The organism is Methylomonas sp. 11b (assembly GCF_000515215.1).
GTDB lineage: Bacteria > Pseudomonadota > Gammaproteobacteria > Methylococcales > Methylomonadaceae > Methylomonas.
The window spans coordinates 5,228,825-5,286,495 of record NZ_KI911557.1 but is presented as its reverse complement, the minus strand read 5'-3'; the positions used below and the strand labels follow the sequence as shown (position 1 = coordinate 5,286,495).

At 50.5% G+C, this 57,671-nt stretch carries 54 protein-coding genes (2 of these 54 running past the window's edge); 22 read left to right on the top strand and 32 right to left on the bottom strand.

Annotated elements, in window-relative coordinates; all coding sequences use genetic code 11:
• A protein-coding gene (locus tag METH11B_RS0125295; protein WP_026604432.1) for an IS110 family transposase crosses the window boundary here: on the bottom strand, window positions 1–162 show its 5' portion. 792 nt of this gene lie to the left of the window's left edge; the window shows 162 of its 954 coding nt (coding positions 1–162); the start codon lies at window positions 160–162; its stop codon lies beyond the left edge, outside the window.
• A 355-nt stretch (window positions 163–517) separates the two neighbouring features.
• Here METH11B_RS0125295 and METH11B_RS0125290 point away from each other — a divergent pair, with 355 nt between their 5' ends.
• The gene (locus METH11B_RS0125290; protein WP_026604431.1) at window positions 518–847 is read left to right on the top strand and encodes a hypothetical protein; all 330 of its coding nucleotides are present in this window, start codon (window positions 518–520) and stop codon (window positions 845–847) included.
• Between the two features lie 105 nt (window positions 848–952).
• Here METH11B_RS0125290 and METH11B_RS0125285 read toward each other — a convergent pair whose 3' ends face one another.
• From METH11B_RS0125285 to METH11B_RS0125265, 5 genes are all read right to left on the bottom strand, one after another.
• Window positions 953–1,528, bottom strand: coding sequence for a hypothetical protein (locus METH11B_RS0125285; protein WP_026604430.1), 576 nt, complete (start codon window positions 1,526–1,528; stop codon window positions 953–955).
• Between the two features lie 40 nt (window positions 1,529–1,568).
• Window positions 1,569–5,804: a DEAD/DEAH box helicase gene (locus tag METH11B_RS0125280; RefSeq protein WP_026604429.1), complete on the bottom strand. Its 4,236-nt coding sequence runs from the start codon at window positions 5,802–5,804 to the stop codon at window positions 1,569–1,571.
• Between the two features lie 119 nt (window positions 5,805–5,923).
• Window positions 5,924–6,811 carry a succinate--CoA ligase subunit alpha gene (gene sucD / locus METH11B_RS0125275; protein ID WP_026604428.1) on the bottom strand — a complete coding sequence of 296 codons (888 nt, stop codon included), beginning with the start codon at window positions 6,809–6,811 and terminating at the stop codon, window positions 5,924–5,926.
• Between the two features lie 9 nt (window positions 6,812–6,820).
• A complete protein-coding gene (locus METH11B_RS0125270; RefSeq protein ID WP_026604427.1) occupies window positions 6,821–8,002 on the bottom strand; it encodes a malate--CoA ligase subunit beta in 1,182 nt (393 codons plus the stop codon).
• Window positions 8,003–8,126: 124 nt separating this feature from the next.
• Window positions 8,127–9,080 carry an HpcH/HpaI aldolase/citrate lyase family protein gene (locus METH11B_RS0125265; RefSeq protein ID WP_020482090.1) on the bottom strand — a complete coding sequence of 318 codons (954 nt, stop codon included), beginning with the start codon at window positions 9,078–9,080 and terminating at the stop codon, window positions 8,127–8,129.
• Between the two features lie 207 nt (window positions 9,081–9,287).
• Here METH11B_RS0125265 and METH11B_RS0125260 point away from each other — a divergent pair, with 207 nt between their 5' ends.
• The 4 genes from METH11B_RS0125260 (at window position 9,288) to METH11B_RS0125245 (ending at window position 13,347) form a co-directional block, all read left to right on the top strand.
• Window positions 9,288–10,454, top strand: coding sequence for an aminotransferase class V-fold PLP-dependent enzyme (locus METH11B_RS0125260; RefSeq protein WP_026604426.1), 1,167 nt, complete (start codon window positions 9,288–9,290; stop codon window positions 10,452–10,454).
• A 338-nt stretch (window positions 10,455–10,792) separates the two neighbouring features.
• Complete coding sequence (locus tag METH11B_RS0125255) at window positions 10,793–11,329, top strand: hypothetical protein (protein ID WP_026604425.1); 537 nt, start codon at window positions 10,793–10,795, stop codon at window positions 11,327–11,329.
• Window positions 11,330–11,467: 138 nt separating this feature from the next.
• Complete coding sequence (locus tag METH11B_RS0125250) at window positions 11,468–12,319, top strand: hypothetical protein (protein ID WP_026604424.1); 852 nt, start codon at window positions 11,468–11,470, stop codon at window positions 12,317–12,319.
• Between the two features lie 56 nt (window positions 12,320–12,375).
• Window positions 12,376–13,347: a 2-hydroxyacid dehydrogenase gene (locus METH11B_RS0125245; protein WP_026604423.1), complete on the top strand. Its 972-nt coding sequence runs from the start codon at window positions 12,376–12,378 to the stop codon at window positions 13,345–13,347.
• A 39-nt stretch (window positions 13,348–13,386) separates the two neighbouring features.
• Here METH11B_RS0125245 and METH11B_RS29640 read toward each other — a convergent pair whose 3' ends face one another.
• The 3 genes from METH11B_RS29640 to METH11B_RS29900 all read right to left on the bottom strand — a co-directional run bounded on the left by METH11B_RS29640 (window position 13,387) and on the right by METH11B_RS29900 (window position 17,705).
• Window positions 13,387–14,133, bottom strand: coding sequence for a VPLPA-CTERM sorting domain-containing protein (locus METH11B_RS29640; protein ID WP_026604422.1), 747 nt, complete (start codon window positions 14,131–14,133; stop codon window positions 13,387–13,389).
• Between the two features lie 72 nt (window positions 14,134–14,205).
• A complete protein-coding gene (locus METH11B_RS0125235; protein ID WP_036278347.1) occupies window positions 14,206–16,509 on the bottom strand; it encodes a cytochrome c peroxidase in 2,304 nt (767 codons plus the stop codon).
• Window positions 16,510–16,946: 437 nt separating this feature from the next.
• Window positions 16,947–17,705: a hypothetical protein gene (locus METH11B_RS29900; RefSeq protein WP_026604420.1), complete on the bottom strand. Its 759-nt coding sequence runs from the start codon at window positions 17,703–17,705 to the stop codon at window positions 16,947–16,949.
• A gap of 436 nt (window positions 17,706–18,141) precedes the next feature.
• Here METH11B_RS29900 and METH11B_RS0125225 point away from each other — a divergent pair, with 436 nt between their 5' ends.
• The 7 genes from METH11B_RS0125225 to METH11B_RS0125200 all read left to right on the top strand — a co-directional run bounded on the left by METH11B_RS0125225 (window position 18,142) and on the right by METH11B_RS0125200 (window position 28,993).
• Window positions 18,142–18,633: a TlpA family protein disulfide reductase gene (locus tag METH11B_RS0125225; RefSeq protein ID WP_026604419.1), complete on the top strand. Its 492-nt coding sequence runs from the start codon at window positions 18,142–18,144 to the stop codon at window positions 18,631–18,633.
• Between the two features lie 17 nt (window positions 18,634–18,650).
• On the top strand, window positions 18,651–18,875 hold the full coding sequence (locus tag METH11B_RS30060) for a DUF4266 domain-containing protein (protein ID WP_081607889.1): 225 nt from the start codon (window positions 18,651–18,653) through the stop codon (window positions 18,873–18,875).
• Complete coding sequence (locus METH11B_RS28150; protein ID WP_026604418.1) at window positions 18,844–22,101, top strand: DUF3570 domain-containing protein; 3,258 nt, start codon at window positions 18,844–18,846, stop codon at window positions 22,099–22,101. The genes METH11B_RS30060 and METH11B_RS28150 overlap by 32 nt, the downstream gene beginning before the upstream one ends.
• Window positions 22,102–22,514: 413 nt before the next feature.
• A complete protein-coding gene (locus METH11B_RS0125215; RefSeq protein WP_020482100.1) occupies window positions 22,515–23,513 on the top strand; it encodes a hypothetical protein in 999 nt (332 codons plus the stop codon).
• Window positions 23,514–23,747: 234 nt separating this feature from the next.
• Window positions 23,748–25,277: a tetratricopeptide repeat-containing sulfotransferase family protein gene (locus METH11B_RS0125210; RefSeq protein ID WP_231499673.1), complete on the top strand. Its 1,530-nt coding sequence runs from the start codon at window positions 23,748–23,750 to the stop codon at window positions 25,275–25,277.
• A 688-nt stretch (window positions 25,278–25,965) separates the two neighbouring features.
• Window positions 25,966–28,116 (top strand): hypothetical protein, encoded by a 2,151-nt coding sequence (locus METH11B_RS0125205; RefSeq protein WP_026604416.1) that lies wholly within the window; start codon window positions 25,966–25,968, stop codon window positions 28,114–28,116.
• A gap of 238 nt (window positions 28,117–28,354) precedes the next feature.
• Entirely contained in the window at window positions 28,355–28,993 is a 639-nt protein-coding gene (locus tag METH11B_RS0125200) for a hypothetical protein (protein WP_026604415.1), read from the top strand.
• A 177-nt stretch (window positions 28,994–29,170) separates the two neighbouring features.
• Here METH11B_RS0125200 and METH11B_RS0125195 read toward each other — a convergent pair whose 3' ends face one another.
• The 7 genes from METH11B_RS0125195 to tusD form a co-directional block, all read right to left on the bottom strand.
• Window positions 29,171–29,683 (bottom strand): hypothetical protein, encoded by a 513-nt coding sequence (locus METH11B_RS0125195; RefSeq protein WP_020482104.1) that lies wholly within the window; start codon window positions 29,681–29,683, stop codon window positions 29,171–29,173.
• A gap of 391 nt (window positions 29,684–30,074) precedes the next feature.
• Complete coding sequence (locus METH11B_RS0125190) at window positions 30,075–30,719, bottom strand: hypothetical protein (RefSeq protein ID WP_155931192.1); 645 nt, start codon at window positions 30,717–30,719, stop codon at window positions 30,075–30,077.
• A 107-nt stretch (window positions 30,720–30,826) separates the two neighbouring features.
• Window positions 30,827–31,567, bottom strand: coding sequence for a type III pantothenate kinase (locus METH11B_RS0125185; RefSeq protein ID WP_026604413.1), 741 nt, complete (start codon window positions 31,565–31,567; stop codon window positions 30,827–30,829).
• Window positions 31,564–32,553, bottom strand: a complete 990-nt coding sequence (birA, locus tag METH11B_RS0125180) for a bifunctional biotin--[acetyl-CoA-carboxylase] ligase/biotin operon repressor BirA (protein WP_231499672.1) — start codon at window positions 32,551–32,553, stop codon at window positions 31,564–31,566. The genes METH11B_RS0125185 and birA overlap by 4 nt, the downstream gene beginning before the upstream one ends.
• Before the next feature lie 41 nt (window positions 32,554–32,594).
• Window positions 32,595–33,179, bottom strand: coding sequence for a PilZ domain-containing protein (locus METH11B_RS0125175; protein ID WP_020482108.1), 585 nt, complete (start codon window positions 33,177–33,179; stop codon window positions 32,595–32,597).
• A 90-nt stretch (window positions 33,180–33,269) separates the two neighbouring features.
• Entirely contained in the window at window positions 33,270–33,626 is a 357-nt protein-coding gene (gene tusC / locus METH11B_RS0125170) for a sulfurtransferase complex subunit TusC (protein WP_026604411.1), read from the bottom strand.
• A 7-nt stretch (window positions 33,627–33,633) separates the two neighbouring features.
• Window positions 33,634–34,023, bottom strand: coding sequence for a sulfurtransferase complex subunit TusD (tusD, locus tag METH11B_RS0125165; protein ID WP_026604410.1), 390 nt, complete (start codon window positions 34,021–34,023; stop codon window positions 33,634–33,636).
• Between the two features lie 127 nt (window positions 34,024–34,150).
• Between tusD and METH11B_RS0125160 the strand changes: the two genes are divergently transcribed.
• The 6 genes from METH11B_RS0125160 to METH11B_RS27400 all read left to right on the top strand — a co-directional run bounded on the left by METH11B_RS0125160 (window position 34,151) and on the right by METH11B_RS27400 (window position 41,645).
• Window positions 34,151–35,602 (top strand): M48 family metalloprotease, encoded by a 1,452-nt coding sequence (locus METH11B_RS0125160; RefSeq protein WP_026604409.1) that lies wholly within the window; start codon window positions 34,151–34,153, stop codon window positions 35,600–35,602.
• Between the two features lie 475 nt (window positions 35,603–36,077).
• Window positions 36,078–36,317 (top strand): DNA-directed RNA polymerase subunit omega, encoded by a 240-nt coding sequence (rpoZ, locus tag METH11B_RS0125155; protein WP_020482113.1) that lies wholly within the window; start codon window positions 36,078–36,080, stop codon window positions 36,315–36,317.
• A 5-nt stretch (window positions 36,318–36,322) separates the two neighbouring features.
• Window positions 36,323–38,506 carry a RelA/SpoT family protein gene (locus METH11B_RS0125150; RefSeq protein ID WP_020482114.1) on the top strand — a complete coding sequence of 728 codons (2,184 nt, stop codon included), beginning with the start codon at window positions 36,323–36,325 and terminating at the stop codon, window positions 38,504–38,506.
• Window position 38,507: 1 nt separating this feature from the next.
• A complete protein-coding gene (locus METH11B_RS0125145) occupies window positions 38,508–38,903 on the top strand; it encodes a RidA family protein (protein ID WP_020482115.1) in 396 nt (131 codons plus the stop codon).
• A gap of 42 nt (window positions 38,904–38,945) precedes the next feature.
• Entirely contained in the window at window positions 38,946–41,033 is a 2,088-nt protein-coding gene (gene recG / locus METH11B_RS0125140; protein ID WP_026604408.1) for an ATP-dependent DNA helicase RecG, read from the top strand.
• 3 nt (window positions 41,034–41,036) lie between these two features.
• Window positions 41,037–41,645, top strand: coding sequence for a chorismate--pyruvate lyase family protein (locus METH11B_RS27400; RefSeq protein WP_026604407.1), 609 nt, complete (start codon window positions 41,037–41,039; stop codon window positions 41,643–41,645).
• On the opposite strand, the gene METH11B_RS0125130 is transcribed toward METH11B_RS27400, so the two are convergent.
• A complete protein-coding gene (locus tag METH11B_RS0125130) occupies window positions 41,629–42,300 on the bottom strand; it encodes a TFIIB-type zinc ribbon-containing protein (RefSeq protein ID WP_026604406.1) in 672 nt (223 codons plus the stop codon). The genes METH11B_RS27400 and METH11B_RS0125130 overlap by 17 nt on opposite strands.
• A 1-nt stretch (window position 42,301) precedes the next feature.
• Window positions 42,302–43,312: an SPFH domain-containing protein gene (locus METH11B_RS0125125; protein WP_026604405.1), complete on the bottom strand. Its 1,011-nt coding sequence runs from the start codon at window positions 43,310–43,312 to the stop codon at window positions 42,302–42,304.
• A gap of 80 nt (window positions 43,313–43,392) precedes the next feature.
• Here METH11B_RS0125125 and METH11B_RS0125120 point away from each other — a divergent pair, with 80 nt between their 5' ends.
• On the top strand, window positions 43,393–43,920 hold the full coding sequence (locus METH11B_RS0125120; RefSeq protein WP_026604404.1) for a gamma carbonic anhydrase family protein: 528 nt from the start codon (window positions 43,393–43,395) through the stop codon (window positions 43,918–43,920).
• 112 nt (window positions 43,921–44,032) lie between these two features.
• Here METH11B_RS0125120 and METH11B_RS0125115 read toward each other — a convergent pair whose 3' ends face one another.
• Window positions 44,033–44,572: a copper resistance protein NlpE gene (locus METH11B_RS0125115; RefSeq protein WP_020482121.1), complete on the bottom strand. Its 540-nt coding sequence runs from the start codon at window positions 44,570–44,572 to the stop codon at window positions 44,033–44,035.
• Window positions 44,573–45,141: 569 nt separating this feature from the next.
• Here METH11B_RS0125115 and METH11B_RS0125105 point away from each other — a divergent pair.
• Together METH11B_RS0125105 and METH11B_RS0125100 are read left to right on the top strand one after the other, a co-directional pair.
• The gene (locus METH11B_RS0125105) at window positions 45,142–45,327 is read left to right on the top strand and encodes a hypothetical protein (RefSeq protein ID WP_020482122.1); all 186 of its coding nucleotides are present in this window, start codon (window positions 45,142–45,144) and stop codon (window positions 45,325–45,327) included.
• 2 nt (window positions 45,328–45,329) lie between these two features.
• Window positions 45,330–45,689: a hypothetical protein gene (locus METH11B_RS0125100; protein ID WP_026604403.1), complete on the top strand. Its 360-nt coding sequence runs from the start codon at window positions 45,330–45,332 to the stop codon at window positions 45,687–45,689.
• A 93-nt stretch (window positions 45,690–45,782) separates the two neighbouring features.
• On the opposite strand, the gene METH11B_RS0125095 is transcribed toward METH11B_RS0125100, so the two are convergent.
• From METH11B_RS0125095 to METH11B_RS0125070, 6 genes are read right to left on the bottom strand one after another with little or no spacing between them, the layout of a single operon-like run.
• Window positions 45,783–46,214: a YcgN family cysteine cluster protein gene (locus tag METH11B_RS0125095; protein WP_026604402.1), complete on the bottom strand. Its 432-nt coding sequence runs from the start codon at window positions 46,212–46,214 to the stop codon at window positions 45,783–45,785.
• 4 nt (window positions 46,215–46,218) lie between these two features.
• Entirely contained in the window at window positions 46,219–47,181 is a 963-nt protein-coding gene (ftsX, locus tag METH11B_RS0125090; RefSeq protein ID WP_026604401.1) for a permease-like cell division protein FtsX, read from the bottom strand.
• Between the two features lie 2 nt (window positions 47,182–47,183).
• Complete coding sequence (gene ftsE / locus METH11B_RS0125085; RefSeq protein WP_026604400.1) at window positions 47,184–47,840, bottom strand: cell division ATP-binding protein FtsE; 657 nt, start codon at window positions 47,838–47,840, stop codon at window positions 47,184–47,186.
• Between the two features lie 19 nt (window positions 47,841–47,859).
• Window positions 47,860–49,827: a signal recognition particle-docking protein FtsY gene (gene ftsY / locus METH11B_RS0125080; protein ID WP_026604399.1), complete on the bottom strand. Its 1,968-nt coding sequence runs from the start codon at window positions 49,825–49,827 to the stop codon at window positions 47,860–47,862.
• A gap of 4 nt (window positions 49,828–49,831) precedes the next feature.
• Window positions 49,832–50,419, bottom strand: a complete 588-nt coding sequence (locus METH11B_RS0125075) for a hypothetical protein (RefSeq protein ID WP_026604398.1) — start codon at window positions 50,417–50,419, stop codon at window positions 49,832–49,834.
• Window positions 50,412–51,155, bottom strand: coding sequence for an SURF1 family protein (locus METH11B_RS0125070; protein WP_026604397.1), 744 nt, complete (start codon window positions 51,153–51,155; stop codon window positions 50,412–50,414). Before METH11B_RS0125070 ends, METH11B_RS0125075 begins: the two co-directional genes overlap by 8 nt.
• Window positions 51,156–51,171: 16 nt before the next feature.
• Between METH11B_RS0125070 and METH11B_RS27395 the strand changes: the two genes are divergently transcribed.
• Window positions 51,172–51,501 carry a twin transmembrane helix small protein gene (locus tag METH11B_RS27395; RefSeq protein WP_026604396.1) on the top strand — a complete coding sequence of 110 codons (330 nt, stop codon included), beginning with the start codon at window positions 51,172–51,174 and terminating at the stop codon, window positions 51,499–51,501.
• Between the two features lie 63 nt (window positions 51,502–51,564).
• On the opposite strand, the gene METH11B_RS0125060 is transcribed toward METH11B_RS27395, so the two are convergent.
• The 7 genes from METH11B_RS0125060 to bioC all read right to left on the bottom strand — a co-directional run.
• Window positions 51,565–52,440, bottom strand: coding sequence for a cytochrome c oxidase subunit 3 (locus METH11B_RS0125060; RefSeq protein WP_020482131.1), 876 nt, complete (start codon window positions 52,438–52,440; stop codon window positions 51,565–51,567).
• 11 nt (window positions 52,441–52,451) lie between these two features.
• A complete protein-coding gene (locus tag METH11B_RS0125055) occupies window positions 52,452–52,994 on the bottom strand; it encodes a cytochrome c oxidase assembly protein (RefSeq protein WP_020482132.1) in 543 nt (180 codons plus the stop codon).
• 155 nt (window positions 52,995–53,149) lie between these two features.
• Window positions 53,150–54,766 (bottom strand): cytochrome c oxidase subunit I, encoded by a 1,617-nt coding sequence (ctaD, locus tag METH11B_RS0125045; protein WP_020482134.1) that lies wholly within the window; start codon window positions 54,764–54,766, stop codon window positions 53,150–53,152.
• 53 nt (window positions 54,767–54,819) lie between these two features.
• The gene (coxB, locus tag METH11B_RS0125040; RefSeq protein ID WP_026604395.1) at window positions 54,820–55,950 is read right to left on the bottom strand and encodes a cytochrome c oxidase subunit II; all 1,131 of its coding nucleotides are present in this window, start codon (window positions 55,948–55,950) and stop codon (window positions 54,820–54,822) included.
• Between the two features lie 253 nt (window positions 55,951–56,203).
• Window positions 56,204–56,599 carry a bacteriohemerythrin gene (locus tag METH11B_RS0125035; RefSeq protein ID WP_026604394.1) on the bottom strand — a complete coding sequence of 132 codons (396 nt, stop codon included), beginning with the start codon at window positions 56,597–56,599 and terminating at the stop codon, window positions 56,204–56,206.
• Window positions 56,600–56,653: 54 nt separating this feature from the next.
• On the bottom strand, window positions 56,654–57,349 hold the full coding sequence (gene bioD / locus METH11B_RS0125030) for a dethiobiotin synthase (RefSeq protein WP_026604393.1): 696 nt from the start codon (window positions 57,347–57,349) through the stop codon (window positions 56,654–56,656).
• Window positions 57,346–57,671, bottom strand: partial view of a malonyl-ACP O-methyltransferase BioC gene (gene bioC, locus METH11B_RS0125025; RefSeq protein ID WP_026604392.1) — the 3' portion only. Its footprint extends 463 nt past the window's final position; only the last 326 of its 789 coding nucleotides appear in the window; its start codon lies beyond the right edge, outside the window; the stop codon is at window positions 57,346–57,348. Before bioC ends, bioD begins: the two co-directional genes overlap by 4 nt.

The following is a 57,671-nucleotide window of genomic DNA, read 5'->3' as shown; positions in this document are numbered from 1 at the left end:
ATCGCTGGTGGCTTCCAGGCCAATATAACTCCCGGTCGGTAACGTCTTCAGCCAGGCATTGATGGCCTCTGCCGTATTGGCAAGCGTCAACAAACCCTGCTCTGAATCTATCACCAGTTCATCTTTTGCTACATCGATACCGATCAACATTTCGCTTGTCATACGTCCTCCACCTGTTGAAAAATAAGAGAGTCGGGGTGGTGCGTCTGCCGAGTAAGCTTGTGCACAAATCGGCGGTCTAACCGCTAGATTCTTCATCGACTCTGGAAGACGCGATGGGATGATTTCTCAGTGAGGTCTGTCTTAGCAGATGCTTGTCGATGTCCCTCCATCCCGACAACCAAAGTCTCCCCGATTCTCTTAACCTTTACCATACAAGCTCGTCGAAGCCCAGGCTGTTTGGCCTTCGACAAGCTCGGCGCGCGACGTTAAGGTGAACTTAATATTGCCGGCTAAAATGACATCGCCAGCTGTTTACTGAAGTTGGCAACCTAATAACGACACTACCGAGGCACACATGAATAACATCAACCAATTTTTACTGTCGGGCGCGTTGCTTGCGTTTTTTGGCTTGGCGCAACCCTGCTTCGCCGGCATCGAAACGCCGCGTATCGACCAGCGCCAGGAAAATCAGGAAAGACGCATCGAGCAGGGCGAGGCGTCCGGCGCCTTAACCAACCGAGAAGCCAACCGTTTGGAACATCAACAAATGCGCATAGCGCGTCAAGAAGAAGCTGCTAAAGCCGATGGCGTGGTTACCGCCGGAGAACGAGCCAGACTGACCCATCAACAAAACAAAGCCAGCCGAAATATTGCACGCAAGAAGCATAATTTAAGACGGGAATAGTCATCAACTAATTTCGCATCAGAAAATCTTATAACCATGGATAGATCGTTGCAGACATCTGTAAATTTTTGAAGACTACAACGGTCTATTCATAAAATAATAAATCTAATTAGAAATTTCAACTGAACCGTCTTTTGTGATATTCATTGTGGCTTTTTCGCCTAAACCGCCAGTTACATAAGCAAAAACAATCCCTTCTTTTTTAGTACCGTTTAGAGACAATCGGTAATGAACTGATCCTTCATATTTAAAATGAAAATCTTTACTAATTTTTCGCCCTGGGTAAATATTGGGAACGTAATAGGTTGTATCTTTTTCAATTAAAACAAAGCCTGTTACCCCAAAGGCCGAATTGTTTTCGACTGTAACTATACTGGTACTCAGAATGTAATCAGCAGAATATACGGCTAATGCAGCGGCAGGAAAATTGAATAAAAGTATGAGCAATGAAATTAACGACCTTCTTACAGGGTACATATTCCCAATTTTGCGTTCTTTATGGCCATATAAGAATAGACACAGTAAGCCGCATACAAACAAGATTAAACCAAAAAAAATAGTGTATATACCCGCAACCATAAGCCATTCAGCTCTTAATCCTAACCAGCTAAAAAAGATGATGGTTCCGAACAATAGAGGTGTAATTCCACAAATGAGCGATAATTTGTACAAGATACACATTACTTAGCTTTCCGTTGTCTAATGTAATAGGAAGCCGCCGTTACTTAGCGTCACTAGATGTATCCCCTTTCATCAAATTCAGCAACTCGTCAGCAGAGACTTTGCCGCTAATATCGGCGCCATCCAACAAACTATCCGCCAAATCACGTTTATGGCTGTGCAGCGCGACGATTTTTTCCTCTATGGTATTTTTGGCGATCATCCGGTAGATCGTTACCGGCCGCTGTTGGCCCATGCGGTGCGCCCGATCCGAGGCCTGATCCTCCACGGCCGGATTCCACCACGGGTCCATATGAATCACATAGTCTGCGGCGGTCAGATTTAAACCCACGCCGCCAGCCTTCAAACTGATCAAAAACAATTCGCCCTCGCCACGCTGGAACGCATCTACCCGTTGCTGTCTATCCTTGGCAGGTGTACTGCCATCCAAGTATTGATAACGAATGCCACGCTGCTCGATATAGTTTTTGATCAATTGCAGATGATCAACAAACTGGCTGAACACCAGGGCTTTGTGCTTGTTATCCAGCAATTCGTCGACGATATCACCGAATGCCGCCAACTTGCTGCTAGGTAAAGCCACCGCCGCATTAGCTAGCAAGGTATTGCAACAGCTGCGGCGCAATTTGCTGATGGCCGCCAGAATCTGCAATTGCTTTTGCCCAGCCGGCGCATCGGCGCTGCTCAATGCCGCCAGACTATCGCGGCGCAGGGCTTCGTAGAAGGCCATTTCCTCAGCGCTGAGCTCGACATAGATCGGGATTTCGGTGCGCGGCGGCAATTCCTGCAACACCTGGGTTTTAGTGCGGCGCAGAATAAAAGGCTGGATCAATTTCTTCAGCTGGAAACGAGCCTCGGCACTGCGGTCGCGTTCGATAGGGCCGGCGAAGCGTTGATTGAACTGCTCCAAAGATCCCAATAAACCCGGATTGATAAACCTGAACAAATTCCACAGCTCGCCCAGATGATTTTCCAAGGGCGTGCCGGTCATGATCAATTTAAACTCGGCTTGCAGATTCATCGCCCCCTGCGAGCGGCGGGTGGCGATGTTTTTGATCCACTGCGCTTCGTCGAGAATCACAGTCTGGAACTGGATTTTCGCCAACATTTCGGCGACTTGTTCCTGTTGTAACAAGCCGTAACTGCAAATTAGTAAATCATACGGCCCCAGATTATCCAGCAAGCGCTGCCTATCGCCGCTACCGAGAATTTGCGGATTGAGCGTCGGCGCAAAACGACCGGCTTCGTTTTCCCAGTTCATGCACACCGAGGTCGGGGCGACGATCAGGCTGGGACCGTTCGGTGCGCGATCAACCAGTAGGGCCAAACCTTGCACGGTCTTGCCCAAGCCCATATCGTCGGCTAGGCAAGCACCGACGCCCCAGCGAGCCAGACGCGCCAACCAGCGGTAGCCATCCAATTGGTAATCGCGCAATTCGGCTTGAAAGGTGGACGGCACTTTGGATTGATAGTCTCGCGAATCCTTTAGGCGCTGCATATGTACTTGCCAATGTTTATCGGCCTTAAAACCGGCATCGTCCTGCCAGTCTTCCAAAGTCAGAGCGGCCAACGGATTGATCCGCACTTTCTTGCCGTGCAGATCCGCGTAGGCGCGTAAATCATCGAGCCGGCGGCGAAATTCTTCAGTCAAGGCAATGAACTGACCGTCCTGCAATTTTAAAAACCGGCCTTCGCGATTATTCAATAAACCCAGCAATTGCTGAATTTCGATGACGGTATCTTCGTTGACTTGCAACTCGCCTTGCAAGGCAAACCAATCGTTGTCGCGCTTGATTTGCATGCTAAAGCCGCTGCCGTTGGTTTGCCCCAACAGTCGAAACCGGACGCCTTCCGGCCATTCCAATATCGCTTGCTCGGCTGGCAATGCCTGCAATTGCAGCAGCAGTTCCAAACATTGTTCCGGCTGATCCAATAAGTAATCGCCGGCGCCATCGCGTTCCGCCTGTTCCAACACGTCGCAGGCCTGCAAAACGGCTTGCGCGCGCTGCTTTTCCAAGGCCAAGTCGCGTTTAGTCTGACAATGCCGGCCGTCGATTTCCGCCAACACGCTTTCGCCGCCGTGTCCGGGTTGATAGTACGCCCCACCGCTCGCAAACGGCCGAATCAACATCGCCACGCGCAGACCTTCGCCCCAGGGTAATAAATGTACGCGCGGCGTCGCGTCGGCCTGCACTTGCTCGGCGCTACTGGAACTCCCGCCGATATCCGAATGCACGGTCAACAAGCCGGAAATACTGGTCAGGGTTTGCAAGACCCGATCTTGCGCAGACACCGGCACTTCCAAGCCCTTGCCGCCCAATACCGCAAAAATTTTATGATGGTCACCGGTGAACTCCAGCACTCGCAAGCGCGTGGGCGTTTCCTTGGCGACATAAAACTTTTGTTCATGTCCAGGCACGGGTTCCAAGCTAATTTTGATCTTATCGCTACCTTCCAGCTTTTTCACCCGCAGTTCGGCTTCGCCCTTGACCACATCCACTCTCACCTCGGGCGCATCGGCCCAAAACAACAAGGGGTGACCCAGCAGCGCCTGCGGCATGCTGTTGTCGAATTCAAAATAAGTACCGCTACCGTACCAGCCGCTATCGCGGTATTCCTTGATATGCGCGCACAGCTTAATATCCTGCTCAGTTAAGTAGTCAAACTTGTTGGTTTCATGCGCCAACCGTTTCAAGGCAATCGCCCTACCCTTACTCCAGCCGCCCTTGGCTTGCTGCTTTTGTTCGCGTGGTTCAATCTCCAACTCGTGGCTAATATCGTCGTAACTCAGTAACCAGACCAAGCGCGTAGGCTTGTCGATAGGCGCGGCGGTATCGGCTTTTTTTTCGGCCTTGGGCAAGTTTAGTAACGCGTCCAATGCCAAGTCCCAATCGGGGCGGCTGGCGAACAAATCAGCCAACGCCGGCCGGCCATCGAAAAAGCTGCAATCCCATTGCATAGAACGCGGCGGCTCTATATGGGTAAAGATCTTGGCCAATTCGGCCGCCGGCCAACGATAACCGTTGTCCAACAAATGCCGATATAGCTTTTGACTAAGTGGCGTGACATGATTGAATTGATCGGCTTTGACCCAAAATTTGATCAGGGTTAAAAACACATGCAGCAGTAATGGCGGATTGAGTAAGGTCTCCGGGTAGCCGCTTTCCCGATAGCCGCTACTGATTTTATAGGTTAAATCGGTGTTTAACAGTTGCTCCCGCAAGGACAAGTCACCTTGCAAAAAACGCTGGAACAAGGCTAACTGATGATAAATGCCCAGCCAATAATTGTCGGCTTTTATAGCTTGGTTGATTAATGTGCCGAGTTTGGCGCGTTGTTTGGCGTCGTTATTCTTCAGGATAGCCAGTGGGTAAAACACCCCAGCTAAGCCGTAAAAATAGGCGGTGCGTTGTCCTGAAACCTTGCGCAGCTGTGCCAAAGCACCTTCGAAGCGGTTGACCGCTGCCGCGTAATCGCCGCGCAGAAAAATCAATGTCGCAGCAATCGCTTGCAGTTCCGGATCAATTTGATCCGCCACCCGTTGCTCGACTTCGTCCCAGTCACCTCGCAGCAAGCGCAATTCCAAAGCTACGCGGTTCAACAATTCTTGCTGCACACCCCGGCTAACGAACAATAGCTGTTGCAGAAAACTATCCAATTTTTCGTCGGCATACAGATACAGCAGTTGATGTAAGCCGGAAAATCCGGCCAACCCCAGCAATAATTGCGGATGATGCGTGGTAAACCACGCGACATCCAAGGGGTTTAAAAACCAAGATAGATACAGTTCGTTGACCGGCGGCAGTTTGCCCAAGTAGTGGGCACCGGATTCCAGACACTCGTCTACTCTGGCGTAATCGCCACGATAAAACTGGATGCGCGCTTCGCGGATGCAGTCGTCCACGGTGCTGTAACGATAGTAGCCATGGCCGGGCGGATTGTTCATTTGTACGGCGCCGGCAAACAAATCAAACTCTTTGTCCTCGACAGCTTGCCGCGTCAGCACTTCCGCCAAGGTCCGGCAGCAACGGGTGCCGCCGGATTTGAGGTTTTCTTCCAGCAAGCCGGCTTTAATCAGCGGCTTTAAGCGGGCTTTGACAGCTTCCGACTTGAGAGTTTTCTCGCCCTCCCTGATACCCAAACTGCCCAGACATTTAGCCAAATTGATCAGCGAACTATAGCCGTAATACACGGCCAGCAACTTCAGAATAATCTGTTGCTCTGGGGTTAATGTCCGATAAGTTTTAAGGCGTTCGACTAAACGAGAAGATTGCATGATTCCGGCAAAACGGCAAAAGATGGGATGTTACCAGCTTGGCCGGACAAGCTAAAGAATCTCAAGTCAACACGCACAAAAAAGCCCGCCGGAGCGGGCTTTTTTATAGAGAGGGGAACTTATAGTGTTGCCAATACCTTAGCCACTGTTTCGCCCATCGCCGCTGGAGTTGGGGCGATAATCACGCCCAACTCTTTCAGCATTTCAACCTTCTCCGCTGCAGATTCGCCAACCGAGGAAATAATCGCCCCGGCATGGCCCATACGCCGGCCTTTGGGTGCGGTTAATCCGGCGATGTATGCCACCACAGGTTTGCTCATATTTTCTTTGGCAAACATACCGGCTTCCACTTCTTGCGGGCCGCCAATCTCACCAATCATGACCACTACTTTGGTTTCCGGATCCTGCTCGAATTTTTCCAGAATATCGCGGTGCGAGCTGCCGTTGATCGGGTCGCCGCCGATACCAACCGAGGTCGATACACCTATCCCTAAGGCTTTCATCTGATCGGCGGCTTCGTAACCCAGCGTACCGGAACGACCGACAATGCCGACATTACCGGGTATGTAAATGTGCCCCGGCATAATGCCCAGCATCGCTTTGCCCGGACTGATGGTGCCGGCGCAGTTAGGGCCGGTCAACACCATGCGCTTTTCCTTGGGAAATTTGCTCAGGAAGATTTTGACTTTCATCATGTCCTGAGTCGGAATACCATCGGTGATCGACACACAGTATTTGATGCCGGCTTCGGCGGCTTCCATGATCGAGTCCGCGGCATAGGCCGGCGGCACGAACACGATACTGGCTTCGGCGCCGGCTTGTTCGACAGCGTCCTTGACGGTATTGAACACCGGGCGGTCCAAATGTTTTTGCCCGCCCTTACCCGGCGTCACGCCGCCGACCACGTTGGAACCGTAGTCGATCATCTCCTGGGCGTGAAAGGTACCGATCTTGCCGGTGAAACCTTGGACGATGATGCGAGTGTTTTGATCGATAAAAATTGCCATGTTTGTTCCTTAAGCTTGCGCGGCTACGACTTTATTACGGGCTTCGACCGCTTTCTCGGCGGCTTCGGCCAGGGTATTTGCCGTGATGATGGGCAAACCGCTTTCCTCTATGATGCGCCGGCCTTCCTCGACGTTGGTACCCGACAGGCGCACGACCAGTGGCACTTGCATGTCGATTTTTTTCACCGCGTGCACCACGCCCTCGGCGATCCAATCGCAACGGTTGATGCCGGCAAAGATATTGACCAGCATGGCCTTGACGTTTTTATCCTGCAATACCATCCTAAAGGCTTTTTCGGTACGTTCGGCCGACGCGCCGCCGCCGACGTCCAGGAAGTTGGCCGGCTCGCCGCCTGCCAGTTTGATCATGTCCATCGTCGCCATCGCCAAGCCGGCGCCATTGATCATGCAGCCGATATCGCCGTCCAGGCCGACATAGCTTAAGCCACGGTCGGCAGCTGCCATTTCCCGGGGATCTTCCTGCGACTTGTCACGCAACTCCGAGATTTTTTGCCGGCGAAACAAGGCGTTGTCGTCAAAGCCCATTTTGGCGTCCAGCGCGATCAATTCATCGTGGCCGGTAATCACCAAGGGATTAATTTCGACCATATTGGCATCCAGCTCGCGCATCGCCCGATAGCAGCCTTGAATCAATTTCACTGCTTGCGGGATCAAATCGGCGTTTAAACCCAAAGCAAACGCCATTTCGCGGGCTTGGAAATCCTGTAAACCAACGGCTGGTTCGATGTAGATTTTTTTGATCGCATCCGGATTATTTTCCGCCAGTTCCTCGATCTCCATACCGCCTTGCGCGGAACCGACCATGACAATCCGCTCCTGGGCACGGTCTATCAGCAAGCTGAAATACAATTCCTTGGCAATATCGGTACCGGCTTCGACGTATAAGCGCAGGCATTGTTTGCCGGCAGGACCGGTTTGGTGTGTCACCAATTTTTTGCCCAGCAAAGATTCGGCGGCATCGCTGACTTCGTCGTGGGTTTTGCAAATCTTGATACCGCCGGCCTTGCCGCGGGCGCCGGAATGAATCTGGGCTTTAACCACCCAGACGTGGCCGCCGATTTCGCGGGCGCGTTGCACCGCATCTTCCGGGCTGTAAGCCAGACCGCCATCCGCTATTTTCACGCCATAGTCGGCCAATAGCTGTTTTGCTTGGTACTCATGAATGTCCATGCACTCTCTCGTGATATTGGAAAAATGTAGGTTGGGTTAGGCATCAGCCCTAACCCAACACGAAGGCCTTAAATGTTGGGTTACCTTTGGTTTTTTCCCAAAGAGCAACCCAACCTACAATTTTTTATTTTGATTTCGCGGCAATCGCTTCGGCGGCACGGACGATGTTATTCGCCATCCGTTCGGAAGCTGCATCAATCAAGCGACCATCCAGTGCCGCAGCGCCTTTGCCTTGCGCGGCGGCTTCCTGCAACGCTACCAGGATGCGCTTGGCTTTTTCGACTTCCGCAGCAGGTGGGGTGAATACTTCGTTAGCTAAAGCGATTTGCGAGGGATGAATCGCCCATTTGCCTTCGCAACCCAACGCGGCCGCGCGGCGGGCGCCGGCTTTGTAGCCTTCGGGGTCTTTGATGTCGCCGAATGGACCGTCGATAGGACGCAGTCCGTAGGCACGGCACGCCACCGTCATCCTGCTAATCGCCGCATGCCATTGGTCACCGGGATAATCGGGATTCAAACCACCGATATTCACGGTACGGGCCCGATTGCTGGCGGCATAATCGGCGACGCCGAAATGCAAGGCTTCCACGCGGCCGCCGATAGCACCTTGCTTGGCAATGTCTTCCACATTGGCCATGCCCAGAGCGGTTTCGATCAGGCATTCGATGCCGATTTTGTTTTTCAGGCCTTCCTGCATCTCCAACTGGGTCAACATCGCGTCAACCATGTAAACGTCGCCGTAGACACCGACTTTAGGAATCAGCAGCGTGTCGATTTTTGCGCCGGCTTGTTCGACCAGATCGACCACATCGCGCACCATGTACTGGGTATCCAGACCATTGATGCGGACTGACAGGGTGATGCCATTACCTTTCCAATCCAGATCGTTGATGGCCTGGATGACGTTTTTCCGCGCTTGCAGTTTATCGTCCGGCGCAACGGCGTCTTCCAGATCGAGAAACACAAAATCCACACCGCTTTTCAAGGCTTTTTCAAACATTTCCGGACTGGAACCCGGTACCGCCAATTCGCAACGTTGCACGCGTTGGGCATTGGCTTCGTAAAGAGTGTGACTCATGTATGTTTCCTACGGTTGGTTGGCCGGCTAAAAAACCGCGCCGTGCATGGATTAAAGAACGTGCCATTTTACTTTCAGGGCCTGCAATGTCAATTGCGCTTGTCAGCTTCGATGCAGGTTTACGCCGGTAAACGACTTGCCGAATCACGGCTTATGTGGCAACATCCCGCGATTTTCTAAGCTTCCAAAATTCCAAGGAGACACCAGATGGCAGGTCGCAATCACCTATTTGTTCCAGGGCCAACCAATACCCCACATGAAATACTGAGCGCGATGCATGTGCCGATGGAAGATCACCGTTCGCCGATTTTCCCTAAATTGCTGGCTCCAATTCTGGAAGACCTGAAAAAAGTTTTCCGCACCGAAACCGGCCAATGCTTCGTGTTTCCAGCCACCGGCACCGCCGGCTGGGAAGTGGCGATGACCAACTGCTTGAACCAGGGCGATAAAGTTTTGATTTACCGCTTTGGTCAATTCGGCCACTTGTGGGCGGAAGCGTCCAGAAAATTGGGCTTTGACGTGGAAATTCACCAAGTCGAATGGGGCAAAGGCATGCCATTGGACCATCTGGAAGCGCGCCTGAAAGAAGACAAAAACCACGAAATCAAAGCCATCCTTGCCACCCATAACGAGACTTCGACTGGCGTGACCAGTGACATTCCTGGGGTACGCAAAGCGCTGGATGCCGCCGGCCACCCAGCATTTTTGTTCGTAGATGGTGTCAGCTCGATCGGCAGTATCGATTTCCGTCAAGACGAATGGGGCGTAGACGCCAGTATCGCCGGCTCACAAAAAGGCTTCATGTTGCCGGCCGGCCTGGCGATTCTAGGCTTTAGCCAAAAAGCCCTGGCCGCGATTGATAACAGCAACTTCCCGCGTTCTTTCTTCTCACTGAAAGACATGGCGGCCTCCAATAAAGACGGCTACACCCCTTACACGCCATCCACGCCGATGCTGTACGGCTTGCGTAAAGCCTTGGAATTGTTGCTGGAAGAAGGCATGGAGAACGTTTACGCCCGCCATCACCGTCTGGGCGAAGGCGTACGCCGCGCGGTTGCGGCCTGGGGCTTGCAAACTTGCGCACAAGCAGGCTGGGATTCCGATACAGTCACCGCGATTGTGGTACCGGCCGACAAGGATGCCCGCCACGTCATCAGTACCGCTTACAACAAATACAACATTTCATTAGGCGCAGGCCTCAGCGAAGTGGCCGGCAAAGTGTTCCGCATCGGCCACGTTGGCGATATGAACGACGTGTCCTTATTGGGGGCGATTGCCGGCGTGGAAATGGCGATGCTGGATAACGGTTTTGCCATTAAACCGGGTAGCGGCGTCGCCGCAGCCATTGAGTATTACCGCTCGACAGCGAAATAACATCCGATAAGTTTGACGGGTGACCGGCTTAGCCGGCCACCCGTCATCCGATCCGCAAGTATCCCATCAGCCCTAGCCCTTATCACATCCCAAAACAGGCCGATATACCGCCTCCATGTACTTTAGAACACGAGATTAACAGCCGTGTTTTGTGCACTAAGCACCAAAAGTAACCGTCTTTTGCACCATTCCACCTCAAAAGCACCTGATTTTTTACACCGAAAATAATGAAAATTATCAGTAAATATTTAAAATATAAGACTTTTTAAATAAAGGCATTGCTATTGCTTAATATTTGTTTGAGTTATCTTCTGACTCCAAAGCCAAAGGAGAAAATCATGAGACACCGCCTATTACTGTTAGCAGCACTGATCGCTCCTGCCCATGCGGAACTTCATGAACACGAGCCAACTGAAATCTACGACCAAGCATTGCTAAACAACGCCAGTCCGATTAGCCTGGCACCAAGTTCCTACTTTTTAGCACCAGGGCTATGCTGGCTACCCAGCAGCTTAACCGGCAACAATAACGCCGACCAGATCAACACTTGCGTTATCGAAGCCATTTACGCATCGGGATTAAATCGAGAAAATACCAGTGAAGCTCTCGATATTGGAGCGGTGAACTGGTCCGTGATGAACTATCCCGCCATCAGCAGCGGAGCTTGGTCGTTTATCCCCGACATTGGTTACCAGTTTCTACTGGAAAAAACCGCAGACGCCCAAACCAGCCGGCAATCCGTTACGGCGGTTAGTGAAAAATCCTTATCATCTATGCCCCTAGCCGCATTAACCTGGTTTGTTTTGGGTTGCATGTTGGGGACGTTAGCGATGCTGCGTCGACACCAAGAAAAGCTGACCATCGTCGCCGATTAATTTTTTGCCAGGTATTTGCGCTGCGAATTTCAATTCTTTATAGTCCCACCTGCCGGCGCTTTGCTCAGTGCCGGCATTTTCAGGGGCTAGTCCACTATCTCCCGATCATTAGACGACGAAGCGTTGGGAGATGCAAAAATGGCAAAAACCTTATATCAACTATTAAACATAGCCGAGTCCGCCAACGACCAACAAATCCATCGGGCGTTCAAGGATATTGAACGGACTTGGGCAAAACGCGAAGACAACTCCGCAATAGATACACTCAACCGAGCGAGAGAAGCATTTGTGATACTGTCCGACACGGACCGGCGCATGAGCTATGACCGAAAACTGGCGGCCAGCCGCTTGCAGCCTACTGAAATAAGCCCCCCCAACGCAACCGAACCCGGCCGGATAGGCCTATGGTCACAACGAGTGGCTATCGCCCTGCTGCTATTGTTTCCGATAGGATCTTGGATTTATCACAATAACCAGCAATCCCGGCAACAAGCCGAGCTGCAGCAGATCCAAAATGCTAAATTAATTGCCGCCACCGACGCGCTGAAAAGCCAGCAAGAACAGCTGTTACTCGACAATCAACAAATGAACGTCCAGCGCCAGGACGAACTGGAAGCTCGACGCATGGAAAACGAGCTACGACTCAGACAGCAGCAGCTCGACGACGCGAAAATACTGAGCCAACAGCAGTTGCAAAACCAAGCGCGCAGCCTGGATTTGATGGAAAAACACCTGAATACGGACACGCACGACCGAGAACAAAGTATCGCCGAACGCCAAGCCGAACTGCAATATAGAAAGCCGGCAATGGCGACGGCCTTGCAAGAGCAACAAGACCAACATTTGTCATTGCAGCGGCAAAGATCTTTGCAACAACATGATGAGAATATCGCCAGTATCAACAGCCTGCGCGCGGCACGCTTGAAAGCTTACGACCGTGATCATGGCAGCGGCGGCATAAGCACTTCCAACCCGGCCGTTGACCCCTAAATCCCTGATAACTTGTTTAAACCTAAAAGCGCAAAAGTTTTACGATAGGAAATCCGATGAACAAACCCAAAGTCCTGATTAGCCGCCGCTGGCCGGCAAGTGTTGAAGCTAAACTGCAAGCGCTTTACGACGTCACGCTGAATACCGACGACCACCCTCTCAGTGCCGACGAATTTAGAGCGGCCTTACAAAATTACGATGCAGTGTGTCCCAGCGTTTGCGACTCCCTGCCAGCCGAAGTACTGAATGTCGCGAACAAGCGCTGCAAAATTCTGGGTAATTTTGGCGTGGGTTATAATCATATCGATATTGCCGCCGCCAAACAGCAAGGCCTGATTGTTACCAATACCCCTGGGGTATTGACGCAAAGCACCGCCGACATAGCGATGACCTTGTTATTAATGTCTGCGCGGCGCGGCGCCGAGGGCGATAGACTGGTCAGAGCCGGCGCATGGACCGGCTGGTGCCCAACCCATATGATGAGTAGCGATGTCACCGGCGCCACGCTGGGACTAATCGGCTTCGGCCGTATCGCCCAGGCCATGGCGCGAAAAGCTCATCATGGCTTTGGTATGAAAATTCTGTATCTCAAACCCAGTCCGGCCGACCCTGCCATTGTCGACGAGCTAGAGGCGGAGCGTTGCGATACGCTGGAAGAACTATTACCGCGTTGCGATTATGTATCTCTGCATTGTCCGGGCGGCAACGAAACCCGGCATTTAATCAACGAGAATACCTTGAATTTAATGAAGCCCACCGCGCATTTAGTCAATACTGCGCGTGGCGACGTGGTGGACAGCAAAGCTTTGATCAAAGCCTTGCAAGAAAAGCGCATTGCCGGCGCCGGCCTGGATGTTTACGAAGGCGAACCTAACATAAACCCCGGTTTTCTGACGCTGGACAACGCCGCACTCCTCCCCCATCTGGGCAGCGCGACGATTGCCACCCGCACCGCGATGGGGGAAAAAGTGTTGGCAAATTTACAGGCTTATTTTTCAGGCGCTGAACTGCCGGATAGAGTGGTTTAAGGCTAAACCGCAACCCTGTTGACTATACAAAAAAGAGTTCTAAGCAAACTTGACGGGTATTTTTTTGCGTTTTTTAGCGCCCAGTATACCCATCAAACCTGCTAAGAATGACCAGACAGCGGCAGGGAGCGGCACCGCCGCTGGCTGCAAATTCCCGTTTATTGTCACATCCGTAAAAAAGCTTCTGCTCGCCCCCTGCGCCAGGTTAAAGGAATAAGTCACAAAACGTTTATCGCCAGCAATCGCCAAGGCAGGGTCATAAGACGTTACATTGAGCATGCCGTTATTGAAAAATGCATTACCTAATTGCGGTGAAAATGTATCCCAAAAATCAAGAATCACATCCGTATTCGCATCACCCTGTGTAAAGGCTTGGAGCGTGTAATTCACTGTCAGCGTTATTTGTTGATCCTGAGCACTTTCATTTAAAAAATCCAGCTGATACCAACCGACATGCTGCGAAGTAAAGCTCCCAGCTGACGCGTAGCCATTGACCGCAAACGTATGCGCGACTCCAAAACCAAGCGAGGGCAGCGCCACGGCGTTAGCAGCAGCCGGTAAAATCGCACCGACACTCTCTGGGGCTGTAAAAATATAGGAATATGACGCATCCGCGGGTGCATAGGCGCTCGTCGCCGTCACACCGTTCCCTATTCCACTGACATCAAACGAAATAGTCGCTTGACTATCGAACGAACTGCTCGCTTGCGCGTTTTGGCCAAGCGTTAGTAAAACCAAAACCATCAAACTGCTGAAAAGTCTTTGTTTGTTACTCAAGTTTTTCATTTCTTATTCCTAGTGCAACTGAATAATCCGCATCCAAGCCGGGGATATGCCGGCTTGGATCGCATAATTAAATTAAGGGGCCTGCAAATAGCTCTCAAACGGTAACAACGGAGCGTGCGAACCGTTTGCCCCTACCGGCGGAATCACCAGAAATTCTTCGGTAGCCAATTCAGCGCTCAGCGGATTACCGGCCGTCACCGAAATATGGTCGCCAGTATGCCCGTTGGGCACTTTGATTTCCGGATGGTCGAAAGGCGCTTTTTCATAACGCACCCGCTCATCGGTAAAACTTTTTAACAGCGCCAGCAAGTCGGCACGTTGCTCGGGCGCATTTGCCAAGGCGATATTCGAAACCAAGGTATGTCTATCCGGATTGTCGTTGTTGCCTTTTCTAGAATAAAACTCAAGAACCTGCTCCAACGTTGACATGCTGCCGTTATGCATATACGGGCCAGTCAGCTCGATATTCCGTAAACCCGGTATTTTAAAGGTAGCTTTCTTGGCGACCCCCAGTTTTAACGGCGCCGACGTTAGCGATGCATTGGCTGCGGCAATGGTCGGTATATTCCCCTTTAACGCAAAATCGTTGATGCAATCCTGATTTTTCAGCACGCCTTCCCTAGCGCCATCCGCTTGAATGCCATTGGGGATCGTGAATGTGACAAGGTTGGTCGTCGTAACATTTTTGGCAATCTCGACCAGAAAATCGCAGCTGCGCACGCTTTTTACGACTTTGTCTTTGACGTTTGAGTAATTTCCCAGCAAGTACTGAACATATTGATCTGAATATGACAAGGGGTTACCAAAATCGTCTAAAGCACCCAGACCGGGATCAGCCGCCGGATCCGCCACGCCGGTGTTGGCAAATCCAAGATCCATGAGTTTGATGCCGCCGACAGTAGTATTACGAGTTACCACGCTGACGTGCGGACTGATCCCGGCTGCGTAAGCACCGGCATCCGGTCCCAGACCGTCCGGCCCATACGGTATTGAAAGATCGCTACCATAGAAGGCATTAAGCGTTCCGTCGACCAGCGTACTATTCAACGTAATCGCCGCGGTAGTCAAAGCCGGGCCTGAGTGGCACAAATTACAGTGATTGTTGGTGAATGTTGCCAAGCCGTTGTTTAAAGAATCGATCTCCGCCTGCGTTTTACCCATGCCCTCCCAGGTCGGCAAGTGCGTAATCGGATCGCGGGGGGTCAAATCAATCGGTGCCTGATCGGAAACCAGGGTGCCTTGATACAGCTGTAAAGCGATACCAAAGAACATCGAAAAATTGGCTTCCATTTGATTGTAAGGCTCTTGCCCCGCCGGCGCACCGAACGGGCCCGTCGAACTGAATGACCAGAATTTCGGGTTGAAAGCCCCCATAATCATGTTTTTATAAGTTGTATTCAAACCGGGCTTGAGACTGCCCGGCGTGCTTAAACTGAGTGCGCCCAACACGCTATCTTGGTGATGCACTTTCTGGCCTTGTAGGGGCTGGCGCAATAGCAACTTTCTGCCTATGTTGGGCCATTTGCGAGCGACACATGACATCTCGACGTCACTTAATGCCGGCCCCATAGCCAAAGACGCGAGTGACGCATTTTCCAGCCTAAGCTTCTGTTTGGCGGCGCTTCTGGCACCGGTTTTCACCCAAACGCCCGCGTCGGGATCGCGGTCGCCCCAGGGACTAACGCCGTTATAGGTGTTATTGGCCCGCCCATCCCAAAAATTTCGGTGATTGAAAATAGCGTTTACCACTGTCGGGGCGTTTCTGGGCTCCACCCTACGGGTTCCGGTACCATCGACATGAAATATCGGGTCGGCGGAGCGGGCGCATTGATCTTGCTCGCCGGTAAATTTCGATACGCCTGTAAAATTACCGCTGAATGTGCCGGATGACGAAACGACATCATCGGTTGCAAAAGACACGCCGCTTGCCTTATTTAAAGGGTCATTAAAACGAAAGGTTGGAAAATCCGTGGTTTTAAGCGTGTAGTTGGGACCACCGCTATCGATACTCGAAGGCAAACGTTCAAAAGTTTCAGCAGTCGCCGTAGTACCTTTAAGCCCAGGGTTCATTTGGTTTTTCACCCGGTTATCGGCACCGGCATGAAAATGGCAGGATCCGCATGCCATGCCATCGCTGCCGACATTGACATCCCAAAACAAGGCCTTACCCAAAGCAATCGCCTTTTGTTTGTCTACGACGATAGGGTCGCGACCATCCGTAGGTAAAAAATTTACCGGTAACTCGCCCAACGTCCCTAAAACCTTGGGTATCGGCACGTTCTGCAACGGCATCGGCTGCGGCCCGTGCGCAAAAGCAATTGGCAACCAAAATAACCAGCCCGCGGTTGTCCAGCCCAATTTATTCGTAACTCGCATAATTACCTCGTCTAAATGCAAACTTTTTTGAATTTGAAGTGAATAAGCAAAAATAAAACCATTTACACAATTACTATTCAAAACATGTGGTTATATTGATCTCAACTCTTCCAACAGCGCTTCTGAAGTGGACAATGCGTCATTTGACACAATTTGTTCGAAACATCCAGGCAAATACCGAATCAAGAATCGAGCAGACGGCGGATAGAGCCGGCAAGCGCAAAACGATGCCACTAACTCCTGAAATCTGATCAAAAAAAAGGGGTGGCGTTACCGCCACCCCGTCAAACGCAGAGCAATAGATCGTTGATTAACCCTGCCCTTAAATACTACTTGCCTTAATGCCCTTGCCTGTTGAAGTACACACTAGCCTGGGCCTCGACTAGCCCGGCCCTAACGAAATACCAGTGGTAAATAGGGCCGGGTTAATAGCAGGCTTAGGCTGCCAATGAATTCTTCTTTCTTCCAAAAGACAGCAGACCCAGCAAACCGCTACCAAACATCCAGACAGCAGCAGGCACAGGTACCGCAGCCGCAGTCTGTTGAATCACGACATTGTCCAAACGCATTTTGTACGGCAGTCCAGCTGTCACGAACGAATCGGGCTCACCGATAAAATGGATCCAGAAAGCACTGATATTTTGGAATCCGCTATTTAACACCAAGGTACCGTCGAAATTATCCGTAGCGGTATTTGCGAGAGTCTGATAAGCGACCCGAGTTGCGTAATTGGTACCGTCTCCGCTAGACAAAGCGGCGTTATCCGGTTGACTGAAACCCAAAATCTCCCACGAACCTGAACGTCTGTTGCCGTTCGAAATACCCCAAGGTGAATGAAAATCCATTTGCGTCAATGAAAACGAACTGCCATCAACAGCTCGCATGTAGATACCTGAAGAGTCGTTGTGATATGCCACTTCATACAACGGAGTGACGCCATCCGGCGCAATATCGTTCAACTCCTGGTGCAGGTGATTAGTCGGATTCGCATCGCTAACCACACCCAACACAAAACCGGACTCCGCATAACAGTCAGCACAAACACCTGTTGCCGAGGTATTGGCATGACCGCCATAGGCCGCTTGATTCAAACCATCGAAGTTAATGGTGGTGGTAGTAGTTGCCGCGGAAGCAGCGCCTGAAACCGACGCCATACCGGCAAGCAGTAACGCACTGATTGTTGTTAATTGATTCACTATCAAATCTCCTTTCTTGGGTTAATTTTAAAATTTGAAATTTGCTCTAACATCATCCTTTGACTTAAAAATTTCAAAGAATTACTGAACGATTGACAACGCAATCGCCATTTCCTAACAATCCCCGTAAAAACTCCAAAGCAAAACCCAGACCACATTCCTTAACCCTTTAATAATCATAACGAAAAACGTCGAATACCTCCGCAAAAACAACTCAGTAAGGATGCTAATAAAATGAACTATGTTAAATAACTCATGCATAGTGCTTGATATGCCCCGCACCACCCCTGCCAAGAATCAGCCCGTGAGCCTGAACACCACCCAAATCTCAATGGCTTCTCGCTAAACCCAAGCACAACCCGCTTATCTGCCCACCAAATCTTAAATAGGTACGGTTCCTGCTTAGAGGAATCAATTCCTATCCCCTTTGCAACTTATGAATAAAGCGCTTTTTTTCTTCCCGTTATTATTGCTTGGTAGTTTTTCCACAACCGCAGCTGAACTGGGCCAACCCGCTCCGGCATGTCCGGCCGTATTCTCAGAGACCAAACTATCAGTCGATCCAAGCAACTTCAAAGGCAAGGTGGTTTTACTGGATTTTTGGGCGACTTGGTGCCCTCCCTGCATCAAATCCATGCCTTTTTTCAATGGTCTATACGAGGAACTGGGCAAGGACGGCTTTGAGGTCGTAGCGATTAATCTCGATGAAGACCGCGACACCGTGAGCCAATTTTTAAGCGAGCATCAAGTGAATTACCCCATTGCCTTCGACCCGCAAGGCGAGTGCCCGAAAATATATGACGTTAAAGCCATGCCCTCTTCTTACCTGCTCGACAAATCCGGCATCGTTAGAAAAGTACATTTGGGCTTCCGCGATGGCGATCAGGCGCTACTCAGAGAGCAAATCAAATCTTTACTCAGCCAGTAAGGGCTTTTAGAACAACAATGGACCAGTTGAATAGACTTTTTAAGGCGCTATTGATGTGCGGCATTTGCGCACTTGCAGGATGCGCCGAAGTTTCGCCCTGGGAAAGGGGCAATCTAGCTAAAAGAGATATGGCGCTTAATCCTAAACCGAACTTAAGCCATTTCCGCGACCATATTTTCACTAGCAAGGAAGCGTCTCAAGGCGGGTTGAATGGCAGTGGTGGCGGCTGTGGCTGTAACTAGCGATAAGCACAAGGCGCTTGCCGCGCTGACTTCAGCCGCTCTGGCACTGCCAGGGCTCCAAGCCCACGGCGCCACACCCGCTGCGCAAGCGGAAGCCAATTTTCAATACGGCCACTATCAGGAAAGCGATAATCGCATGGCGGTTGACGTCTATCACGCCGACTTTACCGTGCCTTATAAGGACACGCTTGAGTTGTCGTTTAGCATAGACCGGGACACCTACAGCGGGGCAACGCCGGCATTTAGTATGCCGGCAGCCATGGCAAACCAGCTCAATTACGATGATGGCGTGTTAAGCCTGGTGGATATTGTCTCGGCCGCTTCGGCCGGAGTTAGCGCGGCAACACTCACCACCCCAGCCGGGCTAAACAATTTCCAAGCCTTTAAGGATGTTTACGATCCAGGACAGGCGCAAATTTTATCCACGATTAATGCACTTAAAGATCAGGCGGGGCTTTCGATAGCGCCATCGCCCAGCAACGGCACTTTAAACTTCGATGGTATGAGCCAAGCGGCTTACGGCGGTCATGCCAATATTGCCGCAACGGGCGTCTGCACGGATTGCTACGCAGAGTCCGGGTTTGTGACTGGCGTGGTCAGCGATGCCAATCCAACCAACCATCTGCATCAGGAACTGAATAATTTTGCCGCTGACGGCGTCACTCCACTCTATGAAGTGGCTTATCACAACGACTCTTCAGGAATTTATATTCGCGCTCAGGACGGACAGGCGTTCGATTTAAACTCCATGAGTTTTTCCGCACCTTGGGGGATAGCAAATGGCAATAGGAGAACAGGTGCTTGGGAAATTTTAGGCTTCAGCCAAGCGCAAAATGTCAATTTATCCAGTGGAGACGGCACCAACTATGCGACACGGGCAGCTTACAAAAGTGTTAACAATACCAGCGCGGACAGCTTTAACGGCATCATGGTGCTTGGGAACGACTTTAAAAACATTTACGCGGTCTGGATTCATTTTGTTGGCGAGCCTGATTCATTTGTAACCCCCGGACTGCCCTACAAAATGCGCCTCGATGACGTCAGTTATTCCCGGCTGACTGGGGCCGACGCCGCGACAATTGCCCAATACAATCAACAAGTCTCAGCGATTAATGCCATGCAGGCCAACTTGTTTCAACAGTTGGTGATCGATGCGTATAGAAATGTCCTGAATCGGATGATTCCGCCGATGTCCTCCATCGTCCAAAAATATCAACAACAACCGCTGGAAACCCGCACCATGCCGACTTTCAGCGGCAAATATTATTTTGACGACAACACCCTGGCGTTTTCCGGCGGCATGTCCGAAGAACCTGACTTTATTTCCAATTTCGGCTCAGTGACTTTAAGCCACGAATTTAACAACAAACTAAGTACCGTATCCGCCGGTTACAATGTTTCCAGCAATCAAATTACGCGAAGCACTGACGCCGCCCACGGCGCAGCCGACGAACACACGCATGGCGACAATGACAATTCCCCCAATTATCAAGCACTGAATGAGACCAGCGCATCCCATGGTTTTAATCTAGGTTTTTCGCAAATTTTAAGCAAAAACACACTGTTCCATTCGTCTGCCAGCTACACGCGGCAAAACGGCTATTTGAGCAACCCGTACAAATACGTGTACATCCGCGGCGAAGTGACGCCGGAAGAATACTATCAAATCTATCAAGGCTCTAATGGTGCGTCCATCGACTGGAACGCCATCACCAAACTGGAAATGGTCGGTACCGAGCTGTTTCGGGAAGTCAGACCGGACCTACGCAATCAATGGTCTATTTCCAACCGCATCAACCAATATATTCCCTCCCTGGATGCCTCGGTGCATTTTGATTACCGATTTTACGCGGACGACTGGGGGGTAAATTCGCACACCGCGGAGCTCAAATGGTATCAATCCTTACCGATGGGCATTACCGTCACGCCGAGCTTTCGTTATTACTCACAGTCGCAAGCCGAATTTTTTGCGCCGTATTTTTTGGCGCCGCGCGCTGATGGACATTATTCCAGCGATTTTCGCCTGGCGGATTTTGGCGCGTTGAGCGGCGGGATTACCTTCAGCAAACAATTCAATAAAGGTGTGACACTGGATGCCGGCTTTGAGTATTACACCCGGCAAAGCAGTTTGAAATTAGGTGGAGGTCTGGATAACAGTTACGCCGACTACAGCTATTACATGGTACACGGCGGATTGAACGTCAACCTGTCCGCGCTAAGCTCGCAAGCCGGCGAACATGCCCATCACCTGCATCATAACCACGGCGCACCACTACCCGCCGGCGTTATGTTCGGCCATATGATGAATACGCCCGGTGAGCTGATGGTCGGCTACCGGTACGCCTACACCAATCAAACCGGCGGCATGCAATTTGGCTCGAGCACGGTGGACGACGCATCTTTGTTGAACTCAGCCTGCGGCAACTACCAATGCGCCTCGCGTCCCAGTGAAATGAGCATGAATATGCACATGCTGGACATCATGTATGCACCCACCGATTGGCTGAATTTGATGTTGATGCCGCAAATCATGGACATGAAAATGTCGCTATCGAACATTCCCGGTTCCACCGCTAGTAATGAACATGGCAGCGGCCATAGTAGCGGCGGCCTGGGCGATACCATTATGACCGCCATGTTCAAGGCCTTCGACACGCCCAACCATCACCTTCATATAGGACTCGGCGTCAGCGCTCCCACCGGCAGTAACGAAATCACCGTCGATGGGCAAGACGCCCTGACCAGCCAAGTCCAGGATTACGGCATGCAGCTCGGCAGCGGCACTTGGGATTTCAGACCCAGCTTGACCTACACCGGTCAATTTGCAGACTGGTCTTGGGGCGCACAAATGAGTGGCATCAAACGCCTGCAAGATAGGAATCGTGTTGGTTATGCTCTGGGCGACGCATTCCAATCCACCGCTTGGGGTAGTTACAAAATATTAGATTGGCTTTCTACATCGGTTCGCGGCATTTATTCCGAACAAGGTGCGATCAAGGGTCAATTCAACCGCAGTCATTCGCTGAACTCGACAGTGGACCATCCCGGCAACTATGGCGGACGCTTTTGGGACGTCGGTTTGGGTTTAAACGCCACCCTGCCAGACGGCCCACTTGCCGGCCACAGTTTCAGCATCGAGTGGCTGCAACCGATTGCTACCGATTTCAATGGGCACCAACTGGAAAGGGAAGGCACCTTGAATGCGACGTGGACTTTCGGTTTTTGACCGTGCCGCCCGATTGGCCCCGTTTTACACCCTGGGTCAGATACCCCGATATTTCTTACATAAAATCATAACCGTTTGCTAGGCCGCTTGCTAAAACACCCTTCAGCGAGAACATGAATAGCGTTCCTGTTGAAATTAGGCCATTTCACGCAAAGTGCGGCATATCACACAACTCAAACAACAGAAGGCATTTATTTCCTTATATTTCATCATGTTATGAATGGCACGCTATGTGCTTTTAACGCTAAGTGTCTAACCCAGACACATTGCTTAGAAGACATAAATTGGTCGTCGTTGTTAATAAGCTTTTGCAACAGCTTCAGCGCCGCCATGCATGCTTCTAAATATACCTAAGGCCGGCACCCTCCCCCCCCCTTTCCAGTCGGCAAACATATTTTATTGCGAGGAATTACATGCTAAAAACCAAGTTATCTCAGGCCGTTGCTTTTGCTATGACCGGCATCGCCATCTCCGCTGTTTCCAGCTCAGACGCCGCCGCGGCCACTGTCTCTTATAACGCGTTCAACCATGACCGTTCCGCCCCCAAAGCATTGGTGTCTGGCGGCAATGGAACGGATGGCTGGATGAGAACCGGCACCAATGCGTGCGGTGCGGCCGGCAGCACCTGCGGCAATGGTCCAACTACCAGCAACAACCCAACAAAAGTCACCTCCGGGGGCGCAGGCAATGCGGCCGTGCCCTGGGTTGGTAACGATGCACGTACCGATGCGAACTTCAATTATTCAGGCACACAGACATTAAACTGGACGGCGGTCATCGGTGCCGGTGAAACTGCGGTAGTATCCAGACTGGATTCCAACACCCGTTACGGCGGCACAGTCCTTGCGGACGGCACGACGTTCAACTACGCCGACATTGATACTGCACAAGGCGCATGGCACGACGGCGCAGCCGAGGGCTGGAAACACGACACTGACATCGGCTTGTTTAAGTCCAACGTCACTCAGACAGTCACTCTTTCGATTTCCAGCCTGCTGGGTAACGGCTCCCTTAACGAAACGCCCGATTATGGCTTTACGGTGTTTGAAGGCAAAAATACCGGAACCACCAACTATTCTCACCACGGCACCTGGCATTCGATAGACCCAGCCAGCGCGCAAGCCGTAGGCAATAATGACAGCCAAATTACCGACCCCAATCCATTTGGCGGCAGTGGACTCACCGCTCTAATACTGGATGATGTTGTAGGAAATAGCGCTACATTCACCGCCGAGGCCGGCAAAATATACACCATCATGTTGGGCGGCTTTCAAGCAGGCGACTGGATAGAAACCCGCAACGACTACCAACTGACAATTGCGGCCGTTCCTGTGCCGGGTGCGGTATGGTTATTTGGCAGCGCTTTGACCGGTTTTATAGGCCTGCAACGTCGTAAACGCTCTCTGGCATAACACTAAAAGCCATTAGACGCTATCAACCTGTTCGGCCCATGCTCGGCCGAGCAGGTATCTGCGCAAAAATCATGACATAACAATAGTCGTCAGAATCATTTTTCCTTGGCTCTTACGCCTGAGTGACACACTCTCCCGCCCCTAAAGTAAAATATCAAAAACAAATGGGAGGTATTCACCGAACGCCATCTCACAACCCTTTTTTGAAGCTTGAATTAGCAAACCATAATCATCATGACCCCATTCATGCAACTCGGCCAAGCCGCCGTCCAACAGAAGAACTTCAGCGAAGCCGTGGCATGGTTTAGCAAGGCGGCCGAGGATAGCCCTAAAGATCCGCAAATCAAGGCTTGCCTGGGACAATCGCTGTGCTGGCTAGGGAAGCGCGAGGAAGGTTTGGCACACCTTCATCAGTCGGGGCAACTGCTTTTAAAAAAAGCCCGGAAAAGCCGCGACATCGGTTTGGCCCTGGATATGGTCGACCAATTGCAGTATTGGAATGACTTTCCCGGTGCGCTGGAGCTATGCAAACAAGCCGTGCAAATTAATCCGGGGCAATTGCGCGGCTATCAATTGCTGGCCTTGACCTACTCTCGTCTAAATCAGAAAAAACCCGCCCTCGCAGCCGGTAGACAGGCATTGAAATTGGCGCCGAACAGCGCAGTACTGTCGATTTTACTCGCCACTCTGGAAGCTGCCGATGGCCTGAACCAAGAAGCCAAACAACGTTTGGAAAAGGTATTGCAAAACGCCTTATTGACCACCGAAGAAAGGTTCCGAGCCAATAAAGAGCTGGCTCGGATTCTGGACAAACTTGGACAATATGATCAGGTTTTCCCGCATTTGCATGCAGCCGCCGAACAGGCGCCGCGCCTGCCGGAAGTAAAACGCCAAGACGCCAGCTTAGTTCCAAAAATGCTGGAAATACATAAGACGGAATTTGATAGCGAACTACTGGGACGCTGGACCCATACCGAGTTTCCAGCCGACCAACCTGCGCCGGTTTTTCTGTTGGGCTTTATGCGTACCGGCACTACCCTAACCCAGGAAGTGCTGGCCGCCCATCCGGAAATTTTTGTTGCGGACGAAACCGATCTGGTTATCTCGATGGCGAAGGAACTTAAGCGAATGTCGAATGGACAAGGTCACGTCGCCGAGCAACTACGCAAACTTGATTTAGCAGGCGTACAACACTTACGTGCGTTTTACTGGCACCGGGCCCGCGCCTTGTACGGCGATAAGATCGGCACCCGATTATTGCTGGATAAGACGACGATGAACACCATCGATCTAGGCTTGATCAACTGCATTTTTCCGGACGCCAAACTGGTATTTTTGCTGCGCGATCCGCGCGACGTTTGCTTGAGCTGCTTCATGCAAACCATGTTGCCGACGCCATCAACGGTGCAATTACTAAGCTGGGAAAGTACTGCCCGGTTTTATGCGCAAGTCATGGACTGGTGGCTGACTATCAGACCGAAATTAACGATGCGTTTTATCGAGTTCCGATACGAAGACGCGGTATTTGATTTCGAACCGGCATTCCGAAAGGTGTTTGATTTTATTGGTTTGGAGTGGGATCCGGCGGTCGCCGAATTCCATAAAAAAGCAGGCGGCAAGTACATCGCCAGCCCCAGTTTTAGCCAGGTCGCGCAACCTTTATATTCATCATCAGTTGGCCGTTGGCAGCATTATCGAGCGGAATACACCACCATCCTGCCTGAGCTGCAACCATTCATAAACGAGTTTGGCTACGAAAACTAGCTTAAATTAAGGGCTGGGAAACGGGATTCATGTCCCGAAACCCCGGCCTACTCAAAGCGATTAATTTTCCAGCCATTAATCGGGAACAGCCGATCCACGTCCACTGAAAACAGTTGCGCCGCAAGCCACTCAGTCCGACCGCAGAACTTCGAGCATCTGTAATTTAAGGTAAATAACCCATTTTCCGACACGCTAAATAGCCAAAACGCGCCTACCGGAGGAGTCCACACCCAAAAACCGGAGAAATCATGCTGGAATTTGCAATACAAAAAAATATTTCCTGTCAAAAGCCTCTAAAACATACTGTTTAGCGAAAGCTTAAAGTACTTATAGCGTCGGCAATCTAAATGACTGTGTCATATAACACAGATATAGGGCATATGACCCATTTATCCGAAAGCTAGAAGTTTGACATATCGAAAAAATCATCTAGCGACCCGCTCATGCTTGTTCACGGCTGATAAAACCAGAACTCAATAACTTCTTATCATTGATTTATATGGTTTTTTTCTATCGGCTTACTATAAAACACAATCAGGCATAGCTATTGCTTTTGCCTGGGGGATGCCGCGCTGGAACACAATTTAATTGGTTACCATGATCAGAAACATCCGGAACCGTGCTTTCTATCAAATCCCGTCGTTGTCCGCCGCATCAGCCTTATTTAGCTCAACCCAGGATTATAAGCATGAAAAAACAATTAAAAATTCCTTTGGCTTTTGTCGCCGCAATCGCCTTGGGCTACGCTCTCACCCCCAAACCGGAAGCCCCTTTCACCGGCCACGGCAATGTCGATGCGTTAAGTAAAGTCTACGAGCGCTGGAAAAGTGCGCACGAACAACAAGGAAACTTAGAGGTTTTGCGTGTCGGCTTGGGTTTTTCGCGAGCGCAATCCAGGCAATTTACCGCTGCCAATGGTGAAGCGGCATTGAATCTGGTGAATGGCCAATTAAGAGTGGCGGTCAGCGGCTTATCCAATCAAGAAGAATACGATGTTTGGCTGCTGGATAATCACAAATCCGGCAATAACCTAAACGACAAAGCGGTCAAAATTGGCCCATTGTCAGCCCATGAAAATAAACACTTACTGACAACCCAACTGGACCGCGACCGCTTCACCGGCTTTACGATGGATGCCGTCGCGATTGCCAAGGCCGGAGAGACACCGCAAACCGGCGGCCTGTTATTCGGCTCGCCAAGCTTACTGCAACGGCTATATTACACCGAGCGCTATTGGCCGGCGGCAACGGTAGGCTCCGTAACGACAGAAGAGAACGCCCGTCCCGCACAAGCGGCGTTCGAATTTTTATTACCCAAAACCGCGCAAGCGGCTGTGACTGCCTCGGCTGCCACCTCTCCAGAACAACTGACACAACTGATCGCCGCCGGGCAACAGCTGTTTACCGAACAAACCTTTAACGGCAACGGTCGTACCTGCGCCACCTGCCACAGGCCGGACAACAACCATACCATCGATCCCAGTTACATCGCCAAGCTGCCGAAAACCGATCCGCTGTTTGTAGCCGAAACCAATCCGGTATTAGCCGATCTGGAAAAACCTGCGCTGCTCAGACAGTTTGGCTTATTCGTGGCCAATGTCGATGGCTTCGATAGACCACCGGTACTGCGTAGCTCGTCGCATCTGCTGGGTATAGCCAACACCTTAACCTTTGAAAAAACCATCAACCCAGGCTACGGCAACGGCGAATTCACTCAGGATACGGATTATTTCAACGCTCACGACCCCGAAGCACAGCAATCCGGTACACATACGCATGCTATCGGTTGGTCGGGAGACGGCGCACCCGAGGGCGGATCGCTGCGAGATTTTGCCAAGGGGGCTATCAAACAGCATTTGCCCAAAACCCTGATTCGCGCTGAAAACATCGACTTTAGAATGCCTACCGAAGCCGAGCTGGATGCGTTGGAAGCTTATATGCTGTCCCTGGGCCGCAGCGAAGAAATCAATCTTGCCAATATGTATTTCAAGTCGCCGCTGGTGCAAAACGGCTTGTTATTGTTCAACACTAAAAACAATCCGAAACTTGCCGACGGTACGGTGTTATTCGGCACCACCGGCAACTGCAATGGCTGCCACTCCAACGCCGGCGGCATCAGCTCCACCACCAATGCCAATCCAACGCGCGACACTGGCGTAGAGCGTATGCGCGACCAGTTGCATCATTTGGCCGATCCAAATCTGGCCTACGATGGCGGTTTCGGACAAACACTACAAACCGATTGTGGTCCGAACTTTAACGAAATCTGTTACAGCGACGGCAGTGTCGCACCGGCCGGCACCACCACGCGCCCAGCAGGTCACCATGGTTTGAATCGCTTCAACACCCCATCACTCATCGAAGCTGCCGATACCGCACCGTTCTTCCACAATAACAGTGTGACGACACTGGAAGAGACTGTGGCGTTTTACAGTTCCGATGCCTTTAACAGTTCGCCGGGCGCATTCACCTCGAGTAAAGCCAACCGCCAAGGCAAACTGGATTCGTCGCAAGTGATTGCCGTCGCTTTATTCCTGCGCTCCATCAACGTACTGGAAAACATCCGCAGCTCTAATCTTTTGGACCAAAAAGCGATGGCGTTGAGCGGCGATCAAAGCGTCAAAACCTTGAAACTGGCGATTGCCGATACTCAGGACGCTATCGACGTGCTCAAGGAAGCTGTCATCAATCCCTATCCGGATGCGTTGGACAAATTGCAGCAAGCGCTTTATTACGAAACACAAGCAACGAATAAGTTTTATCCAAACCGCTCGACACTCATGCAAAACGCGATAAATCTGAAGAACCAGGCGCGAGCCATGATAGTCAGCGGCGGTTAGCTTCTGTTGCCGGGACTGACATGTCCCAGTCCCGGCATTTCGGCAAGCTATTCACCTAAGCTTTAAATAAAGTCTCCCCTGCGAACGCCGAAGCCTAGTTGAGGAACTGGATTCCAGTTTTTACGGGAATGGCGACACCAGGGAATTTAAAGACCGACTTAGCAAAACCCACTCGCCCGGCAACTGCTACGCCCGACGGGCCGGAGTGGTCTCCTATTCAATATGAACCAAAACAACGATGAATAAGCAGCTCAAAAAATTAGTTAGAAACAGCCTGACCGCACTTATCCCGTTATGCGCAGCCAGCAACGCTCACGCCGCAATACTTACTTTTAGCCTCGATTACAGCGGCTTAGCGTTCGGAAACGCTGCCACGGCGCAAGGCCTTATCAGCCTGGATGACCAATTCATTCCCAACCCGGGCTCGACTTTTCTTGATTTCAGCAACAATGATGTGATCAAGGCTTTCACATTGACCGTTTCCAACGCCACGGGAGGCTTAGGAAACGGCACATTTCAGATGATGGATTTCGATTTTGCCACCTGGGATAGCGCAGGCGAAACACTGGACTTTAGCCAACAATTGATGGGCCAGTGGACGCAAGGTGGCGGTTGGGGAACCAGCGCCAGATGGGACGGCGGCGCGGGTGAGTTTAACCTTTACGCCAAAGCCGGCTCCTCGGCACCAACCAGCTCCGGTTACTTTACCTTGGCGGCGAACAACGATTTTCTAAATGGCGATTTGTTGAGATTAGTGTCGTTCAAGCCCGTGTCCGGCTCTGTTCAGCCAGTTCCGCTGCCTGCACCAATTTGGTTATTCGGTAGCGCTGTCGGCGTGTTCTTGAGCAGAAAAGCAGTGAAGAAAGACCGTTGTTGATTTGCCTGTTAAACGTCGCTCCCGAGAAGGCGGGAGCCAATCGGCTACAATGATGCGCCAGGCAATTTAAAAGCTCCCGCCATCGCGAGAATTTAGAGGTATAAACTTGGAGATTTTCAACAGACATAAAAAAACCGGATGGAGCACGACTCCATCCGGTTTAAAAAGCCCAAAAATTTAAGCTTGAACGGCCGTTTTACGACGACCGGTATACAGGAAGCCCATCAAAGCGCTTGTCATAAACCATACCGATGCGGGGAGAGGTACGCTAGTGACAGGATTTTGATTAGCAGCGGCTTTCAGATCGAATCCAAACAGAAAGCTCAAGTTGCTGGTGACCACGCCTGGTTTTACAAAGGTCAACAAGAACGTATTAGGAGCACCCAATTCATAGTTACCGACTTCGCTAACCCAACCGCTTGCTGTCCACAGACCCAATTTAAACGGGCTAGCAGAGGCAAATGTGCCTACACCGTTAAAAGTGTAAACAGGTGCATCAATAGCCAGATCAGCGGTAGCAGAAAAGATACCGAAGGTGTCACTTGAAGTAAATGGGAATGAACTGGAACCGAAGGAGATAAAATTGCTATCGCCGTCAGTAGATTCCCAAATGATGCCTGCCGAACTTACAGTCGAAACTGCAAATAGGCAAACAGCAAGCCAAAGTTTTAAAGATAAAAGCGTTTTCATGGATATTCCCCATTTAAATTAACGTTAACAATTGGTCATCCTTTTGACCACCTTACTCCGTAGTTGAAATTGTTCCTCAATGCCAACTAAGAAGGGGGGTGGATATATACAAACACCCACCCAAACAGGTTAATGCAAATATAATGCCATAATTAAAAACGTTTTTTTTCAATAAGTTATATCCACAACAATCGCAAAGTGTAAATATTACCGACACGTTACGAGTGATTTTTGCCTTTTGCGTAAAAAAGTCACCAAATCGGTGCGTTACGCGTCTGGAACTGAGACAAGGTAATTTTTCGGACATAAAAAGTCGGATGAAGCTAAATTTGTTTCATCCGGCGCAACGACCGTCAAAGCATCTGTAGCAAATGCGGTCAGCGTCGGGCGCTTATTTCAACGCATTTCCACAGTCTAAATCGGCCACACGCGTGTAGCCCACGTTCTTGAAAATTGCGCCATGGCCCCCGACGAAGCGAATGAACAATTCATCCCGGAGTTTATTGCGCTGCCTTATTTCCGCTTTTACGCCTTGCTCGGCCAATTGATTTTTAAATAGCGTTGCGCGCTGCCGCTCATTGAACACGCCGAGCGATATTGCCCCTTTGATATCACCGTCGGTTACCGGCCAGATATCGTTAAATCCTTTGGCCTTTAACATCATTTTATTGATACGGGTTTGCTCGGCATCTTTTCCAGCCGGGTAATAAACCTGGAAGTCCGACGCAACAATGCTCGACTTGTTTACCGCTTTAAACGCAGTTAAACGCTCGGTATTGGCCCAGCGCCGCAACGCTTCCTGATCGCTGAACGGACCAGCCTCGTAGCAATGATGGATCTCGGCTTTCTGCCTTTCGGAAACAGTTGGCTTAGGAGTATGTGGGCTTGTTTTGAGGATCAAAGCAGCTTGGGACGGATTCAAGCGCTGCAAAATATTCTTCGCTTGCTTAGCTTGTATTTCAATGGCGGCGTTGTCCAGATAAGCAGAAATTTGTGCTCCACGCCTAGCCGATTGTCTTTCGCTGACCGTTAACAAGGCCGGAATATGGCTGACTGGCTCGACCGATGGCGTCAGCGCACCAAAATGTAGCTTCCAGAAAAAAAACAACACATTCAGCAGACATAACAAAAAAAACAGCGCTTTCATGAGACGTTTTCATTTCGGCAATAATTGAGCAAGCCTTTAAAGACCAAATCGCCGTCTACAATGCTTGGAAAGGCTAGGTGTCGAGCTAAGGTCTCCCCATCGCCGCCGCTCAATACCAACTGATACGCTTTGGGCTGACGCGCCAAGGCAGCCTCTACCAAGCCAGTCGCAGCTAACAAAGTACCGTTATTGATAGCCGCCGACGTGACAACCGCCAAACTTGTATCTGCCTGATCTTCGCTAAACGGTAGCGCGGCGGTATTGTCTGCCAAGGATTTTTTCATCAGCAACAACCCCGGACTAATTAAACCACCCAGATGCCTGCCATCGCTCTCGATGAAATCTATTGTGATAGCGGTGCCGCAATCGACGACACACGTATCCCCAGGATAATAACGATGTGCCGCCTGCAATGCCAACCAGCGGTCCACACCCAACTTCTCAGGGCGAGCATATGCATTTTTGACGTTAAAAGCGGTTTGCGAAGACTGCGGAATGATTACTTCAAGGCCTGGCCATATTGACCGCGCCATTTCGACCAGCAACAAGATCAGAGCATTTTCCGATACCGACGCAATAGCGATTTGCTTGGGTGCTGGGATATTCAGCCAATATTTACGCAAGCGTTCAGAGAAATCCGGCTGCCGATAATCCATGAACTGAGTCGGCTGAAGCCGACCGGCCTCTGCCTGGGTACATTTCAGACGCGAGTTGCCAATATCGACCAGTAAAATCATAATCGCCGGAAACTGACTTCGCCGGACGCAAACACGCGGGTTTGGCCATCCGCAAGTTCCAGCAACAACAGGCCTTGATCATCAATGCCCGCCACCACGCCGCTAAAGCTCTGCTCGTGCATAAAAATATCGACCTGTTTGCCTTGCATGGCATCGTAGCCACGCCATTCGTCGAGATAATGCCCCAGCGCACGGGTCTCGTACTCTGCCAGCACGGGTAACAACTGATTTAATAACTCGCCCACCAACCGATTGCGTTTACCATGAAACGACGCGGCCAAAATGGCGTGCAAATCGACCCAATCCTGCTCGATAGCTTGTCCTTCATGGGCCGGCAAATACACATTTAAACCCAAACCTATCACCGCGTGGCAAGGTCCGCTGGTTTCTCCTGAGACTTCAATTAAAATCCCCGCCAATTTACGTTGGCGCCAATAAATATCGTTCGGCCATTTCAACCCCACATCAACAATGCCGAAACCTCGCAACGCGCGGATTACCGCTACCCCGACCGCCAGACTCAACCCGCTGATCGCAGCCGGCCCACCCTGGAAGCGCCACAAAATCGATAAGTAAATATTGTGACCAAACGGCGAAACCCAATACCTGCCGCGCCGCCCTTTCCCAGCGGTTTGCCGTTCGGCCAGACAGACTGAGCCGATGCCAGCGCCCATCCGCGCCTTTTCCAATAAATGAGTGTTGGTAGAGTGAATCTGATCGTGAATTTCCAGCTCACCCAACAATGATTTTGCATGTCCATCCAAGTGCTGATCGATCTGCTGCTCATCTAACAACTGTAAAGGGTGTTGCAAGCGGTAACCTTTACCTGAAACCGCTAGTAACTCGATACCGAATTCGGACAATGCGCTTAAGTGTTTCCACACCGCCGAACGACTAGCGCCCAGCAAGCCCGCCAATTCGGTCCCCGAGTGAAATTGGCCGTCCGCCAGGACATGTAACAACTGTTTGAGTTTAGGAGAGATCAATCGCCAACCTGCCGAACGCTCTGTAAAAATGCACTACGCAGCTAGAACTCGTTTTTATCACGCAATTGTTGCAATTGTTTTTTGACGACATGCTTGATCAATAGCTCTCTATCGTCTTCAGTGAGATTGACATACTCGACACAGATAGAAAACGGCCGTTCCGGACTCTCTTCGGCAATATCCTTGCACTGGACGACGTTCGCGTAGGCCACGATCACCGCCATACACGAGGTCAGCAGCATCCGCAGTTCCAGTAGTTCGCCGACTTCTATCGGCGTTTCATTGCTAAAAGCCAAGCCAGTCGCGCTGAGACTTACTTCGCGGGTATCGTGTTCGGAAAATTCCTCGCTCTGTGCGCTAATGGCTTGCGCGATCAGGTTGATTTTGGTGTCGATGATCTTCAGATATTCGAACATTTCCGGATCACGTCTTTCCAGGCGCGGCGACAACATGCGCGCTTCCTGCGCCAATACGTCCAAAGCGGACGTCAATGAACAATTGCCCAATACATCATTAGAAACATGACTCAAGGCGTCGACATTTTTTTTGTCGATGACTTTATGCAGCAGATTTATCGTGTCGTTGACTCGAAAATAACGCCTTTTTTCTTCAATTTCATCCGCCATGGTGTGCTCGTCCTCGGTCTACTTAAGTGGGGTAATATTACGAATAAAGAATTTTAGCTTAAGCGGCTTTAACTGTTTAATTCCGCAGCGTCAATCGGAAATAGTAAGGTCGTAACTACGCATCAAGCCGCTAACTTCTGCGCGCGGCAGACGGACGGCAGGCAAGATCAAATCCGTGGATGTTAGTCCGGCCAGCTGCAAAGATTCTTCTTCTACGTACAAATCGTTAACGTCGTAAATTTGCAAGGCCTGGAAAATTGCCGAGGTATCCTTTAAATCTAATCCAGCAGGTTGCTGCTGATTTTTCAATTGCCAAACGGCATCGTCGACAAATAGTAATGCGACGTGCTGATCAAAGGCCGCGGCCGTCAAAATTGCGTCCAGAGTTTCTTGCAGATGACCACCGCTGTAAGGCAAGCGGCGCATGATAAATAGATAGCGTTTCATTGCACAGTTAACCGAAGACAATACTGCGGTCAGCCAACAATGTGGCTTCCAGCCATTGCCCTAAACCGGCTATCCGAAACCCTGGCGCCGTGTCGTCATCCTGCTTACCCTGCCGCGCTGCCTCATCAAGACACAATAAACCCCGGCGCTGTGCCGCCGAGATGCATACCACTAAATCCACGCCATATTGCTCAGCTAAAGCCGACCAATGTCGAGTAATCGAGAATTCGTCCTCCGGAGGCTGAGCATACCGAAAAGCATGATAGACACCTTCTTTGTAAAAAAATACTCGCAGAATTTGGTGCTCGGCCGCCAACGCCGCCTGAATAAACCGGTAGGCATTCAGCCCGGCATTGCTGGCGTAAGGACTGGCATTAACTTGTACGGCATATTTCATCGCGCTGTAAAATAATCGTTAAACTCAATATTCGGCGTATTTTAATACGAGCACACTCAAGCTGCCCGTTTTTGCCGCACATTGTTTTGCCATTGAACCAAATTTACTGCTTCCAGTCCGAGCTTCCATGACACTTAAGCCTTTTATTTTCAGCCTTGGCCTGATCCTGTTCTGTTCGTCACCGCGCGCCTTGGACATCGAAAAAATCCAACTGCCGGACATGGGCGATTCGGCAGGGGCCATCATTTCACCCGCTCAGGAAAAGGAATTCGGCGAAGCATTTTTTCGTAATTTGCATCAACAAGCCGAGATTAATCAGGATGTGGAAATTCAGCAATATATCCAAAGCATAGGTCGGCAATTAGCATCGCATAGCGACACGCCGTCCAATCCCTTCCACTTTTTTGTCGTGATGGACCCCAATATCAACGCCTTCGCCGGCCCGGGCGGATACATCGGGGTCAATTCCGGCTTGATTCTGTTGACCGAAGCGGAGAGCGAACTGGCGTCGGTAATGGCTCACGAGATTGCCCACGTTACTCAACGCCACTTATACAGATCGATTGAAAAAGCCAGTAAATTGTCGATCCCAACCGTCGCCGCCACGTTAGCGGCGATTTTAATCGGCACCCAGTCACCCAATATGGGTCAAGCGGCTTTAATGGCAATCCAAGCCGGCAATATTCAGTTTCAAATCGACTTTACCCGCGACCACGAAAAAGAAGCCGACCGGGTGGGCATGCAAACCCTGGCAGGCGCCAATTACGACCCGCGCAGCATGCCGACTTTTTTCGAACGCTTGCAGCAATCCACCCGTTATTACGGCAAAGGCGTACCTGAATTTTTAAGAACGCATCCGGTATCCGAGAACCGCGTCGCCGACACCCGCGGCAGAGCTGAAATCTATCCGTACCGACAATATCCGGACTCATTAGCGTATTTGTTGACCAAAGCCAAGCTTGCCGTACTATCTGCGCAGGACAAACGCACTCCGCTACAGCATTTCACTACGCTCGAAATGCAAGGCACGCCGGAGCAAAGAGCTGTGGCCCGTTATGGCATGGGTTTGGTGTATTTGGAAAATCAACAATACGCCGCCGCCAGCGAAATTTTTCAAAAACTCACCGAGCAATATCCACGGCAACCGCAATATATATCGGCGCTGGCCCGCACGGCCATGGATGCGCACGACTACGAAAAAGCCGGCAAATTATTTGAAAAAGCGATTAATACCTTCCCCAGCAACGACGCGCTGAAAATCCAATATACCCGCAGCCTGGTCAAGAACGCTCAACCGCAACGCGCAAAACAAGTGTTACAAAGCTTGTCGGACAGCGAGAAAGACCAGCCGTATTATTACGAATTACTCGCGCAGATTTTCGCAGACCTCAAACAGCCTGGGGAATCGCATCGCTACATGGCCGAGTACTATTACGCCAGCGGCGAAACCGAAGCGGCAATCATGCAAATCAGATTGGCAAAACAACAGAACGATCTCAGCTTTCAACTACAGGCCATCCTCAACGAACGGCTAAATTTCTTTCTCAGCGAGGAAGAATCGCGCCGAATGGAACGCTAAAACAAAACATTAGAAAAGCCTGATACAAGCTAAGTTTCTGTTTAAGAAAATTAATTTCGTGGCGAAACCATTTCCCGAAATAAAACTGTTTTTTTTGTTGGACACCCGGTTTTTTTTAAAATACACTTCGCCCACCTTGAATACGGAGTGCGTTCAACCTTAACGGGTTGTATCTTTGAGGGGGGAGGGAAACAGCCTGTAAAACGGCTGATAATAATAACTATAAAATAGTAATTGCTTGACTAAACTGCCCTAAGGCAGGCGTCCAACACTATAACAATAATAATTACAACAAACAGGACGGGCCCGCGTATAGCGGGCTTTTTATTGCCTGTCGTTTTACACTCCCCACCTAGCCGCTTGCAGCCTCGATTGGCCTAAGTGCGTCATTTATCTTATAATTCAACCTTGTCCGCTCGATACTGTTACAGTCTACCGGGCAAAGCTCCCCCGCAAACTCAGATAAGGTTTAATCATGGCACGCGTTACCGTTGAAGATTGTTTGGAAAATGTTGAAAACCGTTTCAAATTGGTGTTACTCGCCAGCAAAAGAGCACGGCAGTTGGAAAAAGGCGCCGATGAATTCATTCCGCGCGGCAAAGACAAAGACACTGTCCTGGCACTTCGTGAAATTGCCGCTGGCTTTGTTAACGAAGAAAATATCGATCGTTTGCATCGCGCCGGATACGTTTCGGAAACCCATCTGGAAATCTAACGCCCATGCCCGAGATAGCTGTCAAACCCGCACCAGCGCTACCTGCTATCGAGCATCCTGAAGAAAAACTTCTTCACCAGCTCTGCGAGATCCTGCGCAGCTATCTCGACCAAGAACAAATCAACGATGTGATCCGCGCCTACCATTTCGGCGCGGCCGCTCATTCCGGGCAATTCCGCAGAAGCGGTGAAGCCTATATCTGCCATCCGGTATCCGTAGCGATTACACTAGCCAGCATGCACATGGATCACCATGGCATCATGGCGGCCATTCTGCACGATGTCATCGAAGACACCCCTATCAGCAAGGAACAACTGGGGGAACAGTTTGGCGTCGAAGTTGCTGAACTGGTTGATGGCGTGACCAAACTCTCCAAAATCGACAGCCGCTCCCGTGCCGAAGCGCAAGCGGAAAACGTCAGAAAAATGTTTCTGGCCATGGCGCAAGACCTACGGGTAATCGTGGTTAAACTCGCCGACCGTTTGCACAATATGCAAACCATGGGTAATATGCCGGTCGATAAAAAACGCCGCATTGCCAAGGAAACGCTGGAAATTTACGCCCCCATCGCCAATCGGCTGGGCATGAACGACGTGCGGCATCAGTTGGAATCGTTGGGCTTTAAAGCGCTCTATCCCAACCGCTATACGGCTATCAATAATGCCGTGAAAAAATCGCGCGGTAACCGCAAGGAAATCATCGACACCATCCAGAATGCCATCCAAAATCGTCTAAACGAATCCAACTTGGACGGCGCAGTGGCGGGCCGCGAAAAAAACATCGCCAGCATTTATCAAAAAATGCTCAGCAAACGGATTTCCTTTACCGACGTTTTTGATGTCTACGCTTTCCGCATTTATTGCCATCAGGTAGACGACTGTTACCGAGCTTTAGGCTGCGTGCACAATTTATATAAACCCGTTCCCGGCCGCTTCAAGGACTACATAGCCTTGCCCAAAGCCAACGGTTATCAATCGCTGCACACGATATTGATAGGTCCCTACGGCGTGCCTATCGAAATTCAGATTCGCACCCACGAAATGCACCGTCTCTCGGAATCTGGGATTGCCGCGCATTGGCTATACAAATCCGACAACGATAAAAGTGAAACCATCCAGGCCCGCGCCAACGAGTGGCTGCGCGATTTGCTGGAGATTCAAAAATCCGCTGGTGATTCGCTGGAATTCATCGATAACCTAAAAGTCGATCTGTTCCCGCAAGAAGTTTTCGTGTTTACCCCCAAAGGCAAAATCATCAAGCTGCCGCGCGGCGCGACTATTGTCGATTTTGCTTATCTGGTACATACCGATGTCGGCAACGCCTGTATTTCCGCGCGCATCGACAAGAAACTGGTGCCGCTTCAAACCAAGCTGGAAAACGGTATGACGGTGGAAGTCATTACCGCCACTTGGGCCAGACCGAATCCCCTTTGGCTGAACTACGTCACCACCGCCAAGGCCCGCAGCTGCATCCGCGCCTATTTGAAAAACTTCAATCAGCAGGAAGCGATCAATCTGGGCCGCCGCCTGCTGGAAAAAGAATTGCAAAGCCTGGGCATTCAACTGGAAAATGTCGATAACACCCGTATCATCCAGGTATTGCAGGTGTTGAAAAAACACTCGATGAACGAGTTGCTGGAAGACATCGGCCTGGGTAATCGCATGCCTTTCCTGGTGGCCAAACGCATCAGCCAAACCGACGTTAACGCGGCCGTCAAACTCGACGACAACGAATCCACACACAAAACCCCTTTAATCATCAAAGGCACCGAAGGCATCGTCGTGAGCCTAGCCAAATGCTGCCGGCCAATTCCCGGCGACTCGATTATCGGCTTCTTCAATCCCGGCAAGGGCATCGTCGTCCATCATCACGAATGCCGCAACAGCAACGAAGTCAGAAAAAAACAGACTACTTGGTTGGATGTGGAATGGAGCCCGGAAGCCAGCGGCGAATTCCCCGCAGAAATTCGCATCGAATTGTTAAACCAACGCGGTTCGCTGGCCACCATCGCCTCGACCATCTCCAGCATGGATTCCAATATCGAAAATATTACCGTGGTCAGCCAGGATGATCGCGTATCGGTGGATTTGCTGACCTTAGCCGTGAAGGATCGCGTGCATCTGGCCAATATCATCCGCAAACTGAAAAAACTCTCCATTGTTTTAAAAATTACCCGCATCAAGGCATAGCATGAACAAGGAAATCATCTCGACACCTCTGGCCCCGCAAGCCATCGGCACCTATTCGCAAGCCGTCAAAGTCGGCGAGACGGTTTATTTATCCGGACAAATCCCGCTTGACCCGGAAACCATGCAAGTCGTCGACGGCGACATTGCCGTGCATATCCGCCGAGTATTCGATAACCTGAAAGCCGTAGCCGAAGCCGCCGGCGGCGATTTCAACGACATCGTCAAACTGAATGTGTTTCTGACCGATTTAAGCAATTTTCCTATCGTCAACGAAATCATGGCCGAATACTTCAGCCAACCCTACCCCGCTCGCGCCGCGATTGGCGTTGCGGCATTACCCAAAGGCGTAGGCGTGGAAATGGACGGCGTGATGGTATTGCGCAACGAATACTACTGATAAAGCCAACGGGGCGCTTTAACTGGCCTCATTTGTGTATTCATGAATCATCCGGAACCGCATAAACAGCCTGTCACCTCGCTGACAGGCATCGGTTCACAATCCGCCGCCCGCCTGGAAAAACTGGGCATCCATACCCTGCAAGACCTATTATTCCACCTACCCTTGCGTTATCAGGACCGCAGCCGTATCGTTCCCATCGCTCAATTATTGCCGGGCATGACCACGTTGGTCTGCGGTACGGTCGAATTTACCGACAGCATCCAGCGTGGCCGGCCCAGCGTGATTTGCCGCATTGCCGACGACAGCGGCAATTTGTCGATCCGGTTTTTTCACTTCACCGTCCAACAAAGCCAACAACTTAAACCCGGCACCCTGCTCGGCTGTTTCGGTGAAATCCGTTACGGTTACAACGGCCTGGAAATGGTGCATCCGGAATATAAAATCGTTTCTGCTGCCGAGCAACTCCTGGAAACCACGTTAACACCGGTTTACCCGCTGACCGAAGGTATTTCCCAATCCGCATTGCGTAAAGCCATCAAACAGGCATTAGCACTATGTTTGGCAAGCGACAACGCGATCACGGACTGGCTACCGGCCAATTTGTTGGCCGAGTATGGCTACCCTACGCTGAACGACGCGCTGCAAACTCTACACAATCCGCCACCGCAGTTATCGGCGGAGATCATCAGCGGCGGCTCCCTGCCCGCCTTAAAACGCCTGGTTTTTGAGGAATTTTTAGCCCACCATCTGGCGCTACTGCAAGGCAAATTGGCTTATAAAAGCTGGCAATCGCCGGTTTTCGAAATAAACCAGGCTGCGAAACAGGCATTTCTGCAAGGCTTGCCGTTTCAACTGACCGCTGCGCAACAGCGAGTGACCGCCGAAATCGAAAGCGATTGCCGCCAAGCACAACCGATGCTGCGCCTCGTGCAAGGCGATGTCGGTTCCGGCAAAACCGTAGTGGCCGCTTTGGCAAGCTTGCTTGCTTTGAACTCGGGTTATCAAGTCGCGATCATGGCGCCAACGGAATTATTGGCCGAACAACACTTTCGTAACTTCAGCCTATGGTTCGCCGAGACCGGCTATCAAGTGCTGTTTCTGACCGGCCAATTGAAAGGTAAAGCCCGGCAATCCACGTTGGACGCCCTGGCAGACGGCACGGCCAATATCGTGATTGGCACGCACGCGCTGTTTCAGGATAGTGTGCATTTTCATAAGCTGGGTTTGATCGTTATCGACGAACAGCACCGCTTCGGGGTTCATCAACGATTAGCCCTGCGCGAAAAAGGCCAGCATGGCGGCTTAAGACCGCATCAATTAATCATGACCGCCACGCCGATTCCGCGGACCTTGGCGATGCTGCAATATTCCGACCTGGACATTTCCATCATCGACGAGCTGCCGCCCGGCCGTAAACCCATCGCCACCAGCGTGATTTCCTCGGCACGCCGGGAAGAAGTCATCGGCCGCATCGAACATTGGGTCGCGCAGCAACGGCAGGCCTACTGGGTCTGCACCTTGATCGAAGAATCGGAAGTTCTGCAATGCGAAGCCGCCGAGAAAACCGCGGCCTATCTGTGCCAAGCTTTGTCGAATGTGCGCGTCGGACTGGTGCACGGCCGGATGAAAGCCGCTGAAAAAGACGCGGTAATGCAGGCCTTTAAAAATCGCGATTGCGATTTATTGGTCGCCACCACCGTGATTGAGGTCGGCGTGGACGTACCCAACGCCGGCTTGATGATCATCGAAAATCCGGAGCGTTTGGGCTTGTCGCAATTGCACCAATTACGTGGTCGGGTTGGCCGCGGCAATCAAGACAGCTATTGTCTGCTGTTATACCAGTCACCGCTCTCGCAAGCCGGCAAGCAACGACTGGCTATTCTGAAAGAAAGCAACGACGGCTTCGTCATCGCCGAAAAAGACTTGGAACTGCGCGGCCCCGGCGAAGTCATGGGCACTCGCCAAACCGGGCAGATTCAGTTCAAAATCGCTGACTTGAGCCGGGACTGCGACTTGCTGGAACTGATCCCGGCCGCCGCGCAATTGATCCATCGCCAACACCCCAACGCCATTCAACCGCTGATCCAACGCTGGATCGGCCATAGCCGCCATTACGCCGAGGTTTAACGCTTGCCCGACAAAAGTTTTCTATTCAGCCGTCCGCCCATCTGGAAAAGCCACGAACAGAGCAGCCAACGGCAACTGCCGGACAATTTGCAATCCTGGCTTAATGAAACCGGCTCGCTGACCAAACGTCTGCGCGGCATACACGGCAAGCGTTTCGGCGTAAAAGTGCTGTTCCACCGCTGGAAACCGGCTTTCATAGACGAATGCCGGCTATTGGGCTTGCCGCCGTGCCGCTACCAATTGATCCGCGAAGTGCTGTTGCACGCCGATGGCGAGCCCTTGGTGCTGGCTCGCACCATCCTGCCGGAACCCACCATCGAAATCGCCCATCGCAATTTATCCCATCTCGGCACCAGGCCCTTGGGTGAAGTGATTTTCGCTTATCCGGATTTGGAGCGCCGCCAGCGACAATTTAGCCGGGCCGATAGCGGCATTTGGTCGCCAGGTCTGCAAACGGCGGTTGGTGTTGATGAGGCTATTTGGGGACGCCGAACTGTCTACGCAATCCATCGGCAACCGTTGCTGGTGGCAGAGTTTTTTTTACCTGCGGTGCTGACGCCGGCAGTTGAACACCCGCCGGAAACCGTTAAGCCGTTTATTCAAAAATCTTGAATATCACTTCGGCTACCGACGCCACCAAATCGCCATCTACACTCTGTTCGCCGTAGCTTTGTTGCGGCCGAGAATAGTCTTTCCGAAAGGCTTTTTTGAATTGTTCGGAATCGGCTTTTTCCTGTTTAGCAGCGATTTTTTGCTGATTCAAAATCTGACCGCCGGCTTTTTTCCACTCCAACAGGTGGCTGATTTGCCCGCCGTCCAGCCAAATGCCATGGCTTCTGCATTGGTCGATAATCACACCGCTGCGATAGCCGTAGATCACCCGATTCATTAACACCTGGCACACCGGGCATTTCAGATATTTTACCGTAGCATTTTTCGGATACCGGTCTTGGTTGATGTTGCTCAGCAGTTCTAAATTAACGGTAACAACCGGCGCTACCGCGCTATCCAGCAAGGTTTCAATTTCACCGGGATCGAAAAATAAGCCATAGCAGTTGGCGCACCGCTCAATATGCAAGGCACCAGCGGCATCCAGACTGATAGTTTGCAGGCTTTGTGCGCATTCCGGGCACACGCGCTCGCTGGTGGAATCGATGACTTGATAGTCGTGCTTGCCTTGCAAGTCAATATCGTTGCGGACCCCGCAATAACTGCAATATTGCGTGTTAGCGGGTAAAGGCGCGGAACAACTGGTGCAATTGGCCATGCTAAAACTTGTCCAATATTTGTTGTTTCTTGGCGGCGTATTCGGCCTCGGTTATCAGCTGCGCTTCGAATAGCTGCTTCAATTCGGTAAGCTTGGCGACAGTTTGATTACTATCGGTAGCAGCCTGATTAGTCGTCGCGCCCAGCGATTGAGCCATGCTTTGCCCCAAGCCGATGCCGGCCCCCATCCCCATGCCAAGCCCGGCGCCGCCGCCCTCATTGCGGGCGGCTTCGCGCAAGGCATCCAGCTGTTGCACCTTGGCGTAATCCAGACCCACCGCTTGCGCGGCTTGCGCTTCAGCGGTCAGATCGGCAATCCGGTTGATGCGGCGCAAGGTATCTTCATCGAAATCGGTACCTTCGATGCGAAAATCGCTAATGCTAAAACCCAACTTACGAAACACGATGGCCAGTTTAATGGCTATGCCACGAGCTATTTCGTCACGGTTGGCGTCGATGTCGGCAAAGCTATGCTGGCATTCCGCCAGATAATCGGAAATCGGGTTGATGATTCGCGCGGAAAGAATGTTGCGGAAATCGTCTATGCGCATTTGGTTGTGACTGCCGACGATGTTGACGAAGAAATCGTTGGCATCGGCTATTTGGTAGCTGTAGTTGCCGTAGGCTTTTAACGCGACCGGGAAATGATATTTCGGGTCCTGATATTTGATTGGCGAGGTAGTGCCCCACTTCTGATCGAGAATCTTGGTTTTACGGAAGAAATAAATCCCCACCTTATGTTCACTCTCGAAAAACTGCATGAATTTCTTGATCGTGGTCCAGAACGGCACGTTATCAGTCTCTAGGTTGATTGTGCACTGTTCTTCGATAATCGCCTTAACCTGGCCCTGATACACAAAAATACAGCCCTGTCCCGGACCGACGATCAATTTGGAGGCATTTTTAATTTCGTCGCCGTTTTCAGTCCATTGCGCCAACAACAGATCGGGGTCGGGATTTTCCCACTCGATAACCGAACGCAGTTGCCGTTTGATACCGTCTATAAATGCCATTACTACCCTCGCTGGACTGGAGAAGAAGTGATTAATTGCGTAACATCGCGGTTTAAGTATGGCAAAAAACTGGAGAAGCGGTGGCGATCAGAACATATAAGGGCAAACAGCCCAACGTCGGCAAAAATGTTTACATAGATGACGCGGCGGTCGTGATCGGCGATGTGACAATCGGCGACGATGTATCGGTGTGGCCAACCACGGTGATACGCGGCGATGTGGAAGCCGTCAGCATCGGCGACGGTACTAACGTTCAGGACGGCGCGGTATTGCACGTCTCCCACGCCGGCGACTATTCTCCACAAGGCCATCCGTTAACAATTGGTAAAGGCGTAACCATCGGTCATCGCGCCGTAGTGCACGCCTGTACGATAGGTGATTATTGCCTTATTGGCATAGGTGCCATTGTGATGGACGATGCCGAGTTGGGAGATTATGTGATGTTGGGTGCGGGAGCGCTGGTGCCGCCCGGCAAGAAGTTGGAAGGCGGTTATTTATATGTTGGTGCTCCAGCCAAGCAGATGCGGGCACTTACCGACGAGGAAAAAAACTTTCTGGAATATTCCGCCAAACATTACGTGAAGTTGAAAAACGACTATTTAGTCTAATCAGCGTGAATTTCAAACTACATAGACTGTATCGGTGTTTTGCGTCCAACAGCCTATTTTTATAACTAGCCGGCGTTACCTAAAATACCGGCTAGCTCGTTCCGGGCATAGATTAATGAATGTGCACTTCCCTCGATTTTGATTTATCACTCCTTGCCAACGTGTAGTCGTCCTGGTCGCCCAGCATGGGCGTGCCATCACTATTGAGCTGTATCAATGTCCCTTCGTCTTTGATGCTGAATTTGCGATTCAGATCGTTTTTATTGGAGGTTAACGACAGTATGCGAGTTTTATCATCCCAGTCGTACTTACCTTTTTCGTAAAACTCTCTGGAAGAGGCTTTTGCGTATTGGGTGACCAATAAATAATTGTTCTTTTGTTTCAAGGACAAGGTCATTTTGAAACCATCGCAATCTTTTTCCTTACACGGCAAGTATCCGTAAAAAACTCCACGAAATCCCTCGGTGTTTTCTGCCAGATTGGCATGAGCGGAGTGATCCATATCTTTCTGATGAATCATTTCCCGCGCTTTGAGGGTTTTTTCCTGGAGTTGCTTGTCGGATTCCGCCCAAGCCGGGTTGAGCGCCGGAAGCAATGCACCTAAAAAAATCACCGTCACATTTTTTTTAATTTTTCTAGTCAATGTTTGCATATGAGATTTTTCTATTCATGTGATTAAAGTAATTAGACAAGATCAAAACCGAAGACTACCAGGATAATCGTTAATTTCAACTTCGCGAGTATTTTATCGCCGATATACACTCCGTTTTCCAAACTTTTCAAATAAAAGGCCGCCGGTTTTTCCAGCCAAACCGCGCCTGGACAGATTGGGGAAGCAGATGATAGCGCATAATCCAAGCGCTATTTGCGGACAGTCTTTGCGAAAACAATGGCAAACGCATAATATTGATACGATATTTGTTTGACAAGCCCGCTCATTTCTTTTATTGTTTCGATTCGCTACCATGAAGCGGTCCGGAAATGCCTAAATCAGGCTTTTTCAATCTGGCACTGCTTATATGGAGGTGTAACGCAATTCCTGGCTGATGCATTCAATGCTTTCAGCGAAATATTCGATCTGGCTCGGCGGCATGCCTTTGGTATCGGAGAAATCGCTGTAATTGACGTCAAATCAGTGCCGGCCCCGTTATAGGGCGAACAGGTTTTTCAATACAAATTCGGTTCGGCACTGACCGATTTACTATTACAAGAGGTAAAACCATGACAGAAGTAAAACAAGAAAAAGATAACTTCGTGTTGTATGTGGTGCTGGCTACCGCAGTTGTTGTTGGCGCCATCCTGGCGGTAAAAATGAGCGAAAACGAAAAATTTGCCCCCATCAAGGACCAAATTGCCGAAGAGAATCGCTTGATGAACATCCGCGTCATCGGCAACCGCGAGGATTAATTATGATGAAAACAACGTTTATCGGCACCCTGTTAGCCTCTTTGTTGTTGACCAGCCCCGTCCAAGCTACCGAATATATTTATCGAGACATTATGGCGAACACTCTGGCCCCAGAGCATTGCCAAGTTGAGAGCAAAGCTAAGGAAAATGCTGCCAAAAACTACAATATCGACAGATTCAGTAAGAAATTTTGCCAATCCCAAGGTTACGGTTGGCATGTTGATGAGATTAAAAGTACTGGCAATACGGTTTGCGACACCTGCAGCAACCCACAGGAAGCCAAATGCCGTCAGCAAGATGTCGTAGTTAGTTGCAAACGGATTAAACCGGGTACGGTCGGTATGCTGCCCGGCAAAGGATAATCTAAAAGCACATCCTAGGGATCGGCAATCCCGAATTTTCCACACCTGTCGCCGCCGGAAAACTAAGTTTACCGGCGGCCCCGCCAGCCTGAATCAGGGTTGCAACCATTCGATAATATGATCTTCCAGATCGGTGACTTGCGATTCCTTAATCGCATAACTGCCGATAGACACCCCAGCCTCTTTCACCGACTCGCTAGTCCCGCTAATCAAAGGATGCCAGTTGGGCAATCGCTCACCGTCGGTTAACAAGCGATACGCACAGGTTGACGGCAACCAGTTGTACTCGGCGAAATCGTGTTGCTTCAAGTCGATGCACTCCGGTACCAGCGTGCAGCGCTCGCTGTAACGGGTACAACGGCAGCTCTCCAAATCGATCAAATCGCAGGCCACGCTGGTAAAGGCAATTTCGCCGGTGTCTTCGTCTTCCAGCTTATTCAAACAACACTTGCCGCAGTTATCGCAGAGCGATTCCCACTCTTCAGTGCTCATTTGCGCCAAAGTCTTGGTTTCCCAGAAATTCATCGTCTTATTGCGGTTTAAGCTGGCGCAACTGATAGTGCAGCACCGCCCAGGAACCGAGCACGGCCAACACGGAAGAGATCATCAATAGCAAAATAAACTCCGAGAAACTCAAAAACAGTAAGTCAAATGAACTGTTATACAAGGTCGATAGTTTCTCCACCGGTGTTTCCAGGATCAACAGCATGATCGTCATAATCAGCCAGCCTAGAAAACCCGAGATAAAACCCAGCCAAAAACCGGTGTACAAAAATGGCCGTTGAATAAAAGCATGGGTAGCACCGACCAATTTGGAAATAAACACCTCGTCCTGGCGATTCTGCAATTCCAGACGAATGGTATTGCCGGTGATGAATGTAACCGCAAAACCCAGCAGCAGACTAACCAACATCACGCCGCGGCTGGCGATCAGCATGATGGTTTGCAAGCGCGCCACCCACTGCATATCGACCTGCACGAAATCGACTTGCGGAAATTGCTTAAAATCGGCCATCAACTTCTCGATGTCTGCGTTACTTTCCAAAGCATTTTTCGGGACTACCTGAATCACGCTCGGCAAGGGATTGCTTTCCAGCGCATTTAACGCATCTCTGAAGCCGCTATTGGCTTTGAACTCCTCCAACGCCTGTTTCTTGCTGATGAATTTGACTTCCATGACACTACCGTTTTGCTGAATTTGCTCGGCGAGTTTCTGCCCGGCCGCGTCGGTAATGTTGTCGTGCAAAAATAGGGACATCTGATTGCTGGACTCCAGATTACCCGTCAATTGCTGAATGTTGGCGACGACGATATAAAAGCTGCTGGCCAAGGAAATGGCAATAGCTAATACCAGTATGGTCATGGCAGAGGTAAAAGGCGTGCGACTCAATCTGCCCAAGCTGGAAAACAGGCCGTGAGCATGATTGAGCAGATAGGCTTGAAATAACTCGACCAGCCTGCTGCCAGCTTGTTTGCGGTGATTCTGTTTCATCGTCAACTCGCTATCAAATGGCCTTTATCGAGCGTCAACACTCGATGGCCGAGATGATTAATCAACTCTATATCGTGGCTGGCTATTAACACCGTGACCCCGACTTGTTTGAATTGTTCGAACATGAACATCACTTCGGCGGACAGATCCGGGTCCAGATTTCCCGTGGGCTCGTCGGCCAAGATTAATTTAGGTTTATTGACAATCGCCCGGGCGATACCAACGCGCTGTTGCTCCCCACCGGACAGCGCTAAGGGATGTTTTTTTTCCTTACCCAACAGTCCCACTTTATCGAGGGATGCGCGCACCCGCCGCGCCACTTCCTGATGGTTGTAGCCGGACACTACCAAGGGCAAGGCCACGTTATCAAACACGGTTCTATCATTCAGCAATTTGTAATCCTGAAAAATCAGGCCCAAGTTGCGACGCATATAGGGGATCTTCCGCTCGCCGATACGAGTAATATCCTGGCCGTCAAGCAATACGCTGCCGCGCGTGCATTGCTCCATCATCGCGATTAACTTCAGCAAGGTACTTTTACCGGCGCCGGAACGGCCGGTTAAAAATGCCATTTCGCCCCGATGCAAGTGAAAACTGACATCTGTCAGAGCTTCACCGGCATCAGGATAGCGTTTGCTTACGTGTTCGAATCTCAACATGGAATCAGTCTGTTACGTGTCATTCTTGAACAAATAGGGCATCAACGAAGTTTTGCGCATTGAAATCCTGTAAATCGTCAATCTGCTCACCCACACCAATAAAACGAATCGGAATATGTAGTTGATTAGCCAACGCAAAAATAATGCCGCCCTTGGCGGTACCGTCTAGTTTGGTTAAGGCGATACCGGTCAGTTCCACCGCTTCGTTGAATAGTTTAGCCTGCGACAAGGCATTCTGTCCGGTGCCAGCATCCAGGATCAGCAACACTTCGTGAGGTGCGGACTCGTCCAGCTTGGTCATGATGCGTTTGATTTTTTTCAACTCGTCCATCAGGTTGGACTTGGTATGCAACCGTCCGGCCGTGTCAGCTATCAGTACATCCACCCCTTTGGCTTTGGCGGATTGCAAGGCATCGAAAATCACCGACGCCGAATCTGCGCCGGTGTGTTGGGCCACGACTTGAATATCGTTACGCTCACCCCAGGTTTGCAACTGCTCCACCGCTGCCGCCCTGAAGGTGTCGCCCGCCGCCAACATCACGCTATGGCCTTGTTGCTGCAAGCGTTTGGCCAGTTTACCGATCGAAGTTGTCTTGCCGGCACCGTTAACACCTACCACCAGAATCACGAACGGCCCATCCTGCTTGGGAATTTGCAGCGGCAAACTGCAAGGCTCCAGCATGGCTAATAAGTTTCGCTTCAAGGTTTGGCTTAACACCTGACCATCTCTAAGCTGATCACGCTCCAGACTATCGGTCAGTTGCTTGATCAATTGCGTGGTGGTTTCGATACCCAAGTCGGCCATCAATAACTGGGCCTCGATGTCCGCCAATAACTCCTTGGTAACCGCTTTTTGCCCGAATGCCAAACTGCTCAGCACCCCGCCCAAGCCGCTTCGGGTTCTTTTCAGTTGGGTGGTTAAACGCAAATATAAAGAATCTTCGCTACTTACCTGAGGTGCTTCCGCAGGCGCCTGTTCAGTTGCAACAACCTCGACGGCTTCGAAGGCTAGACTTTCGTCATCTGTTCCCGTGTTATAACGGCTATAAAACAAGATTCCCAGCAACGGCAACATCAGTAACGCCGCAACCGCATTATGCGCAACTGCCAAAGCCAGAGGCAGCTGGTACTTGACGCTAAAAATCCCCAGTGCGATCTGCACCAATAACACCATACTGAGAATGTTTCCCGCCAAACGTACCGGTTTTGGATAACGTTCCGAAGTAGCGGACAACATCAAGGCACTTAAGACCAAGAAAGTAAAAGCCGCCAACACACGATGCAGCGCCTGAATCGCCATTTTCGCATCGGCCGAAAGACCACTGTCTCTGAACAGATCCAAGATGTTCAGATAATCGGCTCCCGGTAACCATTCGCCGTTACAACGTGGAAAATCGCTGCACGCCAATCCTGCATAGTTGCTGCTGACCCAGCCACCAAGCACAATCTGCGCCAGTAAGACCAGCATCGCCAATCCGGTAAATAAAACCGGGCCGCTACGAACCGGCCTTAGCTCGGCAGCCGGGTTAAGTCGTAAATAACTCCAGCCCAAGGTCCAAAACGTGAAAAACCCTAGTAACAGATGCGCCGTTACGACGCCTGATCGCGTGCCGGAAGTAACCGCCCACATACCCAAACCGGCTTGCCCGGCAATCAGAAGCAATACCAAGACAGTCAGAATCAGCGCGGGCGAACGCGGTTTTTCCTTCCACGCCAAGCCAAACCAAATCAACACCACTATCGCCAACCCACCCGCCAAGTAGCGGTGTGTCATTTCTTTCCAGGCCTTTGCAGTATCCAAGGCATATTGCGGAAATCCTGCGGCAGCGTCGGCTTTAAATTCGGCGCTGTCGCTGACGAAAGCCTTGCCGTAACAGCCAGGCCAATCCGGACAGCCCAAACCAGCGTGGGTTAGTCGGACATAGGCGCCGACGATAATGACTAGCAGCGCCAAAAACGCGCAGCACAGAGTTAATTTTCTGAACATGTTTCTAACCGATTTGTGAAATTCTGAGTAACTTGCTTAAGTCGCTTTTGACTTGATAAGGGTCGTAGCCAGGGGCGTATTGCATCATTAGGTTCCCCAAGGGATCCATAATGATCAGCATACCTTCGGGCAAAGACTGTGAGCTTAGTTGTTTTAGTTTGTCCAGCAATGAGTTGGCCGGCAAGGCTTTTAACAAACGCCCGTCATCACGCCATTCTGCTGGTAGCTGATACGTTTTGTCGAACAGCACGGCCAAGCGCCGGATCCGGGCAATATCCTTACCCATCATTAATGTCAGTTGATGCGTTTTGTACAAGGCATCGCGACATGTTTCCTCGCAATTCTGCGGCACCGGATTGACTAATACCCAGTGGCCTTTCAACTCCTGCATGTTTTGCGCGGAAAATGTATCGTAGCCGGAGAACTCATCGACTGAGGTAACTTGCGGTGGATTGATCAGCGCGCCATTGTTGGTGCCTAATTTAACTATCTCGGGATTTTTTGCCAAAAACCAAGCAAACCCAAAGGGCACGATGGACATGGCAAATATCACTATGATGGTGATGCGGTTTTTTTTATATTGATTATCCACGGTTTATTTTTCGACTACTGATCCAAATAAATAGGGCTGTTAATGTCAGCGCCAATCCGAACCATTGTACTGCATAGGCTCTATGTTTTTCAGGCGGGATTGCGACGGCGATCTTCCATTGCCGTTGGTAGCCCTCGGGCTGCGCCGGATCAAGTTCGATCTGATAATCGGCCAACGCATATCCCAACTTATCTGCCAAGAGTTTGCTATCTAAAACTTGTACCCTGACCGGCCAAGTCTCCCCTGGAATTTCCGCACCCTTTAATTTCAGACCAGGCTCGAGAAAATGGTTGATTCTGCCACGCACTTGTTGCGTAGCCATGCCGATACTGATGTCCGGTAAAACTTCACGTGAGTCGCCTAATTCGACCCAGCCGCGGTTGACCAATATGCCTGGCTGGCCGCCGTCGGGCAAAAACGGGGTTAAAACCAGGTAGCCGGGTTTACCGTTCAGCATTTGGTTATCCAGCAAAATCTGGTGACTAGCATCGTAATGACCACTCACTAGCACGGGTCGATAGCGTAAAACATCCGTATCGATTTCAGTTTGCCGAGTTAAATCCAAGGCTTCCGCATTGGCAGCATCTTGCTGTTGCGCCAATAAAATCGTCTTCTGTTCGCCGCGTCCCAATTGCCAAACGCCCAAACTGCAAAGCAAGCCGAATAACAGCAGATATCCGATTAGCGCGAGAAATGAGCAACGGAATTCGATACCCATCGTGCTAAATTTGATCATAAATGAAAGCTCCAGTATGAATATGCGCTATTGGCAAGCGTACCCGAATCGCCGAGAATGCAGGTTTTTATTTATTAACGCCGCCATGCTCATCAAAACGCTCACTATCGTCGCCTTCCTGGCCATCGTCATCAGTCTTGGCTCCGCGCTGTTTCATATTGTCAAACACAAGGAAGACAGCGATTCGGCAAAGACTGCCAAGGCGTTGACCATGCGGATCGGCCTGTCGCTGGCTTTGTTCATTCTGTTGTTCATCGCCTACGCCACCGGGATAATTCAACCCCACGGCATCGGTGCCCGCATGCATGCCAATCAAAACCCGCCAACAACAATGTCAAACCCCTAAGAACCGACAAAAAAAAAGCGCGATCTGCACAGACCGCGCTTTTTCCGTTGTACTTAACAGCTTTTACATCATGTAAACGAACACGAACAGACCCAACCAGACCACGTCAACAAAATGCCAATACCAAGCAGCGGCTTCAAAGGCAAAGTGGTTTTCCGGTGTGAAATGACCTTTCCAGCTTCTGAACAACACTACCGATAAAATAATCGCGCCGACGCAAACATGAAAGCCATGAAAACCTGTCAGCATGAAGAAGGTTGAACCATAAATACCTGAGCCCAATGTCAGACCCATTTCGTGATAGGCTTCGTAATACTCAGTCGCTTGAAATCCCACGAACAAAAAGCCCAAACCAACGGTAGCGATTAAACCTTTTATCAGTTGGTCGCGATTTTTAGCTAGTAAGCCGTGATGCGCCCAGGTGCAGGTTACGCCACTAGACAAAAGCAACAGGGTATTCAGGAACGGTAAACCAAAAGCTCCCATCGGTTCGAAATCACCACCCACCTTACCGGGACCATTAGTCGGCCATACTGCTTGGAACGCCGGCCACAAAGTATCGTGTGTCGAACGACCAGGGCCACTTGGAAGGCCTGTCTCGCCCAACCAAGTCACGGATAAATTACGGGTGTACCAAAGCGCGCCGAAGAAAACGGCGAAGAACATGACTTCGGAAAAAATGAACCACATCATACCCATCCGATAGGAAATACCGACGCCATGATTGTACATACCGGATTCGCTCTCGGTTGACTGCAAGGCAAACCACAACCCCAGCATCACCAAAAAAATTACGAAACCCGTCAGCATCATCCCGGAACCTATCGACGAACCGTTCAAATGATTAGCAAACCCGGCCAGCGTCATCATCAAGCCGCCGGTAGCTAAAACCGGCCACACGGCTTTATGCGGTATGTAATAACTATCGTGTGTAGACATATCCTTCCCCTCTATTTTTTACTGATGTTAGTGTTATCAAAAAAAGTGTATGCAAGCGTGACGGTCTTATAGCGTTCGGGTAACGTCGGTTCTACAACGAAACGGACCGGCATGGTTTTTTCTTCGTTCGCAGCAAAGGTTTGTTCGGTAAAGCAAAAGCACTGGGTCTTTTTAAAAAATTCTGCGGCCAGGCCCGGCGTAATACTGGGTATGGCTTGCGCAATCATCGGCTGATTACTCGTGTTTTTCGCATAAAAATTAACCGTGTAGTACTCACCCGGATGTACTTTCATGCTTTTCACTTCGGAGCGGAACAACATGGGAGTGGACTCGTTTAAGGATGTGAGAAACTCTACTGTCACCTCCCTACTTTTATCCACCTCATACGCCGTTTCTTGAACGGCTTGACCTTCAACTTTACCGTTCAAGCCGGTCAAATCGCAAAGCACATCGTAAAGCGGCACCAAAGCATAACCAAAACCAAACATGGCAATTGCGACAAGCGCCAATTTACGGACCAACTTGGTATTTTTTTGCCCAAGATCCTCGCTCATTGCGAGATTGCCTTAATGACCGCAAATACGTATATCGTGAAGGCCACAGCAAACAAAACCAAAGCCGTCAAAATGTTTTTCTTTTTTGTATCCATTTCATTACCCAATAAGCCATGTCAAACGACATGGCTTATTTCAGTCACTCATTTCAAGCTTTAAAAATGCTCGGTAGGGATTCTCGCCGGCGGCGTGCTGAAGGTGTGATAAGGTGCAGGCGAAGGCACTGTCCACTCCAGACTGTGTTTGCTGGCATCTTCCCAAACCTCGTCACTGACTTTTTCGCCGGTTCCACCACGGATGGTATCAATGACGATGTACACGAACAACAATTGGCTAAAACCGTAGATAAACGCGCCAATACTGGACACCATATTCCAATCAGCAAATTGAATCGCGTAATCGGGGATACGACGCGGCATGCCGGCTAGACCCAAGAAATGTTGCGGGAAGAACAATATGTTCACCGACACAGCTGACAACCAAAAATGTAATCTGCCGATTTTCTCGTTGTACATATTGCCAGTCCATTTAGGCAACCAGAAATAACCGGCAGCCATCAGGATGAAAATAGAAGCCGGCACCAAGGTGTAATGGAAGTGAGCGACGATGAAATAGGTGTCGTGGTATTGGAAATCCACCGGCGCTACCGACATCATCAAACCGGTGAAACCACCCATGGTAAACAGCACTACAAACGCTATCGAGAACAGCATAGGCGTTTCGAAGGTCATCGAGCCTTTCCACATGGTGGCGGTCCAGTTGAACACTTTTACGCCGGTCGGAATCGCGATCAGCATGGTGGCATACATAAAGTACAACTCACCGGCAACAGGCATACCCACGGTAAACATGTGGTGAGCCCAAACGATAAAAGACAAGAACGCAATCGCACCGGTCGCGTAAACCATAGAGGCATAACCAAACAGCGGTTTACGGGCAAACACCGGAATGATGGTGGATGCCACACCGAAAGTCGGCAGAATCATGACATACACTTCAGGGTGACCGAAGAACCAGAAAATGTGCTGATACAACACCGGATCGCCGCCGCCAGCCGCATCGAAGAAGCTGGTATCGAAGAATTTGTCGGTCAGCAACATGGTTACCGCACCGGCAAATACCGGCATGATAGCGATCAACAAAAACGCTGTGATCAGCCAAGTCCAAACGAACAAAGGCATTTTCATCAAGGTCATGCCGGGCGCCCGCATGTTGAAAATGGTAGCGATCACGTTGATCGCACCCATGATCGAAGAGATACCCAGTAAATGCACAGAGAAAATAGCGAAAGGAAACGATTTACCGTTTTGAAAAACCAAGGGCGGATAAAAAGTCCAACCGCCGGATGGTGCACCACCTTCCATGAACAAAGTGCTGGCCAACAGTAAGACACCTGCTACCAACATCCAGAAGCTCATGTTGTTCATCCGCGGCAAGGCCATATCCGGCGCGCCGATCATCATCGGAATCATCCAGTTGGCCAAGCCGACGAACGCCGGCATTACCGCGCCGAATACCATCACCAGGGCATGCATGGTGGTCATCGAGTTGAAGAAGTTAGGATCGACAAATTGCAGGCCAGGCTCGAATAACTCGGAGCGAATGACCAATGCCATGGCACCACCGACAAAAAACATTATCAGACCGAATACCAGATACAAGGTGCCTATATCTTTGTGGTTGGTGGTAAATATCCACCGTAAAACGCCCTTTTCGGGGCCGTGATCGTGGTGATCGTGATGATCATCATGTTCAGCTACGACAGCAGTCATACTTTATACCTCAGCAAAAATTAGAAAATGAGTTCATTGCGAAAATCAGTGAATTACTCATCATCGTCCCATTTGGGTGTGATTTTATTAGGCTGAATCTCATCACCCACGTTGTTACCCAATGCCGGCGCGTTTCTGATGTAAGTAATCAGCTCGGCCAATTCGTCATCCGGCAATTTTTTGAAGGCCGGCATTTTGCTCGTACCTGCCTGAATAAAACCAATCAGCTGATCCATATTGCCGGTGACTTTCGCGCTGCCTCGCAACGCAGGGAACCAACCGGAGATACCGTTACCGTCGATCTGGTGGCAAGCCACGCAGTTTTTCAGATAAACAGACTCACCTTTTGCCATCAGCGTATTGCGGGTTTGGTCGCTCAAGTCAGGCTTCTGATTTTGCTTATCCAAAGTCGCTTTAACCCAGGCATCGTATTGATCTTGCTCCATCGCAATCACCACCACCGGCATGAAACCGTGGTCGCGGCCGCACAACTCGGTACATTGACCACGGTAAGTGCCGGGTTTATCGACTGAGGTCCAAGCTTCGTTCACAAAACCGGGGTTGGCGTCTTTTTTCCAGCCCAGATCCGGAACCCACCAGGAGTGAATCACGTCCGCTGCAGTAAACAGGAAGCGAATTTTTTTACCAACCGGCACCACCAGCGGCTTATCGACGTTCAGCAGGTAGTTGGGGACGTTACGCGGATCCATAGAACTAACCCTATGGGTTTTTTCGCTGGCCTCGTCTAAATGGCTTTCGAAATGCACGCCGCTATCCAGGTATTCGTACTCCCAATACCATTGTTTACCGGTGACTTTGATACTCATCTCTGAGTCCTGCACCTTGTCCAAATCGATCACGGCTTTGGTGGCAGGAATCGCCATACCCACCAGAATCAGCGTGGGAATGATGGTCCAGATGATCTCGACAGTCGTATTCTCATGAAACTGCTCGGCTTTATGACCCTTTGATTTACGATGATGATAAATCGAGTAAAACATAGTGCCGAACACCGCGATCCCAATAAACACACAGATCCACAGAATCAGCATGTGCAAATCGTAAAGCTCGTTACTGAGTTGCGTCACGCCCTTCATCAGGTTGAGTGTATAGTCCGCATGCGCAGTCCCCAAGCCTAAAGCCATCAGGACCAGACAAGCGAGCAGTTGCTTTGTTTTCTTCACGGAGCAGCCTCCCCATTGGTAGTTATAAACTTGTATGCGTTATATCTTCGTAATATCGTCGCAAGACCATTTAACCGGCGAACAATTCCATTTACTGATAATTATCATAAATTAACTGGGCAATTTTAACCCATGACTCACCCACAAACCAGAAGAGGTTTTCCCGTTTGTAAAAAATACACATAAAAAAGGCTTGGGAGCATCGCTGCTCGCAAGCCTTTTGTTGCATATTAGAGACAGATTTATGCTGTCATTACTTCAATGCGTCAGAATAAGCCATATCGAATTTCGGAATGTGGTTATCCAGCCAGCCTTTCACCAATTGACCGACGTCCTCGGTGACTTCTGCTTCACCGGCATGGAATTTTTTCTGCAAATCCGCGCAGATACCGATCAATGCTTCATGCTCGGCTTTGTGTCTATCATAACCGCCAAAGCCTTTAGCAACCATTTCCCTTTCTTCGTGAGCAAAGTGATCGACCACGTAGGTAATCAATGCATCCAGCGAAGCGCCAACAGTAGCGCGCTCCGCGCCGCCCGTGGCCTCATCGTACAGTTTATTCAGCAAACCGAATAAGGTTTGATGTTCTTGGTCGGCAAATCCGACATTCGTGCCATACTGAGCCGCAGTCCAAGTAATTAAAGCCATATAACGTCTCCTGGTTGTTTTTGTAATGGAGTCGTCATTTTGAACATCTGTTAATCATTTTTTTTGATGTACATCAACTTTTTGCCAGTTTGGTAAACTCAAGTTCGTCGCCAAAAACTCAAAGTCGGCAGCAGCCAAAAATGGCAGAACACCCAACAGCGGCGCCTCTATCACTTCGCGCAAAAACGCCAGATTGCCATCGAAACCGGGCATCTTAGGGTCAATTTGCACCGCCACCCAACCGGCGCAGGACAAACCGCTCCGGCGTATGGCCGACATCGTCAAGCGCGCGTGATTGATACAACCCAGCCTGACACCCACCACCAGAATCACCGGCAAACGTAACGCTTGCGCCAGACCGGCATTGTCCAAATCACTGCTCAACGGCGAATACCAGCCACCCGCCCCTTCGACCAGCACTACATCAACCCGTTGTTGTAATCGTACAAATCCGTCCGCAATAACATCCATCGAAACTTCAACACCACCACAAGCCAGATGCGGAGAAATTGCCGCTTCAAAAGCGTAGGGATTGATTTCCCGGTATTCCAGTGGCACTGAAGCGTATTGCTGCATCAGTAGTGCATCGGAATTTTTCAGCATGCCGTCATGCCATTCACAGCCGGCGGCCACCGGTTTCATTCCCACCGCACTTAAGCCTTGCATTTGCAGACAGCGCATCAAGGCAATAGTTGTCCAGGTTTTGCCGACATTCGTATCGGTGCCGGTAATGAAGAACGCAGATTTCATGACCTTGCCCGCACGAAGATAATTTCGTAGCTGGCCACTATTTCGCCGTTTACCATGCTGTTTTCGTAGTGCCGCATCATGCGCTGCAATTGCGAACGGGTGGTGAGCCGCCGATTTCTGGCATCACTAACGTTATGCGCCCCAAGATCTTTTAACTCATGCATCAAAGCCATCACCGAAGGGTAAGACAAACGATACATCACCGTGTCCACATCGACCCGCGCTAAACCGGCAGCCCGTAAAAAACCGCAAATCTGCCCCGCACTATAAAAATCGTTAACATGAGCAAAGTCGTCCACACCAGTCCAAGCCGCTTTCAGCT

Coding starts and splice junctions, on each gene's coding strand:
- METH11B_RS0125055 (WP_020482132.1), bottom strand. CDS start 52,994: ATGAGCGAGGATCTTGGGCAAAAAAATACCAAGTTGGTCCGTAAATTG.
- METH11B_RS27395 (WP_026604396.1), top strand. CDS start 51,172: ATGAATATGCGCTATTGGCAAGCGTACCCGAATCGCCGAGAATGCAGG.
- recG (WP_026604408.1), top strand. CDS start 38,946: ATGAATCATCCGGAACCGCATAAACAGCCTGTCACCTCGCTGACAGGC.
- METH11B_RS0125285 (WP_026604430.1), bottom strand. CDS start 1,528: ATGTGTATCTTGTACAAATTATCGCTCATTTGTGGAATTACACCTCTA.
- METH11B_RS0125130 (WP_026604406.1), bottom strand. CDS start 42,300: ATGGCCAATTGCACCAGTTGTTCCGCGCCTTTACCCGCTAACACGCAA.
- tusC (WP_026604411.1), bottom strand. CDS start 33,626: ATGAAACGCTATCTATTTATCATGCGCCGCTTGCCTTACAGCGGTGGT.
- METH11B_RS0125070 (WP_026604397.1), bottom strand. CDS start 51,155: ATGATCAAATTTAGCACGATGGGTATCGAATTCCGTTGCTCATTTCTC.
- METH11B_RS29640 (WP_026604422.1), bottom strand. CDS start 14,133: ATGAAAAACTTGAGTAACAAACAAAGACTTTTCAGCAGTTTGATGGTT.
- ftsX (WP_026604401.1), bottom strand. CDS start 47,181: ATGAAACAGAATCACCGCAAACAAGCTGGCAGCAGGCTGGTCGAGTTA.
- METH11B_RS0125175 (WP_020482108.1), bottom strand. CDS start 33,179: ATGGCGGATGAAATTGAAGAAAAAAGGCGTTATTTTCGAGTCAACGAC.
- METH11B_RS0125105 (WP_020482122.1), top strand. CDS start 45,142: ATGACAGAAGTAAAACAAGAAAAAGATAACTTCGTGTTGTATGTGGTG.
- sucD (WP_026604428.1), bottom strand. CDS start 6,811: ATGGCAATTTTTATCGATCAAAACACTCGCATCATCGTCCAAGGTTTC.
- METH11B_RS0125235 (WP_036278347.1), bottom strand. CDS start 16,509: ATGCGAGTTACGAATAAATTGGGCTGGACAACCGCGGGCTGGTTATTT.
- METH11B_RS30060 (WP_081607889.1), top strand. CDS start 18,651: ATGGACCAGTTGAATAGACTTTTTAAGGCGCTATTGATGTGCGGCATT.
- tusD (WP_026604410.1), bottom strand. CDS start 34,023: ATGAAATATGCCGTACAAGTTAATGCCAGTCCTTACGCCAGCAATGCC.
- METH11B_RS0125225 (WP_026604419.1), top strand. CDS start 18,142: ATGAATAAAGCGCTTTTTTTCTTCCCGTTATTATTGCTTGGTAGTTTT.
- METH11B_RS0125095 (WP_026604402.1), bottom strand. CDS start 46,214: ATGAATTTCTGGGAAACCAAGACTTTGGCGCAAATGAGCACTGAAGAG.
- METH11B_RS0125250 (WP_026604424.1), top strand. CDS start 11,468: ATGGCAAAAACCTTATATCAACTATTAAACATAGCCGAGTCCGCCAAC.
- METH11B_RS0125245 (WP_026604423.1), top strand. CDS start 12,376: ATGAACAAACCCAAAGTCCTGATTAGCCGCCGCTGGCCGGCAAGTGTT.
- METH11B_RS0125270 (WP_026604427.1), bottom strand. CDS start 8,002: ATGGACATTCATGAGTACCAAGCAAAACAGCTATTGGCCGACTATGGC.
- METH11B_RS0125205 (WP_026604416.1), top strand. CDS start 25,966: ATGAAAAAACAATTAAAAATTCCTTTGGCTTTTGTCGCCGCAATCGCC.
- METH11B_RS0125200 (WP_026604415.1), top strand. CDS start 28,355: ATGAATAAGCAGCTCAAAAAATTAGTTAGAAACAGCCTGACCGCACTT.
- METH11B_RS0125100 (WP_026604403.1), top strand. CDS start 45,330: ATGATGAAAACAACGTTTATCGGCACCCTGTTAGCCTCTTTGTTGTTG.
- rpoZ (WP_020482113.1), top strand. CDS start 36,078: ATGGCACGCGTTACCGTTGAAGATTGTTTGGAAAATGTTGAAAACCGT.
- METH11B_RS0125210 (WP_231499673.1), top strand. CDS start 23,748: ATGACCCCATTCATGCAACTCGGCCAAGCCGCCGTCCAACAGAAGAAC.
- ftsY (WP_026604399.1), bottom strand. CDS start 49,827: ATGTTCAGAAAATTAACTCTGTGCTGCGCGTTTTTGGCGCTGCTAGTC.
- METH11B_RS0125195 (WP_020482104.1), bottom strand. CDS start 29,683: ATGAAAACGCTTTTATCTTTAAAACTTTGGCTTGCTGTTTGCCTATTT.
- METH11B_RS0125060 (WP_020482131.1), bottom strand. CDS start 52,440: ATGTCTACACACGATAGTTATTACATACCGCATAAAGCCGTGTGGCCG.
- ftsE (WP_026604400.1), bottom strand. CDS start 47,840: ATGTTGAGATTCGAACACGTAAGCAAACGCTATCCTGATGCCGGTGAA.
- ctaD (WP_020482134.1), bottom strand. CDS start 54,766: ATGACTGCTGTCGTAGCTGAACATGATGATCATCACGATCACCACGAT.
- METH11B_RS0125260 (WP_026604426.1), top strand. CDS start 9,288: ATGGCAGGTCGCAATCACCTATTTGTTCCAGGGCCAACCAATACCCCA.
- METH11B_RS0125255 (WP_026604425.1), top strand. CDS start 10,793: ATGAGACACCGCCTATTACTGTTAGCAGCACTGATCGCTCCTGCCCAT.
- METH11B_RS0125290 (WP_026604431.1), top strand. CDS start 518: ATGAATAACATCAACCAATTTTTACTGTCGGGCGCGTTGCTTGCGTTT.
- METH11B_RS0125185 (WP_026604413.1), bottom strand. CDS start 31,567: ATGATTTTACTGGTCGATATTGGCAACTCGCGTCTGAAATGTACCCAG.
- METH11B_RS0125125 (WP_026604405.1), bottom strand. CDS start 43,312: ATGGCATTTATAGACGGTATCAAACGGCAACTGCGTTCGGTTATCGAG.
- METH11B_RS0125145 (WP_020482115.1), top strand. CDS start 38,508: ATGAACAAGGAAATCATCTCGACACCTCTGGCCCCGCAAGCCATCGGC.
- METH11B_RS0125035 (WP_026604394.1), bottom strand. CDS start 56,599: ATGGCTTTAATTACTTGGACTGCGGCTCAGTATGGCACGAATGTCGGA.
- METH11B_RS0125215 (WP_020482100.1), top strand. CDS start 22,515: ATGCTAAAAACCAAGTTATCTCAGGCCGTTGCTTTTGCTATGACCGGC.
- METH11B_RS0125150 (WP_020482114.1), top strand. CDS start 36,323: ATGCCCGAGATAGCTGTCAAACCCGCACCAGCGCTACCTGCTATCGAG.
- METH11B_RS0125115 (WP_020482121.1), bottom strand. CDS start 44,572: ATGCAAACATTGACTAGAAAAATTAAAAAAAATGTGACGGTGATTTTT.
- METH11B_RS0125265 (WP_020482090.1), bottom strand. CDS start 9,080: ATGAGTCACACTCTTTACGAAGCCAATGCCCAACGCGTGCAACGTTGC.
- METH11B_RS0125160 (WP_026604409.1), top strand. CDS start 34,151: ATGACACTTAAGCCTTTTATTTTCAGCCTTGGCCTGATCCTGTTCTGT.
- METH11B_RS28150 (WP_026604418.1), top strand. CDS start 18,844: ATGGCAGTGGTGGCGGCTGTGGCTGTAACTAGCGATAAGCACAAGGCG.
- METH11B_RS0125280 (WP_026604429.1), bottom strand. CDS start 5,804: ATGCAATCTTCTCGTTTAGTCGAACGCCTTAAAACTTATCGGACATTA.
- bioD (WP_026604393.1), bottom strand. CDS start 57,349: ATGAAATCTGCGTTCTTCATTACCGGCACCGATACGAATGTCGGCAAA.